The organism is Abyssibacter profundi, from assembly GCF_003151135.1.
GTDB classification, from domain to species: domain Bacteria; phylum Pseudomonadota; class Gammaproteobacteria; order Nevskiales; family OUC007; genus Abyssibacter; species Abyssibacter profundi.
Genome location: NZ_QEQK01000003.1, coordinates 228452 through 286122, shown reverse-complemented (window position 1 = coordinate 286122; position 57671 = coordinate 228452). Strand labels below are relative to the sequence as shown.

At 63.6% G+C, this 57671-nt stretch carries 51 protein-coding genes and 1 tRNA gene (2 of these 52 running past the window's edge); 19 read left to right on the top strand and 33 right to left on the bottom strand.

Annotated elements, in window-relative coordinates; all coding sequences use genetic code 11:
* On the top strand, positions 1-1050 hold the 3' portion of the coding sequence (locus DEH80_RS04545) for an alanine/glycine:cation symporter family protein (RefSeq protein ID WP_109719277.1). The gene continues 378 nt to the left of window position 1, outside the view; 1050 of the gene's 1428 nt are visible here — the last part of the coding sequence; its start codon lies beyond the left edge, outside the window; the stop codon is at positions 1048-1050.
* 25 nt (positions 1051-1075) lie between these two features.
* Here DEH80_RS04545 and metC read toward each other — a convergent pair whose 3' ends face one another.
* Positions 1076-2248, bottom strand: a complete 1173-nt coding sequence (gene metC / locus DEH80_RS04540; RefSeq protein ID WP_109719276.1) for a cystathionine beta-lyase — start codon at positions 2246-2248, stop codon at positions 1076-1078.
* Between the two features lie 67 nt (positions 2249-2315).
* On the opposite strand from metC, the gene DEH80_RS04535 reads away from it, so the two are divergent.
* From DEH80_RS04535 to DEH80_RS04515, 5 genes are all read left to right on the top strand, one after another.
* The gene (locus DEH80_RS04535) at positions 2316-3113 is read left to right on the top strand and encodes a glycerophosphodiester phosphodiesterase (protein ID WP_109719275.1); all 798 of its coding nucleotides are present in this window, start codon (positions 2316-2318) and stop codon (positions 3111-3113) included.
* 63 nt (positions 3114-3176) lie between these two features.
* Positions 3177-4004, top strand: coding sequence for an outer membrane lipoprotein-sorting protein (locus tag DEH80_RS04530; RefSeq protein WP_109719274.1), 828 nt, complete (start codon positions 3177-3179; stop codon positions 4002-4004).
* 4 nt (positions 4005-4008) lie between these two features.
* Positions 4009-6573, top strand: a complete 2565-nt coding sequence (locus DEH80_RS04525) for an MMPL family transporter (protein ID WP_109719273.1) — start codon at positions 4009-4011, stop codon at positions 6571-6573.
* Between the two features lie 93 nt (positions 6574-6666).
* Positions 6667-7221: a hypothetical protein gene (locus DEH80_RS04520; protein WP_109719272.1), complete on the top strand. Its 555-nt coding sequence runs from the start codon at positions 6667-6669 to the stop codon at positions 7219-7221.
* A 57-nt stretch (positions 7222-7278) separates the two neighbouring features.
* Entirely contained in the window at positions 7279-8205 is a 927-nt protein-coding gene (locus tag DEH80_RS04515; RefSeq protein ID WP_109719271.1) for an alpha/beta fold hydrolase, read from the top strand.
* A 50-nt stretch (positions 8206-8255) separates the two neighbouring features.
* Here the strand turns inward: DEH80_RS04515 and DEH80_RS04510 are convergent, their stop codons facing one another.
* From DEH80_RS04510 to DEH80_RS04500, 3 genes are read right to left on the bottom strand one after another with little or no spacing between them, the layout of a single operon-like run.
* Positions 8256-9080, bottom strand: coding sequence for an alpha/beta fold hydrolase (locus DEH80_RS04510; RefSeq protein ID WP_133249114.1), 825 nt, complete (start codon positions 9078-9080; stop codon positions 8256-8258).
* 7 nt (positions 9081-9087) lie between these two features.
* Positions 9088-10986 (bottom strand): signal peptide peptidase SppA, encoded by a 1899-nt coding sequence (gene sppA / locus DEH80_RS04505; protein ID WP_109719269.1) that lies wholly within the window; start codon positions 10984-10986, stop codon positions 9088-9090.
* Between the two features lie 12 nt (positions 10987-10998).
* Positions 10999-12171, bottom strand: a complete 1173-nt coding sequence (locus DEH80_RS04500; protein WP_207774466.1) for a PQQ-dependent sugar dehydrogenase — start codon at positions 12169-12171, stop codon at positions 10999-11001.
* Positions 12172-12304: 133 nt separating this feature from the next.
* Here DEH80_RS04500 and DEH80_RS04495 point away from each other — a divergent pair, with 133 nt between their 5' ends.
* Genes DEH80_RS04495 through DEH80_RS04485 form a run of 3 tightly spaced genes read left to right on the top strand, consistent with a single transcriptional unit; the run spans position 12305 to position 14578 of the window.
* The gene (locus tag DEH80_RS04495; protein WP_109719314.1) at positions 12305-12907 is read left to right on the top strand and encodes a peroxiredoxin; all 603 of its coding nucleotides are present in this window, start codon (positions 12305-12307) and stop codon (positions 12905-12907) included.
* A gap of 36 nt (positions 12908-12943) precedes the next feature.
* Complete coding sequence (trxB, locus tag DEH80_RS04490; RefSeq protein ID WP_109719268.1) at positions 12944-13939, top strand: thioredoxin-disulfide reductase; 996 nt, start codon at positions 12944-12946, stop codon at positions 13937-13939.
* 3 nt (positions 13940-13942) lie between these two features.
* A complete protein-coding gene (locus DEH80_RS04485) occupies positions 13943-14578 on the top strand; it encodes a class II aldolase/adducin family protein (protein ID WP_109719267.1) in 636 nt (211 codons plus the stop codon).
* Positions 14579-14608: 30 nt separating this feature from the next.
* Here DEH80_RS04485 and DEH80_RS04480 read toward each other — a convergent pair whose 3' ends face one another.
* Entirely contained in the window at positions 14609-15514 is a 906-nt protein-coding gene (locus DEH80_RS04480; RefSeq protein WP_109719266.1) for an alpha/beta hydrolase, read from the bottom strand.
* A 59-nt stretch (positions 15515-15573) separates the two neighbouring features.
* The gene (locus DEH80_RS04475; protein ID WP_109719265.1) at positions 15574-15900 is read right to left on the bottom strand and encodes a DUF4870 family protein; all 327 of its coding nucleotides are present in this window, start codon (positions 15898-15900) and stop codon (positions 15574-15576) included.
* Between the two features lie 163 nt (positions 15901-16063).
* Here DEH80_RS04475 and DEH80_RS04470 point away from each other — a divergent pair, with 163 nt between their 5' ends.
* The gene (locus DEH80_RS04470; RefSeq protein WP_109719264.1) at positions 16064-16243 is read left to right on the top strand and encodes a hypothetical protein; all 180 of its coding nucleotides are present in this window, start codon (positions 16064-16066) and stop codon (positions 16241-16243) included.
* 83 nt (positions 16244-16326) lie between these two features.
* Here the strand turns inward: DEH80_RS04470 and DEH80_RS04465 are convergent, their stop codons facing one another.
* From DEH80_RS04465 to DEH80_RS04450, 4 genes are read right to left on the bottom strand one after another with little or no spacing between them, the layout of a single operon-like run.
* Positions 16327-19428 carry an efflux RND transporter permease subunit gene (locus tag DEH80_RS04465; protein ID WP_109719263.1) on the bottom strand — a complete coding sequence of 1034 codons (3102 nt, stop codon included), beginning with the start codon at positions 19426-19428 and terminating at the stop codon, positions 16327-16329.
* Between the two features lie 9 nt (positions 19429-19437).
* Positions 19438-20568, bottom strand: coding sequence for an efflux RND transporter periplasmic adaptor subunit (locus DEH80_RS04460; protein ID WP_109719262.1), 1131 nt, complete (start codon positions 20566-20568; stop codon positions 19438-19440).
* Positions 20565-21935, bottom strand: coding sequence for a TolC family outer membrane protein (locus DEH80_RS04455; RefSeq protein WP_109719261.1), 1371 nt, complete (start codon positions 21933-21935; stop codon positions 20565-20567). Before DEH80_RS04455 ends, DEH80_RS04460 begins: the two co-directional genes overlap by 4 nt.
* Positions 21932-22693, bottom strand: coding sequence for a TetR/AcrR family transcriptional regulator (locus DEH80_RS04450; protein WP_109719260.1), 762 nt, complete (start codon positions 22691-22693; stop codon positions 21932-21934). The genes DEH80_RS04455 and DEH80_RS04450 overlap by 4 nt, the downstream gene beginning before the upstream one ends.
* Before the next feature lie 194 nt (positions 22694-22887).
* Between DEH80_RS04450 and DEH80_RS04445 the strand changes: the two genes are divergently transcribed.
* Together DEH80_RS04445 and DEH80_RS04440 are read left to right on the top strand one after the other, a co-directional pair.
* On the top strand, positions 22888-23898 hold the full coding sequence (locus DEH80_RS04445; RefSeq protein WP_109719259.1) for a D-Ala-D-Ala carboxypeptidase family metallohydrolase: 1011 nt from the start codon (positions 22888-22890) through the stop codon (positions 23896-23898).
* A gap of 45 nt (positions 23899-23943) precedes the next feature.
* The gene (locus DEH80_RS04440) at positions 23944-25584 is read left to right on the top strand and encodes a L,D-transpeptidase family protein (protein ID WP_165831287.1); all 1641 of its coding nucleotides are present in this window, start codon (positions 23944-23946) and stop codon (positions 25582-25584) included.
* Between the two features lie 89 nt (positions 25585-25673).
* Here DEH80_RS04440 and htpG read toward each other — a convergent pair whose 3' ends face one another.
* Entirely contained in the window at positions 25674-27572 is a 1899-nt protein-coding gene (htpG, locus tag DEH80_RS04435) for a molecular chaperone HtpG (protein WP_109719257.1), read from the bottom strand.
* Positions 27573-27715: 143 nt separating this feature from the next.
* Between htpG and DEH80_RS04430 the strand changes: the two genes are divergently transcribed.
* The gene (locus tag DEH80_RS04430) at positions 27716-28948 is read left to right on the top strand and encodes a cache domain-containing protein (RefSeq protein WP_109719256.1); all 1233 of its coding nucleotides are present in this window, start codon (positions 27716-27718) and stop codon (positions 28946-28948) included.
* Between the two features lie 94 nt (positions 28949-29042).
* Here the strand turns inward: DEH80_RS04430 and rplS are convergent, their stop codons facing one another.
* From rplS to DEH80_RS04400, 6 genes are all read right to left on the bottom strand, one after another.
* Positions 29043-29399, bottom strand: a complete 357-nt coding sequence (gene rplS / locus DEH80_RS04425) for a 50S ribosomal protein L19 (protein WP_109719313.1) — start codon at positions 29397-29399, stop codon at positions 29043-29045.
* Positions 29400-29411: 12 nt separating this feature from the next.
* Entirely contained in the window at positions 29412-30158 is a 747-nt protein-coding gene (gene trmD, locus DEH80_RS04420; protein ID WP_109719255.1) for a tRNA (guanosine(37)-N1)-methyltransferase TrmD, read from the bottom strand.
* Entirely contained in the window at positions 30158-30661 is a 504-nt protein-coding gene (rimM, locus tag DEH80_RS04415; protein ID WP_207774465.1) for a ribosome maturation factor RimM, read from the bottom strand. Before rimM ends, trmD begins: the two co-directional genes overlap by 1 nt.
* 3 nt (positions 30662-30664) lie before the next feature.
* A complete protein-coding gene (gene rpsP / locus DEH80_RS04410; RefSeq protein ID WP_109719253.1) occupies positions 30665-30979 on the bottom strand; it encodes a 30S ribosomal protein S16 in 315 nt (104 codons plus the stop codon).
* A gap of 131 nt (positions 30980-31110) precedes the next feature.
* Entirely contained in the window at positions 31111-32472 is a 1362-nt protein-coding gene (ffh, locus tag DEH80_RS04405; RefSeq protein WP_109719312.1) for a signal recognition particle protein, read from the bottom strand.
* Positions 32473-32594: 122 nt separating this feature from the next.
* Positions 32595-33359: an MBL fold metallo-hydrolase gene (locus DEH80_RS04400; RefSeq protein WP_109719252.1), complete on the bottom strand. Its 765-nt coding sequence runs from the start codon at positions 33357-33359 to the stop codon at positions 32595-32597.
* A gap of 111 nt (positions 33360-33470) precedes the next feature.
* Between DEH80_RS04400 and DEH80_RS04395 the strand changes: the two genes are divergently transcribed.
* Positions 33471-34277 (top strand): cytochrome C assembly family protein, encoded by an 807-nt coding sequence (locus tag DEH80_RS04395; protein WP_109719251.1) that lies wholly within the window; start codon positions 33471-33473, stop codon positions 34275-34277.
* A 255-nt stretch (positions 34278-34532) separates the two neighbouring features.
* Positions 34533-35804 carry an HlyC/CorC family transporter gene (locus tag DEH80_RS04390; protein WP_109719250.1) on the top strand — a complete coding sequence of 424 codons (1272 nt, stop codon included), beginning with the start codon at positions 34533-34535 and terminating at the stop codon, positions 35802-35804.
* A 16-nt stretch (positions 35805-35820) separates the two neighbouring features.
* Here DEH80_RS04390 and DEH80_RS04385 read toward each other — a convergent pair whose 3' ends face one another.
* Together DEH80_RS04385 and radA are read right to left on the bottom strand one after the other, a co-directional pair.
* Positions 35821-38409, bottom strand: coding sequence for a penicillin acylase family protein (locus tag DEH80_RS04385; protein WP_109719249.1), 2589 nt, complete (start codon positions 38407-38409; stop codon positions 35821-35823).
* A 113-nt stretch (positions 38410-38522) separates the two neighbouring features.
* A complete protein-coding gene (gene radA / locus DEH80_RS04380) occupies positions 38523-39887 on the bottom strand; it encodes a DNA repair protein RadA (protein WP_109719248.1) in 1365 nt (454 codons plus the stop codon).
* Between the two features lie 186 nt (positions 39888-40073).
* Here radA and DEH80_RS04375 point away from each other — a divergent pair, with 186 nt between their 5' ends.
* The 3 genes from DEH80_RS04375 to DEH80_RS04365 all read left to right on the top strand — a co-directional run bounded on the left by DEH80_RS04375 (position 40074) and on the right by DEH80_RS04365 (position 44302).
* Positions 40074-42710: a CHASE2 domain-containing serine/threonine-protein kinase gene (locus tag DEH80_RS04375; protein ID WP_207774464.1), complete on the top strand. Its 2637-nt coding sequence runs from the start codon at positions 40074-40076 to the stop codon at positions 42708-42710.
* The gene (locus DEH80_RS04370; protein ID WP_109719247.1) at positions 42710-43531 is read left to right on the top strand and encodes a Stp1/IreP family PP2C-type Ser/Thr phosphatase; all 822 of its coding nucleotides are present in this window, start codon (positions 42710-42712) and stop codon (positions 43529-43531) included. The genes DEH80_RS04375 and DEH80_RS04370 overlap by 1 nt, the downstream gene beginning before the upstream one ends.
* Before the next feature lie 81 nt (positions 43532-43612).
* Positions 43613-44302: an FHA domain-containing protein gene (locus tag DEH80_RS04365; protein ID WP_109719246.1), complete on the top strand. Its 690-nt coding sequence runs from the start codon at positions 43613-43615 to the stop codon at positions 44300-44302.
* Here the strand turns inward: DEH80_RS04365 and alr are convergent.
* The 8 genes from alr to rnr form a co-directional block, all read right to left on the bottom strand.
* Positions 44299-45387 carry an alanine racemase gene (alr, locus tag DEH80_RS04360; RefSeq protein WP_109719245.1) on the bottom strand — a complete coding sequence of 363 codons (1089 nt, stop codon included), beginning with the start codon at positions 45385-45387 and terminating at the stop codon, positions 44299-44301. The two genes, DEH80_RS04365 and alr, sit on opposite strands and share 4 nt — an antisense overlap.
* A gap of 17 nt (positions 45388-45404) precedes the next feature.
* The gene (gene dnaB / locus DEH80_RS04355) at positions 45405-46784 is read right to left on the bottom strand and encodes a replicative DNA helicase (RefSeq protein ID WP_109719244.1); all 1380 of its coding nucleotides are present in this window, start codon (positions 46782-46784) and stop codon (positions 45405-45407) included.
* 101 nt (positions 46785-46885) lie between these two features.
* Positions 46886-47335, bottom strand: a complete 450-nt coding sequence (rplI, locus tag DEH80_RS04350) for a 50S ribosomal protein L9 (protein WP_109719243.1) — start codon at positions 47333-47335, stop codon at positions 46886-46888.
* An 11-nt stretch (positions 47336-47346) separates the two neighbouring features.
* The gene (rpsR, locus tag DEH80_RS04345; RefSeq protein ID WP_109719242.1) at positions 47347-47574 is read right to left on the bottom strand and encodes a 30S ribosomal protein S18; all 228 of its coding nucleotides are present in this window, start codon (positions 47572-47574) and stop codon (positions 47347-47349) included.
* Between the two features lie 11 nt (positions 47575-47585).
* Positions 47586-47996, bottom strand: coding sequence for a 30S ribosomal protein S6 (rpsF, locus tag DEH80_RS04340; protein ID WP_109719241.1), 411 nt, complete (start codon positions 47994-47996; stop codon positions 47586-47588).
* Between the two features lie 126 nt (positions 47997-48122).
* Positions 48123-48881 carry a 23S rRNA (guanosine(2251)-2'-O)-methyltransferase RlmB gene (rlmB, locus tag DEH80_RS04335; RefSeq protein ID WP_243412746.1) on the bottom strand — a complete coding sequence of 253 codons (759 nt, stop codon included), beginning with the start codon at positions 48879-48881 and terminating at the stop codon, positions 48123-48125.
* A gap of 62 nt (positions 48882-48943) precedes the next feature.
* Complete coding sequence (locus tag DEH80_RS04330; RefSeq protein ID WP_207774463.1) at positions 48944-49660, bottom strand: YiaD family glycine zipper/OmpA-like lipoprotein; 717 nt, start codon at positions 49658-49660, stop codon at positions 48944-48946.
* 1 nt (position 49661) lies between these two features.
* A complete protein-coding gene (rnr, locus tag DEH80_RS04325; protein WP_109719238.1) occupies positions 49662-51878 on the bottom strand; it encodes a ribonuclease R in 2217 nt (738 codons plus the stop codon).
* Positions 51879-51944: 66 nt separating this feature from the next.
* Between rnr and DEH80_RS04320 the strand changes: the two genes are divergently transcribed.
* A tRNA-Leu gene (locus tag DEH80_RS04320) sits at positions 51945-52031 on the top strand.
* Between the two features lie 199 nt (positions 52032-52230).
* Here the strand turns inward: DEH80_RS04320 and DEH80_RS04315 are convergent.
* The 6 genes from DEH80_RS04315 to hflX all read right to left on the bottom strand — a co-directional run.
* Positions 52231-53529: an adenylosuccinate synthase gene (locus DEH80_RS04315; protein WP_109719237.1), complete on the bottom strand. Its 1299-nt coding sequence runs from the start codon at positions 53527-53529 to the stop codon at positions 52231-52233.
* Complete coding sequence (locus DEH80_RS04310; RefSeq protein WP_109719310.1) at positions 53513-54700, bottom strand: ATP phosphoribosyltransferase regulatory subunit; 1188 nt, start codon at positions 54698-54700, stop codon at positions 53513-53515. Before DEH80_RS04310 ends, DEH80_RS04315 begins: the two co-directional genes overlap by 17 nt.
* A complete protein-coding gene (locus DEH80_RS04305; protein ID WP_109719236.1) occupies positions 54697-54882 on the bottom strand; it encodes a DUF2065 domain-containing protein in 186 nt (61 codons plus the stop codon). Before DEH80_RS04305 ends, DEH80_RS04310 begins: the two co-directional genes overlap by 4 nt.
* Before the next feature lie 44 nt (positions 54883-54926).
* Complete coding sequence (hflC, locus tag DEH80_RS04300; RefSeq protein ID WP_109719235.1) at positions 54927-55799, bottom strand: protease modulator HflC; 873 nt, start codon at positions 55797-55799, stop codon at positions 54927-54929.
* Positions 55799-56956: an FtsH protease activity modulator HflK gene (gene hflK, locus DEH80_RS04295; RefSeq protein ID WP_109719234.1), complete on the bottom strand. Its 1158-nt coding sequence runs from the start codon at positions 56954-56956 to the stop codon at positions 55799-55801. The genes hflC and hflK overlap by 1 nt, the downstream gene beginning before the upstream one ends.
* 77 nt (positions 56957-57033) lie before the next feature.
* Positions 57034-57671: the final stretch of a ribosome rescue GTPase HflX gene (gene hflX / locus DEH80_RS04290; RefSeq protein WP_109719233.1), read on the bottom strand. The gene runs 646 nt beyond the window's last position; only the last 638 of its 1284 coding nucleotides appear in the window; the start codon falls outside the window, past its right edge; the stop codon is at positions 57034-57036.

Here is a 57671-nt window from a genome sequence, read left to right as displayed (position 1 = left end):
GGTCCGGCCTATTACATCGAAAAGGCCACGGGCCAGCGTTGGTATGCCTGGCTTTTCGCCCTGTCCACCGTGCTGGCCACGGGCTTTCTGCTACCTGGTGTACAGGCCAATAGCATCGCCATCAGCATGACCGAAGCTTGGGGCCTCGCCCCAACGGTGACGGCCGCCCTACTGGTGGTCGGCCTGGGCATGATCATCTTCGGTGGCGTTCACCGGATTGCCCATTTCACCCAGCTGGTCGTGCCCTTTATGGCGCTGGCCTACATCCTCGTTGCGCTGGTCGTGCTCTTCCTGAACATCGACCAGGTTCCGCGCGTCGTCGGGCTTGTGCTGGGGTCAGCCTTTGGCAGCGAGGCGGCATTCGGCGCGGTGCTGGGCCTGGCGGTGGAATGGGGCGTCAAACGCGGCATTTATTCCAATGAAGCGGGTCAGGGAACGGCGCCTCACGCAGCGGCCGCCGCCGAGGTGTCCCACCCGGCCAAACAGGGTTTCGTGCAGGCGTTCTCCGTTTACGTCGACACGCTGCTGGTCTGTTCGGCCACGGCGTTCATGATTCTGTCGACCGGCATGTACAACGTGATGAACCAGGCCGGTGAAGCCATCGTCGAGGCATTACCCGGCGTGGAGGCTGGACCCGGATATACGCAGGCAGCCGTCGAGACCATCCTGCCCGGCTGGGGCTCAGGCTTTATTGCCGTGGCGCTGCTGTTCTTCGCGTTCACGACGATCATCGCCTACTACTACATGGCCGAGACGAACATCGCCTATATCAACCGCAAAGCCCAGCGGCCCTGGATGATCCTGGCACTGCGTATCGGCATTCTTGCCGCCGTCACTTACGGGACGGTTCGTAGCGCCAACCTCGCCTGGGCCATGGGTGATATCGGCGTGGGACTGATGGCCTGGCTCAACATCATCGCCATCCTCATCATCCAACGGCCCGCACTCAAGGCACTCAAGGACTACGAGCGGCAGCGCAAGGCGGGCACCGATCCGGTGTTCGACCCCGACGCGCTGGAGATCGAGAACGCCGAGTTCTGGAAACGCTAAGGCCGCTAGGCGCTAGCTCGCAGACTTATAGGACTAAGCGCAGTCGCTGAAAGCCCGCGGCAAGGTCCTCGAGCAGGTCCTCGACTGCCTCCAGCCCGATATGCAGCCGAATCAGCTGGCCGGGTTGGGTCCAAGGGCTTGCCGATCGCAGCGGGCGCGGGTCGGTGGGCAGGATGAGGCTTTCGTACCCACCCCAGCTGTAGCCCAGGGCAAAGAGTTCGAAGCCATCGACAAACGCGGCCAGCTGCTGTTCGTCCAGGGCGGTCAGCCGGATCGCCATGAGCCCACAGCCGCCGGCAAAGTCGCGCGACCAAAGGGCGTGTCCGGCATCCGCCGGCCAGGGCGGGAACAGGATGTCCTGCACCTCGGGCTGTTCGGATAGCCATTCGCAGACCCGTAGCGCTGATCGGGTGTGTTGATCAAGCCGCACGGCCAGGGTGCGCAGCCCGCGCAGGGCCAGCGCGCAGTCATCTGGGGAGACGCTATGCCCCAGCTGCATGGAGCCATCCCGCACGCGCTGCAGCGCGGCCCCCGAACCCGATACCACGCCTAGCATGGCGTCGGAGTGTCCCACCAGGTACTTGGTGGCCGCGTGCACAACCAGATCCACGCCATGACCAATGGCATCGAAGCCCAGCGATGTGGCCCAGGTGTTATCGAGCGCGGTCACGCACCCGGCCGCCTGAGCGGCCCGGCAAATGGCCGGCACATCCGACACCTCGAAGGTGACCGAACCCGGTGACTCAAGGTAAATCAACCGGGTGTTCGCCTGGATGAGTTGCGCGATATCACCGCCGATGGCGGGATCAAAATAGCGAACCGTGACCCCCAGCCGCTGCAACAGATCATCGCAACTCTTGCGCGTCGGCCAGTAAACATTGTCCGAGACCAGCACGTCGTCGCCGTTGCGGACCTGAGACAGAATCGCCAGCACACAGGCGGCCAAACCCGACGGCACCGCCACCGCCCCGTCCGCACCGTCGAGGTCGGCGACTGCAGCCTCTAGGTCATGCCGGTTGTGGGTGCCAAAACGGCCGTAGAACACGCCCTCCTGCGGGCGCGCTGTCGCGGCCCGAAGCTCGGCCAGTGTCGGAAAGACCACGGTGGATGCGCGCCCCACCGGTGTATTGACCAGCCCCTGGTCGCGCGCCGGGTTGCGCCCCAGATGTGCCAGGCGGGTTCGAGGTTTGCGAGTCACGGAGCAGCATCGCCGTTTGAGTGTCTGGCCGTATAGTACGCATCCGCCCAAGCATCAGGCTCCGGCCATGGATGACCTGCTCATGCGTGGTGTCGATGCGGTCATGGCAGCCCTGCCGCGCCGCCCGCCGCCACCGACCCGGCTGGAGGCCGCCCGGATCATCTCGCATCGCGGAGAACGTCCGACGCCCGCCGTCCGCGAGAACACCTATGCCGCCTTTGATCCACTGCGGGACTCGGGGGTCTGGGGGCTGGAGTTCGATATCCGATTTACTGCCGACGGCGTGCCTGTCGTCTACCACGACGAGGACTTGCAGCGCGTGCACGGACGCGGCGAACGGCTGGACCAACTGTCGCAGACGACGCTCGCTTCCATTGCACCAGACATCCCCACGGCAGCCGGGTTTGTCCAGCGCTATGCCCGGCGCTTCCACCTGATGATCGAGATCAAGCAGGAGCCCTATCCGGACGAGGCCGCGTACTGCCGAGCCCTGATGGAGGCGCTCGGCTCGCTGGAGCCGGGACGAGACTTCCATTTAATGAGTCTGCACCCCGCCATGATGGACCGCTTTGTCGACGTTCCGGAATCGGCCAAGATCAGCATTGCCCGGTTCAACATCGCCCAGATTAGCGACCATGTACTGACGCGCCGCCAGGCCGCCATCGGCGCGCATTACGCGCTGCTCACCGGTCGACGGGCGCGGCAACACCTGGCGGCTGGCCAGGAGCTGGCACTGGGATTCCCCCGCTCACGCAACAGCCTGAGCCGCGAAATCCAGCGCGGCGCCAATTGGCTGTTCACAAACGAGGCCTTGGCCATGCAGCAGGCCCTGGAGCAACTCAAGGCACAACGGCCCGTCCCGTGATCAGCACTGGCCTCCAGCAGCTGGGTCCACGATGATGAGGGCGTCTCCCAACCCCGCCTAGCCATGACAGAACATCGCGCTGACCTTCGTCCACGCCCCCACCTGACCGCGCGACTGGCCAGTCTGGTCGCTCTTCTGTGCCTTTGGGCAGCGCCGGCTGCGGCGCAGCTGGAGTCGGCCGAAGATGTCACCCTATGCATGAACGGCAACGTTCCCCAGGAAACGTTCTCGCAGATGCTGGGGATTACGACTTATGACGGCGCCAGCATCGAGCGACGCATGGTGATCCAGATGTACGGTCGCCGGATCGGCGAACGCGCCATCAACCTGATGCTGCACGTACTACGCCCAGAGGAGCTGGCCGGCACCCGCTACCTGCTGCGCAGCGGCGTGGAACACGACGATGTCCGCATTTACCTGCCCAGCCTGCGCGCCACGCGGGAAATTGATGGTGAGATGGTGTGGAGCAACCTCTGGGGCACGGATTTCAGCTACGTTGACCTCAAACAGATTTTCGGGGTGTTCAGCCAAGCCCATGTCGCACGCGAAGACGACGGGATGCTGGGTGACCGCCCCGTATATCGACTCGCGGTCCGACCCGCACAGCGCAACGCCTCGCCCTATGGGCGCATCATCAGCCATGTCGACCAGCGCACATGCTTGGCACTCCGTGTCGATTTCTTTGCACCAGACGGGCATCAGCTCAAGCAGCTCCAACTCAATCCGGAGATTCTGTCCAAGGAAGACGGCCGTTTCGTCGGGCACGAATGGACCATGCAGGACCTGCGCACCCCGAACAGACGCACGGAGCTGCACCTGGGTGATGTCCGCTATCACGCCGACCTGAACGATGCCGCATTCGATCCGCGCCTGTTCATGACCGTCGAGTAACACCATGCCCCTGTGGGCCCGAGGCCGATGGCTTGTTCTGGCGGCGCTCACGGCCTGGGCCGTGGCGTGGCTGGTCCAGTCTGGTCCTGGCCCGGCGATTGATGTCTCGACCGAGCGCCTGCAATCGACGCCTGGCCCGCCCATAGACCACGTGTTGGTGCTGGGCTGGCACGGCGACACCCCGATCACCGCGGCGCAACTCGCTGCCATTGACGCACGGGCGTCCGATCTACGCGCCCTGCCCGCCGTCAGCGACGTGAAACTGCCAACCCAGCTTGCCCCGAACATCGGCCGCATCGACGCCGCATCGCTGTCGCAGCACCCGCTGATCAGAGACCGATGGGTTAGCGCAGATGGTACGGCGCTGCTCGGCCGGATCGAGTCGCATGCCGGTACCGACCTGACCCAGCTGGCAGACGCGGTGCTCGCGCTGAGTCGCATCGACGGACTCAGCACCTCAATCACCGCTCCCCAGCTGCTGGATCAGGCCCAGGCGCAGGTGATCGAAACCGGGCTTTCACGGCTGCTGGTCGGTGGCAGCGCCGGATTCATTCTCCTGATGCTGCTGCTGTGGCGCAGCCTGCGCGCGGCCGCTGGCATTGTCCTGAGCATGGTTGTCAGCCTGCTCTGGACACTGGCCGCGCAGCGGGCGCTGGGCATTCCACTGGACATGGTGACGCTGATCGCGCCCGCGCTAACGGCCACACTGACGCTGGCCTACGCCATGCACCTCATCGCCAGCTCGGCGAGCACGGACACCCTGACGGAGGCCGTTCGAGCCGTACGCCAGCCGATGCTGCTCACGGCCGCGACCACCATCGCGGGCCTGCTGGCGCTCGCGCTCAGCCCGGCGCCAGCCATCCGAGACTTCGCCCTGCTGGCCAGCCTCGGCGCCGGGTTCTCGGCGCTGAGCGTGCTCACCGTGCTGCCGCTGGTGCTGCGCACACGTGCCCGCAAACCGCACTGGCGGCGTGGCTGGCCGCAGCTGCTCCAACCCGTACTCGGGCTGGCCGCCCGTCTGACAGCCCATGGATCCAAGCGATTGTTGTTCGTCTGGGCCTTGCTGCTCATCGGACTCGCCGTAGGCGCGGTGCGTGTGACCCACGAACTTGATCCGATGCGCGGCCTGCCCACACAAGACCCCGCCCGTCAGAACTTCGAGCGACTCAATCACGCGGTGGGCGGATTACAGACGCTGGACATCGAGATCGCCCTGGACCGACCCCAGGCCTGGATCGAGCCCGGCGCGCACGCCACCTTGAAGCAGCTAGAGCAGACGCTGGAGGCCAACGCCCGTGTCGGTACGGTTTTCACGCATCTGGACCATGCCCGCGCGGCAAGCCAGTGGTTCGGCCAAAAGGATGCCGACCTGCCCGCGGGTCCAGCATTGGCTCAACTGCTGGTGTTCGGTACCAGCGATTCGGTGTATGACCGGATCGATCGCAGGTTTCGGGTTGCACGCCTGCAGCTCAGCACGCCTGTCACCGGCTCCGGCGAGGCTGCCCAGCTACTCGACGACATCGACCAGGCACTGGCCGGTCTCCGGCGGAGCCTGCCCTCGGCCACCACCACGGTCCGTGGCAGCCTGCAACGGCTGCAGGCTTCGGCGGAAGCGCTTGCAAAAAGTCAGAGTCGCTCGCTGCTGCTGGCGCTGGCGGCCATGTGGGTGTTGCTCGGCATCCTCTTCGCCTCGGCCCGCACCGGACTGCTGCTGTTGCTGCCGAACACCCTGCCCCTGCTGGCCTTCTTCGGCTTCATTGGCTGGTCGGGCCTGCAACTGGGGCCGGTGACTGGACTGGCTGCCTGCGTGGTGCTGGGTATCGCCGTGGACGACACGCTGCACTACTTCGCGCGCTACCACGCCCTGGCCCGTCGCCGCGCAGCGGAACGTCCGGCGGCCATCGAGGCCCTGGAGCAAACACTGCTGCCGATCACAATGACCACGCTGGCGCTGATCGTCGGCTTCATCTGCCTGATGGCCACCGCTCTGGAAGCACATCTGCAATTCGGCTTGCTCTGCGCGCTGGCACTCATGGTCGCCTGGTGTTGCGACGTGTTTCTCACCCCGCTACTGGCCGCGCGCATGCGCTTTGTCACGCTGTGGGACACGCTACGCCTGGACCTGGGCACCGATCCCCAGCATCAGATTCCCCTGCTGGCCGGACTGAGCAAACGACAGGCCCGCACCTTCGCCCTGCTGACCGATTTGCAGACAAGACCCGCTGGCGCCGTGATCATGCGTGCCGGCGACCACAGCGACGAGTGTTTTGTCGTCATCGATGGCGAACTGCGCGTGGATCGAGACCGGGCAGACCGGGATTGGCATGTCGCCACACTCGGCCGTGGCGCGCTGGTCGGCGAGGTCGGACTGTTTCAGCAGGCACGGACGGCCAATGTGGTCGCCCAATCACCGGTCCGCCTGATTCGCTTCAGCAGTGCTGATCTGCGGCAGCTGGTGCGCCAGGCCCCACGGATTGCCGCAGTCGTCATGTTCAATCTCAATGCCATTCAGGCCGAGCGCCGCAGCCAGGACAGCCGCGCCTATCTCGGCGACGCGCCGACGAACTGATCCTCGGCGCGCTCGTGGCAGTCCCGATCACGACCGCGCTAGGATGCATCCACCGGGGGGACCGGTGGTGGAATCCACAAAGGGGATCGAATCATGAAGCGCTATGTACTCGGTGGCCTGCTGGCCGCGATCGCGATGTTCGTCTGGGGGGCTGTGTTCTGGATGAGTCCGGTGCCCACCAGCGTCATGCAGACGGCCACGGATGATGTGGCATTGGGCCAGGCGCTCAAGGCGCAGATGCCCGCCAGCGGCACCTATTTTGTTCCGGGCATGCAGGATGACCACGAGGCCATGACGCGACTGCATGAAGCCGGCCCGGTCGCCATGATTCATATCCAGGTCGAAGGCAGCCCTGCCATGGACCCCAAGGTGTTCATCAAGGGGCTGATCCATTTGTTCGGGATGGCCTTGCTCATCGGCTGGCTGCTGGAACTGAGTGCCAACTCGCTTGGCAGCTACGGTCGCCGTGTGGGTTTCGTTGTGCTGCTCGGCGTCACCGCAAGCTTCACCTACGATCTTGGCAGCACGATCTGGTGGCCCGTGGCCATGCCCTGGGCACTGGTCGGGGTGCTTTACAGCGTCGTCAACTGGACCATCGCCGGACTCATCCTGGCAGCCTTCTTCAAGCTAGAAGCCACCGGTGACTAGCCCACCGAACGCCGGTGCTCTGCTCCCGGTGTTGAACGGGCCAGCACAGGTGGCAACATGACGCGGGGCTCCAGTCCCGCAGCCGCCCTGGATGCATGGCTTTGGCGGCACAACCGCCGGCCCCCGGCTTCGGCCACCAGCGCCCAGGTGACCGTCACCGAGGGATCCATCCGCATCCGCCGCAGCGGGCCTGCCGGGGCATCGCCCACGCTGGTACTCCTCTGCGACCCGCCCAACATGGTCGAGCACTACGATCAGACACTCCGGGCGCTCGACGCATGCACGGCCAGCATCATGATGGAGCTTCCGGGATTCGGTTTCTCGTCTGTCCGGCGCGGGCGCGCGCTAGAGTTCATGGCAACCGTCGAGGCCGTTGAAGCTGCCCTGCAGCAGTTGGGCAATGGGCCTTGGGTGCTTTATGGCCCCTGCATCTGCGGCTTTGTTGCCTGTGAAATCGCCCGGCGGGGGCGTGTTCCGGTGACCGGTCTGGTGCTGGCGCAGGTCCCCGACGTGGCCGGCATGCGGGCCTGGTGCGACCGCATGGATCCACAGCATCGCCTGCGCAGGCCAGGGCTGGGCCAATGGCTGGGTCGCTTGGGCGCCACCCGGCTCACGCGCTTCTGGTACCGATTCTCCACCGCAGCGGAGACCGACCATGAGCCGCTCACCGCGACCGCCCTGCGACTGCTGGACGCCGGGGCCGGCTACCCACTGGCCACGATGCTGCAGCGCTGGGGGCCGGCGCTCACCGAGGAATCGCTGGACACACCCACCCTCGTGCTCTGGGGCAACAACGATCGATCGCACGCGACAACGGACCGCAGCAGCTCACTGCGCCACGCCCCTGCCGCCGAGATCGTCGAGATGGAGCAATGCGGACATTTCCCGGACCTGGAACAACCCGAACGGTTCGCCCAACTGGTCGGCGATTTTTTGATCAGGCTGTCGGACACCACCGGCCCGGTCATCGAAACCCCAAGCTGAGCGCAAGGGAAGCACTGATTGATTCGCGGCGCGAATAAATCAGTGCTTCCCTAGGCAGGTGCCGCCTCGCCCAGTGGCGGGGCCTGCACCGGGCCCCTCGCCGCGGCGAGGAACTCCAGTACCCGCGTGTTAAACGCTTCGGCACGGTCCATCGGCGTACCGTGTCGGCTGCCCGGAAACACCTGGAGCTGTGCATCGGGGATGCCCTCCACCAGCCGCTGGGTTTCGGTCAGTGGAAAGTAGTCGTGCTCGGCAGCAATCACCAACGTGGAGCAGGTGATGTCGGCCAGACGGTGCCAGATCGACCATCGTCCCAGCGCGAACAGGCTACACAGATACACCGGACGCGACCCCTGCGCGAAGTGTGCCCGCATGGTCCGCCGCAGGTCTGCCTGGTCGGCATGCGGAAACAGGCGATAGGCGATGAGGCCAGCCAGCGGCTGGACACCCAACGTCCCCACCAGCGCCACCCGCGATACCGCTTCCAGCAATTTCTTGGGCGTGGTCGGACGAAAGCCGGCCGTGCTGTTGCAGATGGTCAGCGAACGCACGCGTTCTGGGGCCACCAGCGCCATGCTCTGCGCCACGGCGCCCCCCATGCTGTGCCCCAGGACATGGGCCTGCTGCACACCCAGCGCATCGAGCAATGCGAACAGTCGCCGGGCCTGGGCAAAGATATCGTAGGGCCCGTCAGGACTACTGCCCCCGTGCCCGGTCAGGTCCGGTGCAATGCAGCGATACTGGCGTTCGAACGCCGGCAGCTGTGTGAACCAGTCGGCCTGGCTCGCACCCAGGCCGTGAATCAACACCAGCGCAGGTCCCTCGCCAGTATCGTTGTAGTGGCAGTCGGTCCCTTCGAGACGCAGTGTCGGCATGGTCGGTTTACAGGCGCTCGCCAGCGCGAGCACGCTGCTGCGCCAATGGGGCGTCGGCGGCCATCACGCAGAGACAATGAGAGACAGCGCCCTGGGCCTGGCCTTCGGCGATCTGACGCAGCCAGCGCACATCGCCCTGCAGCCGGCTCGCCGCAGCTGACTCCTTGGCGAACAGACCCAGTGCCGCGCGGGCCCAGTCCAACCGGGCCATTGATTGGGTGAACGGCGCCAGGAACGCAAAACTGAGGTCACGCGGCGGGCGCAGATAGCGCACCTCGGGGGCATCGGCGTCCAGCCCTGCCGCCTGCGCTGCTGCAGTCACCGCCGAGCGAAAGCCACCGATCTCGTCAACCAGACCGAGTTGGGCGGCATCCAAACCGCTCCAGACCCGCCCCTGCGCAATCTCGTCGACCCGCTCCGGCGTCATGTCTCGTCCGTCTGCCACGTAGCCGATGAACTGCCGGTAATCCTTGGAAATGATCAACTCAATAAGTCTGCGCACGGAATCGCCCAGCGGACGGTCTGCACGGATGGCACCGGCCAGCGGCGTGGTGCCAACCCCGTCGGTGGTGACACCGATCTTCTCCAGGGTGTCCTCGAAGGTCGGGAAGATCCCGAAGACGCCAATCGACCCGGTAATCGTCGTGTCATGGGCGAAGATGCGATCGGCAGGTGCGGAGATCCAGTACCCACCGGAAGCCGCCAGTGTCGACATGGACACGACCACCGGCTTGCCGGCTTCCTGGACTTCGATCACGCTCCGACGAATCTGTTCCGAGGGGTAAATGCCACCACCGGGCGAGTTGACGCGGAGCACAACGGCGGCCACGTGGTCGTCATCGCGGGCCTCGCGCAGCAGATCAGCGATGGTGTCACCACCCGCCGACCCTTCGGCGCTCTCACCGGGCACGATGGACCCTTGTACGGTCACCACGGCCACCTGTCGATCCGGCGGTGGCGACTTACGTACCGCCTTGAGGTAGCGACGAAAATTGATCTGGCGGAAGCTCTCGTGGTCATCGGCCATGCCCACGGTGGTCCCGATGCGCTCGCGCACGGCCTGCAGCGGCAATAGCTCGTCGACCAACTGGGCGTTCAATGCCACCTTGGCAGGGTCGCCATCGGCCGCGGCCAGCTGATCCACGAATCCTTCCACGTACTGGTTAATGGCCTCGGTGGCCAAGCCTCGCCCGCTGGCCACATCGCCAACGTACTTGCCCCACAAAGTGTCCAGCCAACTGCGGTTGGCCTCGCGAGCAGCTGCCGACATGTCGGCGCGCTGGAACGGCTCAACCGCCGACTTGTATTCGCCGGCCTGGAATACGTGCATGTTCACGCCCAGCTTGTCCAGCAGGCCGGGGTAGTAGTTGTTGTAAACCGCATAGCCTTCGAGAAACACCATGCCCATGGGGTCCATCAAGACCTCGTCGGCCTGTGCGGCCAGATAGTAGGCACGCTGGGTGTAGCCCGGCGCATAGGCAATGACCCGTTTGCCGCTCTCCTTGAACCGGTTGATCGCCACCCGGAGCTCTTCGAGCTGCGCCGGTCCGGCATAGGCCAGTGCATCCAGCCACAACACGGCGACACGAATCCGGCTGTCATCGCGGGCATAGTCCAGGGCATCGACCAGATCCCTCAACTCGGTCTGCAACGGCCCCTCACCGGCCAGCTCGCTGAAGAATTCCTCGGTCGGGTCCCGATCGTTCTGCTCGACGACCACGCCAGCCGGGTGCCAGACCAAGGCCACATTATCGGGCACGGTGACCGGGGCGCCGCCCTTGAAGCCCATGTACAGCACGCCGATGACGATGAGCACTGACAAGATGATGAAGAGCTTGTAGACAACCGAGAACAGCGTCCAGATCGCGCCGAAGAAGCGGCGCAGCAGATTTGGGGATTTGGCCATGTCTTGCGATCTCTAGGGAATCACGGATTCGTTGGATTCATCGTAAGCGATGTCGGCGGCGGCGGACATCGGTGCGTGGGCGATCCGGTAGATCACGCCGGCATGATCATCGGAGACCAGGACCGACGCATCCGGCAACTGCAAGACATCCACCGGCCGGCCCCAAGCCTGCTCGCCCTCCAGCCAGCCGGTTGCAAACGGGCGATAATCTGTCGCCTGGTGACCATCAAGCGTCACCAGCATCAGGCGGTAGCCGATTTTCTCGCTGCGGTTCCAGGAGCCATGTTCGGCGAGCAGTAGCTGCCCCTGATACGCCGCCGGCAGTGTCTCACCGGTCAGAAAACTCAGACCCAGCGGCGCGACGTGCGGGCCCAGCGCCTGGACCGGCGCCCTCGCGTCCTCGCAGGCCCCCGGCGCGCCGAACTCGGGATCGACCACCGACTCGCCATGACAGGCGGGGTAGCCAAAGTGCAGGCCTGCTCGGTCTGCACGGTTCAGCTCGCAGGGAGGCAGGTCATCGCCCAGCCAGTCGCGACCGTTATCGGTGAACCACAGCGCCTGGTCCTCGGGGTGCCAGGTGAAACCGACTGAATTACGCACGCCGCGGGCGTAGATCTCGAATCCCGAGCCGTCAGGGCGCAGCCGTGCGATGCTCGCGAACGGGTCGCCGGCATCACAGATATTGCAGGGCGCACCGATGGCGACATACAGCCAGCCGTCCGGCCCCATCGCAAGATACCGCCAACCGTGGTGCGTCTCCGCCGGCAACTGGTCGTAGATCACCTCGGGCTTGGGCGGGTCGTCCAGCTGTTCGTCGATATTCTGAAGGCGGGTGATGCGCTCGTTTTCCGCGATGTACAAATCGCCGTCGTGCCAGGCGACACCATTGGGCATATCCAGTCCGCGCGCCACCACCACCTGCCGATCAGCGCGACCATCGCCGTCGACATCCTGCAAGGCGTAGACCACGTCCTTGCTGCGGGTGCCCACGTACAACACCCCCTGTTCGCTCAGCGTCATCGACCGCGCATTGGGGACATCATCGGCATATAGACTGATGCTGAAGCCGGGTGGCAGTTCAATCTCGTCCAGCCGCTCCTGGACCCCCGACGCGTTGGCAACGCCATTCGCCAGGACCATGACAAGGCCCAGGCACCCGGTGATCAATAAATTTTGCATAAGCATGTCTCGCTGCTGACTAGGGTCTTGAGGATCGGCATGCTGGACACCAAGTTACCGTCCAGACTGGTGCCCCGCGTACACTCGCGGGTCCCGCGAATGACTACCGGTGATGTCACACCGCGCAATCGAGATGAACATGACCACACTCGTCGGCCGCCAGGCCCCAGATTTCACTGCAGCCGCCGTCATGCCCGACGGCTCAATCGAGCCGGCCTTTAGATTCTCGGACACGGCGGGACAATACCGCGTGCTGTTCTTCTGGCCGATGGATTTCACCTTTGTCTGCCCCTCCGAGATCATTGCACACGACCATCGCATCAAGACTTTCGCCGAGCGCGATGTTCAGCTCATCGGGGTGTCCATCGACTCACAGTTCACCCATTACGCGTGGCGCAACACGCCTGTAGACCAGGGCGGCATCGGAGAGGTTCAGTTCCCGATGGTCGCCGACGTCCATCGCGAGATCATGCACAGCTACGGCGTGACCCATCCAGACGACGGGGTGGCGCTGCGCGCATCGTTTCTGATCGACCGCGAAGGCGTGGTCCAACATCAGGTCGTCAACAACCTGCCGCTTGGCCGGAATGTCGACGAGATTATCCGGCTGGTCGATGCCCTGCAGTTCACCGAAGAACACGGCGAGGTCTGCCCGGCGGGATGGCGCAAAGGCCAGCCCGGCATGAAAGCCGACGCGGCCGGCGTTGCCGACTATCTGAACAAACACGCGGATTCGCTCTAAGCGCCCCCGCCCCCATTTTTATTGCATGAGGTTCGCATGACCGACGTCCAACACCATCGACTCATCATTCTCGGCTCCGGGCCCGCGGGCTACACCGCTGCGGTCTACGCCGCCCGCGCCAATCTTGAACCTGTGGTCATCACCGGAATGCAGGCCGGTGGCCAGCTCACCACCACCACCGACGTGGACAACTGGCCTGGCGATGTTGAGGGCTTGCAGGGGCCCGCCCTGATGGAGCGCATGCAAAAGCATGCAGAGCGGTTTGATACGCAGGTCGTGTTTGATCACATCAACACGGTGCAACTGGACCAACGTCCGTTCCTGCTCACCGGCGACAATGCCACCTACAGCTGCGATGCCCTGATCATCGCCACCGGAGCCTCGGCGCGCTATCTGGGCCTGGAGTCCGAAGAGGCGTTCATGGGTAAAGGCGTTTCGGCCTGCGCCACCTGCGATGGCTTCTTTTATCGTGGCCAGCATGTCGCGGTCATCGGTGGCGGCAACACCGCGCTGGAAGAGGCGCTGTACCTGTCCAATATTGCCGAGCACGTGACCATGGTGCATCGCCGTGGCGAATTCCGCGGTGAAAAAATCCTCCAGGACAAGGTTCGAGAGAAGGCGGCCAACGGCAACATCAGCATTGAATGGCACCACGAGCTAGAAGAAGTCGTGGGCAATGACATGGGCGTAACCGGCATTCGAATCCGCGACAACCGCTCCGATGACGTCAAGCAAATCGACGTGACCGGGATGTTCGTGGCCATCGGACACACGCCGAACACCGACATCTTCAAGGGACAGCTGGAGATGAACGGCGGGTACATCAAGGTGCGCAGCGGCCTGGAGGGCAACGCCACGGCCACCACGGTGCCCGGCGTCTTCGCTGCCGGCGACGTCATGGATCATGTTTATCGTCAGGCCGTTACCTCCGCTGGGACCGGCTGCATGGCTGCACTGGATGCGGAGCGTTATCTCGATCACCTGGCGGCGACCCAGGAGACCGCTGACACGGCCACCAGCGCCGCGCCCTAAGCCATGGCGGAGCAAGAGGGCGTCATCAAGTACCGGCTGGACCACCAGCCGGACGACGCCCCGGACGATGCAACCGCGTTCCAGGCGCTACGGGCCTGGCGCGCGGTTCTGCATCGGTTGGCACTGGTGGGCCAGCACCCGGACCGATACATGGGCTATGGCTACGGCAATGTCAGCGTACGCGCCGGCCAGGGGTTTCTCATTAGCGGCACCCAGACCGGCGCCCCCGAACAGCTGCCAAGGACGGGCTATGCCCAGGTGCTGCACTGCGACATCGCGGCCAATCGCATCGTGGCCCGCGGCCCGGTCAAACCCTCGTCAGAGGCCTTAACCCACGGCGCGGTTTACGCGGTAGACCCAGCCATCGGCTGTGTGTTGCATGTGCATTCGCCCGAGCTTTGGTCATCTGCCACCGCCTACCCCTGCACGCCAGCGGATGTTCCCTATGGCACCCCGGCCATGGCCGAGGCGGTGGCCAGGTTGTACCGCCAGACCCCGTTACGGGATGTGGGTTTATTCACGATGCGAGGCCATGAAGATGGCGTCGTGGCCTTCGGCGTGAGCCCGGAACAGGCCGGCACCCGCCTGGTGGCCGCCCTGGCCGAAACCCTGGCAGGTCTTGAGTCTGCACCGCCCTAGCCCCTGCCCTAGCGGGCTTGGCGCAGCGGATTATTCTGCACCGTCGCGCACGGCAGTGACCGCCGGCGATCGCAGGTGGCGATCGAAAAACGCCACCGCAGCGGCCTCGGCACCGCCCCCCCAAACAAACATGCTCACATGTTCGCGTAGCGGGTGGATGTAGAGTTCTGCCGGCACCTGCGCGGCCTGCAGCGCCGCATAGGCCGCGCGCGCGTAGCGTGGCCGAACCAGCAGATCGAGCCCGCCGTGGTATAGCAGGGTCGGCGGGTCATCGGCTGAGACATGGGTCACCGGGGATGCCCGCCGGTACACCGGGTCGTTGCCGTCGGCCGTCCCCAGAAAGTCAGAGACCAGATCACCCGAACTGTAGTCTCGCAGGTCCATGGGTGCGCCCCCGAGCACCAGCGCCTGCAAGCGGGCCTCGCCGTCATACAGCGAATCTTCCGGATCCAGCAACCCCACCATGGCTGCCAGATGCGCGCCGGAGGAGTAGCCCATCCCACCAATTCGGTGCGGGTCGACATCGTAGGTCGCAGCCCGCCTGCGTAGCCAGCGGACCGCCTGCTGCACATCGTGAACCTGGGCGGGAAACCGGTACGCCGGCGCAAACCGATAGCTGATGTTGAACACCACATACCCATGGCTGGCGAGTTGCTCGGCCAGCGGGGTCATGTCATCCCGGCTGCGACGGGTCCAGCCTCCACCGTGGATGAGCACCACGGCTGGGTGTGGACCCGCTGCCTGTGGCCGGTACAGATCTGCGGCGAGTGCCTGTGGCCAGTCGCCTGGCGTATAAACCAGCCCTGGGGTCAGCGTATAGGTCTGCTGCCGAAGCACAGGTTCAGCACCTGCGCGCTCAGGCGGTCGATGGGTCGCGCAGCTGGCCAAACTCACAACCAGCAGCATCAGCAGTGGACCATGTTGAAAACATTTCATGGCACTGCATTCGGCTGACACGGCCAGATGGATGCCCCGCCAACGGCGGGAAACCCAGGCTATCGCGGCATGGTTTTGCGATCGGCGTAGTTGATCAAGCCACGAACCACGCGGTAGATGTACCAGATGGCCAGCACGCCGTAGATCAGAAAGCCCACCCCGACGATCATGAGTACGGTGGAGATGATGCTCCACAGCAATCCCCACCAGAACGTCCGGAGCAACCAGCTGTGGTGGCTGCGAACGAACTCGCTGCTGGTGTCGTTGATCTTGATGTGGTTGATGATCACGCCGGCGATGGCCGTCAGCCCGTTAAAAGGTCCGAGCGCGTACAGCACGTAGGCGATCAGCAGCGTATTCCGATCCGTGTCCGTTCCGTGGTCCATGGCATCCAGTTCAGCAAAGTTGGCTTGCAGTGTAGGCGGTGCCCCCGGCCCGGTCCATGTCGACGCCTGCCTCCCCAAGCAGACACGGTCATGGCTCATGGCATTTGCAAGCTGCCGTCGCCACCCGCTAGGGTAATAATTCATTGAAATTCAAGGATGAATCATGATGAAGACCGGATTGAAGCTGCTGATACCACTCGCTCTGGTCGGCGCACTGGCCGCTTGCTCCGATGACCCTGAACCCACGGCGGAGTCCGACGACACGGTCGATAAATTTGAGTTGGAAGTCGATGACGACAAGGTCAAGGTCAATGTCGAGGAAGACAGCGACGACGACGGCTAGACCGCGTATCCCAACGAAAAAACCCCGGCCAAGGCCGGGGTTTTTTTATGCCTGCCCCACCGTTAAGGGGCCGCCCGGCCGGACTAGCCGGCGGGTTGCGGGTCGGCCTCGCCAGCCTGGGTCGCCTCACCGCGAAGTTTGGCAAAGTCACGCCCCAGCAGCATGTACATCCCCGGCACGACGAATAGCGTGAATAACGTGCCAATGGTCATGCCCGAGGCGATGACAATGCCGATGGAGAAACGCGCCGCCGCACCCGGGCCGGTGGCGATGATCAGCGGCACCACCGCGATCACAAGCGCAGCCGTGGTCATCAGAACCGGACGCAGACGAATCGCCGATGCCTTTTCGATGGCCGTGCGCTTGTCGTACCCGTCGCGGGTCTGCAGCTGATTGGCGAATTCCACGATCAGGATGCCGTGTTTGGCAATCACCCCGATCAAGGTCACCAGCCCGACCTGCGAGTAGATATTCAGCGAGGTCAGACCCAGGCTGACGAAGATCAAGGCGCCGCAAATCGACATCGGCACAGTGACCAGCATGATGATCGGGTCGACGAAGCTCTCGAACTGCGCTGACAAGACCAAATAAATAATGATCAACGCGAAGAAGAACGTGACCACCAGCGCACTGCCTTCCGCCTTGAACTGCCGCGACTGGCCGGCGTAGTCGACCGTATACCCCTCCGGCAGCACCTCAGCGGCGGTTTCCTCCATGAAGGCCAGCACATCACCCAGCGCCACGCCGGGCACGGGCACACCCTGAATGGTTGCCGCATTCAACTGTTGGAACCGCATCAAACTGCGGGGTCGGACGCTCTCTTCCAGCGACACCACCGTGGACAGCGGCATCATCTGACCATCCGGCGTGCGAATGTGATACGTCCCCAGTTGTTCCGGATTCAGACGATCTTCCCGCGCCACCTGGGGAATCACCTTGTAGCTGCGCCCCTGGATCGAGAAGCGGTTGACGTAGCCGCCGGACAGCATGGCGGCCAGGTTGCCACCGATCTCCTGCATCGACAGTCCCATGGCTGCGACCTTGTCGCGGTCGATTTCCACCTCGACCTGCGGCTTGTCGATACGCAGGTCGGTCTGAGTGAAGATGAACAGACCCGACTCGCGCACCCGCTGCATGAACTCCTGCAGCACTTCATAAATCGCCAGCGATTCGTCGGTGGAACCGATGATGAACTGCACGGGGAATCCGCTGCCGGCACCGGGCAGCGGTGGCGGAATGAACGCCGCCGTATCCAGACCGGGAATCTGCCCGATGACGCCCTGCAACTCCTGCTGCACCTGCTTGTTGCTCTTGTCTCGCTCGCTCCAGGGTTTCAGCGCCGCCCCGGTGATCGCCGAGTTCACCGCCGGGCCCGAGAAACCCACCCCATTGATCTGGAAAATGTTCTCGACCGCCGGGTTCTCAGCAATGCCATTGGCCATCTGCTCGGTCCACAGCGTGGTCTGATCGATGGTGGCATTGGGCGCGCCCGTGGACAGCATGAAGACGATGCCCTGGTCCTCTTCCGGCGCCAGTTCGCTATTCGACGAGGTAAAGAGGAAGTAGCAGGACACCAGCACCACCCCGCCGAACACCAGAATGACCGGCACGGTGTTCAATGCACCATGCAGGCGTCGCTCGTAGCTGTTCTCCAGCTTGGTGAACTGGCGATCCAGGAAACTGGCGAAACGCCCCTGGTTCTCGCTGTCGTGCGGCTTGAGCAGCTTGGCGCACATCATCGGCGACAAGGTCAACGCGACAATGCCGGAAATCAGGACGGCGCCAGCCAGCGTGAACGCAAACTCGATGAACAAGGTGCCGGTGAGGCCACCGAGCAGACCGATGGGTGCGTACACCGCGACCAACGTGATCGTCATGGCCACGATGGGACCACCCAGTTCCCGCGCGCCCTTGAGCGCTGCCGCCTGGGGCTGCATGCCCTCCTCGATATGCCGGTGGATGTTCTCCACGACAATGATGGCGTCATCCACCACCATGCCGATGGCCAGCACCAGCGCGAGCAAGGTCAGCAGGTTGACGGAGAACCCCATGATCAACATGACGAAGCCGGCTCCCAGCAACGACAGCGGTACCGCGACGGCCGGAATGATGACGCTGCGCACGCTGCCCAAGAACAGGAAGATGACCACGATGACGATCACCATCGCCTCGATAAGCGTTGCCCGCACCTCGGAGATCGCGTCCTCGATGTAGCGAGTCGCATCGTAGGGAATGTCTGCGTCCAAGCCCTCGGGGAACTGCTCGACAATCCGGGGGAAGATTTCGCGGACGTCAGCAATCACATCGAGCACATTGGCGCCGGGCACGACGTTAATGCCGATGAACGTGGCGTTCTGCTGGTTGAATCGCACGTCCACGTCATAGCTCTCGGCACCAAGCACGACCGTGGCCACGTCTTCCAGACGGACCAGCGTGTCGCCGTCATCCCGGATCACCAACTGCCGGAACTCATCGGCCGTGTGCAAATCGGTGGCGGCGGTCAGATCGACGGAAATCATCGATCCCTTGGTCTGACCTACTGCGGCCAGCACGTTGTTGCTCGCCAGCGCTGCGCGGACATCGGCGGGCGTCACGCCCAGCCCGGCCATGCGCTCCGGCTGCATCCAGATGCGCATGGCAAAGGTCCTGGCTCCAAGGATCTCCGCCTTTTGCACGCCCTGCACCGTCTGCAGCTTGGGCTGCACGACCCGTGTCAGGTAGTCGGTGATCTGGTTGTTGTCCAGCACATCGGAGAAGAAGGACATGTACATCGTTGCCGTGGTCTCACCCACGGTCAGGTCGATGGTCGGGTCCTCGGACTCCGCTGGTAGCTCCGCACGGATCTTGTTGACCTTGGAGGTGATCTGCGTGAGCGCCTCATAGGCGTCGTAGTTGAGCTTCAGGTTCGCCTGAATCGTTGATACACCCTGCTGGCTGAACGACTGCAAATAGTCGATCCCGTCGGCACTGGCGATCTCGCGTTCCAAGGGCGTTGTGATGAAGCCCTGGACCAGCTCCGCATCGGCCCCGACATAAATCGTCGTCACGGTAATGACGGCGTTTTCGGCCTGCGGATACTCCTGCACGGTGAGCGACTGGTAGGCACGCAGCCCCACCAGGGCAATCAGCAGGCTGACCACCGAGGCCAGGACCGGCCGTCGGATGAAGATGTCTGTAAATGCCATGACGGCCGCCTATTTGTTCGCCGGAGTGGGGTTCGGGCTGTTGTCCGGCTGTACCTTGTTGTTGATGTTCAGCCGGGAGCCGTTACGCAGCTTGAGCTGGCCCGAGGTGACGATCTCCTCGCCGGGCGACACACCACTGAGCACGGCGACCTGGTCGCCGCGACGCTCACCCAGCTCCACGAACACCCGATTGGCGATCTGACTGGCCTGGCCATCTTCGCCGGCTTCTCCCGCGTCGACCCGATATATCGAATCACCGTAGGGGTTGTAGGTAATGGCCGTGGCCGGCAGGGTCACGAATCGCTCGATCTGCGGCAGCACGACGTCCAGCCGGGCGAATTGCCCCGGACGCAAACGCCGTGAGACGTTGTCGACCCGTGCCTCCACAGCAAAGTTGCGCGTCGCCTGATCCACACTGGGTTCTATGGCGGTGATGTGTCCGGTGAACGCGGTCTCGCTGGCGCTGCTCACCGTGAGCCGGACGATCTGGCCGGTCTCGATTTCGCCCAGGCGCTGCTCAGGCAAGGTGAAGTCCACAAGAATGGGATCCAGCTGCTGCAAAGAGACGATCCCGGTGCCTGCGGCCACGTACTGCCCGATGTCGACCCGACGGATGCCCACCTCGCCGTCGAAGGGCGCCTTGATGGCTTTTTTGGCAATCGTCGCCTTCTGGCTTTCGATCTGCGCTTCCAGCTGGGCGGCATTGGCCTTGGCTGCATCCAGGTCTGCCTGGGCATTGGTGCCTCGACGACGTAGCTCGTTCTGGCGCTGCAGGTCTGAGCGGGCAAGCCGGAGCTGCGCCTCCAGCGCGGCCAGTTGGGCGCGATCCGTGGAGGTATCCAGCTGCACCAGCAGGTCTCCGCGCTGCACCCGTTGGCCGGAATCAAACGCGATGTTCTCGACCACACCCGGCAGCTCGGCCGAGACCATGACGCCATTCACCGCACGCAGTGTCCCCACGGCAGGGATGGTCGGCTCCCAGACGGATTCCTCGGCAACCGTTGTCGTCACTGTAACCGGCGGCGGCTGCATGTTCGCGAAGTACTTGGTCATCTGGGCGTTCATGAACGCCTTGAAGCCAAAGATGCCGCCGAACACGAGCCCCAGCCCGAGCAGGACGATGATGAGACGCTTGGTCATTCTGAACTCCCGGTTTCCTTTCCGGTGAACACCGCGTCGATCAAGGGCAGATCGTTATCGGTGACTGTTCCGGCTGCTAATTTCAAGTCGATGACGGCGACGACGTAGTCGTAGCGCGCCTGGTTAAAGGATTGCTGGGCCTGCAATGCCGCGCGTTCGGCTGCCAGCACATCGGATAGCGTCCGGCTGCCAACCTCGTAGCCATCGCGTACAGCGGCCAGCGCGGCCGCGGTGGAGGCCACCGCCTTGCGGCGCGCGGCAATGCGACGCTTGGATGCCCGCACGGTGCGCCAGGCGGTGCGGACCTCCGACTCGGCCAGCTCCAGTGCACGGCGTAGCTCTTCGGTGCGCTGCAAATAAGTCGCGCGCGCCGATTCGATTCGGGCCCGGGTCACCCCACCGGTGTAAAGCGGTATGGTCAGTTCCAGACCGATCCGACCTTCCTCGGCATCCTGGCCGATCACGGATTCGGACGTGTCATTGCGGTTGTAGCTGGCGGCCAGGTCCAGCTGTGGATACCGATCCGCCTCGTTGGTTCTCATGTCCAGCCGCGCCAGCTCGGCAGCCAGCCGCGCCGCGACCACGTTGGTGTTGCGCTCCTGAGACGCGGCCAACCAGTCCGCAAGCGGGACGGAAACAATTGGTTCCAGCGCCTCGACGTTCTTAACGTGTGCCAAATCAAAAGATGCAGTGCCAATCATCCGGGCCAACTGGTCAACGGCATCGTCCAGGGCCAGCTGGGCGTCGATCAGGCTGGCCTCGGCGAGGTCTTGCTCGGCCTCAGCCTCGCGCAGCCCGGTGACGGCGATCGCGCCGACATCGACCTGGTCCCGCACCTGGCTGAGCTGGCGGCTGACTGCAGTCTTGGTCGCCCGCGCCGTTTGCAGCGCGTCCTCGGCGGCCAGCACACCGGTATAGGCCGTTGCGACTCTGCCCACCAGCTCCTGGCGTACACGCTTAAGCCGGACCTCTGCGGCGATCACCTCGACCTTCCCCACCTCGAGTCGATTGAGCAGATCCCAACGGAAGAGTGGCTGACGCAGCGACAAGCCGTAGGTATAGGCGTCGTAGTTCTGCTCCAGCTTGCCGCCAGACCCGGCGGTGAAGAACTCCGACTCGATCTCGCTGTCGATGCGCGCCGCGCTGCCGGTCGCCGTTACGGTGGGCAGCAGCGTGGCCCGGCGCAACCGGTAGGCGTTCAGCCCGGCGGCTTCTTCTGCCTCGGCGGCGCCAAGCACGGGATCATGGGCCAGTGCCAGCGCCCAGATGTCGTCAGGCGATTGCGGGCCGTCTCCGGCCTGCGCCGTCGTCACGGCGGTGCCTGCGGCCAGACTCAGCATCCAGACCGTCAGAAAGCGAAGGATCATCGTGAATCTCCAGAATCGTCCCTTTGCGACCGGTGCGCCGGTTGATGGTCCGGAAAGACCTCGGCATGCAAGCGGTCAAAAAATGCGTAGAGCGCCGCGTCATCCTCGGCGTTCTGCAGCGGCTTCCAGTTCAGGCCATTGAGCATGACCTGATAATTTCTCGCCAAGATGACATAGGGATCCCGCATCTCGAATCGCTCGAGAATGCCTGCCGCATGCGTCACGGTGTGCGTCCCGGCCGACATGGTCCAGAACGAGAATGAGATCTGCTGCGGTGATCGGGTCCCCGGGACCAAATCGCCCGCCGCGATCGCATCATCGACGACAGAGAGAATGGCGTTGCCGCAACCCTCGCCCTTGCTCATCATCGCCTCGCGCACATCCGGTGTGGCCCGATCCCAGATGTCGACCGCCTTGGCGAGCTGCTCAATCCGGAAATGGTCCGGATAGGCATTCACCAGCAACCAGTCGGCGTAGCCCATGCCGGCCATCCGATCCCGACTGCAGGCCGCCCATGCGGCCACTCGCTCAAAGAACCGCGACCGCAGCTCGACGCCTTCTGCAGCCAGTCGGAACAGGATGTCTTCCTTGCAGCGGAAGTGATGGTAGAGCGTCCCCGTCGCATATTCGGCACGGCGGGCCAACTCGGCCATCTGCAGATTGAGAAACCCCACCTCCCGCACCAGATCACGGGCATGATCGAGGATGCAGCGCTCTCGCGCCGCGAACTCCCGCTCGCGTCGGCTCAGGGTGGTCATGGAATAAATATGAACGAAGTTCTAACTATGAACGACGTTCATTAGATCACGACTCCACCGACTCGGACAAGCGCTTTCCTAAGATTGTGCGCCGCTTTCACGCAACTCTTGGCAAGCCTTGCAGTCGGATTTTTAGGGACGGCCGCATCCACAGCCGCGGCTAACCAGACACTTGATGCAGGATCCGATCACACATGACATGCCGTTTCACGGTGACACTCACCATCTTGCTGACCTGGACATGTCAGGCAGCCGCCCAGCCCGCCGGCCTCCCTGTCGAGCCCCCTCCTCCGGCCGACGCCACCCAGCAGACCAGCGCGGCCTTTGCCATCCGCGTGGGCGATGAGGTGGTGCCCTACCCCGTGTTCGGGATTTACGTGATGCCTGGCGAGCAACGCGCCATCCAAGCCGTTCTGCAGACCGAGCCATCCCGGTTCGAGGTGACGGCAAGCGACGGCACGCTTCGCCCCCCTGCGCCCGACGACAGCGCGACCGATGCTGGGATCTGGACCTGGACGGCCCCCGACCGGCCTGGCGCGCAGACCGTCACCATCCAACGTCAGCCCGATGGCGCCCTGATCACGCTTCACGCTCTGGTGATGACACCCGCCAGCCAGGTTCAGCAGGGCCGACTCAATGGTTTCCGCGTGGGTCACTACCCCGATAAACCACTGAACGGGCGAGCCATCTACGCGGCGCCCCAGGGTTTCGTGGAGGTCACGGCGGAGACTGCAGCACTTCGCGTCTCCCCCCATTTTCAACTCGGGGAGTTCGTGGCGAAGCAGGTCGGTGGCTTTCCCAAATACGTCGTGCTGCGCGAACGCCTACTCCTTAAGCTTGAAATGATTGTCGAGCAGTTGGCGGATGCCGGGTATCAAGCCTCCGGGCTGCACATCATGAGCGGCTATCGCACGCCGTACTACAACCGAAGCATCGGCAATGTCCCCTATAGCCGGCATGTCTGGGGGGGCGCTGCCGACATCTTTGTCGACGAGGCGCCCCGCGACGGCATGATGGATGACCTGAACGGTGATGGCCGTATCAACACCGCGGATGCGCGAGTGATTTACGACCTCATCAATGAATTGTCGACCGAGCGCTGGTATCAACCCTTCATCGGGGGCATGGGGCTTTACGGCCCGAAACCCGGCATCCGTGGCCCGTTTGTGCATGTCGATGTCAGGGGATACCGGGCGCGCTGGTAACCCAGGAACATGCGCCGACGCCGGCCTTGGCCTAGGCTTGTGCGCATGAACAAACTCTCTGAATGGACTCGTCGGGACCGAATCCCCGCATGGATTTTGCTCGCCCTGCTGCTGGCCGGATGCCAGCCCCAGGCGGATGAAACCGAGGCGCGGTCGGCATTCCGATCCGCCTTACAAGCCCAATTGTCAGACCAGCCTCGGCCTGTGGTCGACTTCTACGCCGAGCGCGGTCACCGGCCACTTTGGCTGCACCTGGATCGCGGATGGCTGGGTGGTGCGGGCTGGACCGATCAGGCCAACGAGCTGCTTGACGCCATCGAAACGGCAGAAACCCATGGACTGCCCCGCGCTCGCTATACCCCCCAAGCCCTGCAGACCCGACTGGCGGACCCACCGCCGGATGCCGCCAGCGCACGCGCCGAAGCTGAATGGGCCCTGACCGAGCGCTATTTGCGACTGGCCAGCGACTACAGTCGGGGGCGGTTTGACGATGACGCCCAGACCAGCGCCTGGCATATCGCCCGCCCTAGCTTCTCGGCGGCCGCCGCACTACAGGCGCTGACCGAAGCGGGGGTCACCGACGCCCTGGCCGCGATGCCGCCCCAATCTGACCTCTATGCCCGACTCCGGGACGCCCGCCCCCAACTGCTGCGCATCATCCAAGACGGAGGTTGGCCAACCATCGAAGCCCAGGGGCTGATTCAACCGGACGATCGCCATCCGGCGGTCCCTGCCCTACGCAAGCGCCTGATTATCGCAGGGGACCTGGCAGCCACCCATGCACGTGACGAGACGGCCGAGGATGCAGCGCTTTACGACAAGACAACCGTCGACGCCTTTATCCGCTTTCAGCGGCGCCACGGCATCGAGGCCGACGGCATCATCGGTGAGGAAGCCCGCTCGATGCTCAACTACACGGCGACGCAACGGCTGGAGCAGGTCGACGCCAATCTTGAGCGCCTGCGCTGGTTACCGCGCACACTGGGTGATGACCGAATCATGGTCAATATCGCGGCATACACCTTGGAGGCCTACCGCGACGGCCAGGCCAGCCTGAGCATGCCGGTCATCGTCGGGGAGGAACAACATCAGACACCGGCGTTTGACGACCGACTGGAGTATGTCGAGATCAACCCCTACTGGACGGTCCCCAACTCCATTATCGTCAACGAAATGGCCCCCAAGATCGCAGATGACCCCCAGTATCTGGCCGATCGCAACATGATTGTTCAGGCCGACTGGCCTCTGGATGCTGAGATCATCGATCCGGCCACGATCGACTGGTCAAGCTACAGCCGCGCCGACGCCCGATTTCCGCATGTGCTGCGCCAGAAGCCGGGCCCGGACAACGCGCTGGGTCGGATCAAGTTCATGTTTCCCAACCAGTTTTCGATCTACCTGCACGAACGCCGGCCCAGCACCTGTTCGAAGAAGCCGACCGGACATTCAGCCACGGCTGCATTCGAGTGGCTGAACCCTTGGCGCTGGCGGACTTCGTCTTCGCCAACACCGATGGCTGGGATCGCGAGCGCGTTGCCGAGACCATCGAGTCGGCCCAACACACCCGCGTGGATCTGCCCGACCCGGACCGGCTGCCCGTTTTCATCTACTACAGCACCGCTTGGGCAGATGCCGACGGTGTGCTGCATTTTCGACCGGACCGCTACCAGCGCGACGCCAGCCTGATGCTGGCGTTTCGCCGGGCTCGGGGACAAACGCCCGACGTGTAACCACGGCCTGGGCGCTGGCGAGCACCAGCGCCCAGGGTCCGCCGCCTAGGCCGCGTCGGCACCGTCCGTGTTGCCGGCATCGCGGAACACCCAGCGATTCAGGCGTTTGACAAACGCGGCCGGATCGGTGAGCTGGCTGCCTTCGGCCAACACGGCCTGCTCGTAGAGCATGCGCGACAAATCATCGAACTGCTCACCCTGATCCAGCTGCTTCAGGGTCTCGAGAATCGGATGCGTTGGGTTAACCTCCAGAATCGGCTTGCTACCCGGCATGCCGGATTCGCCCGCCTGCTTGAGCAGTTGCTCCAGGTGTCGAGACATGGCGTGCTCACCCACGACCAGACAGGCCGGGGACTCGGTGAGACGCTGAGACAGACGCACCGATTCGACATCCGCCTCCAGAGATGTGCCCAGACGCTCCAGCGTGTCCTTGTACAAGGTTTCCAAGCGGGCCTGTTCGGCTTCTTCTTTCGGGTCGGTCACCACCGACTGGAGATCCGCCTCGCCGCGGGCCACCGAGACCAGTTGCTTGTCCTTGTACTCGGTCAGATGGCCGACCACCCATTCGTCCACGCGGTCGGTCAGCAGCAACACCTCGACGTTCTTCTTGGCGAAGCCTTCGATATGTGGACTGGACTTGGCCGTCGCGAGGTTCTCTGCGGTCAGGTAGTAAATCTTGTCCTGGCCTTCCGGCATCCGCTCGATATAGGCATCCAGCGTCGTGGTGCCCTCTTCATGGGTGGTATGCCAACGTGCCAAGCCCGCGATGCGCTCACGCTGCCCGGCGTCTTCGACGATCCCCTCCTTGATGACCGGACCAAAGGTCTCCCAGAAACTGGCGAACTGCTCGGCGTCGTCCTTGGCCAAGCCCTGGATCATGTCCAGCGCGCGCTTGGTAATCGCCGAGCGCAGCTTGTCCACCACGCGGCTGGACTGCAGCAGTTCACGGGACACATTCAGCGGCAGATCGTTGGAATCCACGACGCCGCGAACAAACCGCAACCAGGTCGGCAGCAGCTGTTTCGCGTCGTCCATGATGAACACGCGCTTCACGTAAAGCTTGAGGCCGTGATTGGACTCCCGGTCCCACAGGTCAAACGGTGCACGCTTGGGCAGGTAGACCAGCGACGTGTAGTCCTGATTGCCCTCCACCCGGTTGTGGGCCCACCGTAGCGGATCTTCAAAGTCGTGGGCGACCGACTTGTAGAATTCGATGTATTCCTCGTCGGAGATGTCCGACTTGGCACGCGTCCACAGCGCGGAGGCCGCATTAATGGTCTCCCACTCCTCGGTGGGCTGGCCCTCATCATCCGCCTTGCGCATGCGCACCGGCAGTGCGATGTGATCGGAGTAGCGTTTGACGATATGTCGCAGCCGCATCGGCTCCAGGAACTCATCCTGATCCTCACGCAGGTGCAGGATGATCTCCGTGCCACGCGGCCGGGTCTCGATGTCGGCCAGCGTATAGCGACCTTCACCATCCGAGGTCCAGCGAACAGCGGCCTCGCTACCGGCGCGGCGGGTGTTGACGGTCACGCGATCCGCAACAATGAATGCGGAGTAAAATCCGACCCCGAACTGCCCGATCAAGCCGGAGTCTTTCTGCTCATCTCCCGACAGCTGTTCGAGAAAGTTGCGGGTTCCGGACCGGGCGATGGTGCCCAGATTCTCGACGACCTCGTCGCGTGACATCCCGATGCCGTTATCTCGGATCGTGACGGTGCGCTGCGTCTTGTCCGTCTCGATCTCGATCCGCAGCTCCGGATCATCGGCCAGCAGGCTGTCGTCCTTCAACGCCTCATACCGCAACTTATCGGCGGCATCCGACGCGTTGGAAACCAACTCACGCAGGAAGATCTCCGGGTTGGAATACAGCGAGTGGATCATCAGATGAAGCAGCTGCTTCACCTCGGTCTGGAATTCGAATGACTGTGTGTCGCTCATGCGCACCTCCCAATTGTTCGCGGAGGTCAATGCGGGCGCTTGTCTGATTTTCAAGTTCAGGCGCGCGCAGCCAGGCCTCAACTTCCGTCAGCGACGGTCGATACGCAGGCTCACCCCAACGGCCGCCGCGAGGACTAGCGCCCATGAAACTTCGAACCCGAGCCTGGCTAACGCTTAGCTTGCTCGCATTGACCACGATGACGGCGGTCGCCAGCCTTGGCTACGGACTGCTGAATGCACAGATGGAACGCGCTCGCGTGGCTGCGAGCGATCAAGGTCAGGCCGTACTCAACGCCATCGAGCTCGATATCCAGCGCGCGGCATCAGAGATCAAGACCTGGTCGGCCGTGTCCGATGTCACCGGCACTGCCGCCGATGCCGGCAATCGGGCCAAGGCACAGGCACTGGGCCGCTGGGAATCCCAACGTTATCTGCAGTCCGACGCCGCCAAATTCCTGCGAGACCTGAGCCTGCTCAGCGAGCGCCGGTTCAAGGAGATCTTCTTTACCGATGCGCGTGGCTATGTTGTGGCCTCGACCAATCCGACCAGCGACTTTGACCAGGGGCCGGAAGAAGACCCGCCCATGGGCGAGATCTGGTGGCGGGACGCACGGGCCAATGGTTGGAACATCGGCGAACTGGAGTACGACCAGAGTTCCACCTTTTACTCCATCGATATCTCCGTGTCGCTGACGGACGAAAAATCATTCGTCGGCGTGCTCAAGGCCGTGTATGGCACCAGCGCCATGCTGGCCATTCTCGATCAGGCCACGGCGGGTCATGGAGGCCACGTGGTGCTGGTTGACGGCGAGGGCAAGATCGTCCTTGCGCCATCGCATCTAAGCGCCGCTGTTGGCAACGAAGCCATGCAGGTCAGCCAGCTAAAGGCGTTCACGGGCGACGCGGGACACAGCATTGAGTCGGTTCCCTGGGGCGGCCGGTCGCTGGTCACCCGCGTGCAGCCGGCAAGTCGGACCTACGTCGATCAGGCCGGCTGGACCGCACTAACCGTCATCCCATTGGATCAGGCGCTGCTACCCGCCTCGGCACGGCAGCAACTCGGCTTCATCGGTGCCGGCGCCCTGACCGCGATCCTCGTCGCGCTGGTTTTGGCCGGCCTACATCTCAACCATCACAGCAGCGGCCCCATCACAGAGCTGACGCAGGCCGTGGCCCGAGCTGCCCGAGGCCGCGCGGATGTCACCGTGCCCCACCAGGATGCTGGCGGCGAGCTGGGTGCCCTGGCGCAGTGGCTTGCGCGCGTCACCACCCGGCTGCGGAAGTACGATGCCGCCTATGCACGGCAACGCCGACGGGTGCAGGCCACCCGCAGCCCGGCCAATGACGCCATCGCGGCGACTCGCCGCCGCGCCTAAACCCGATCAACAGACACGACAAAAGCCCGGCCGAATCGCTTCGGCCGGGCTTTTGTGTTTTCAGGCTGGGTCGGCGGCGTGAACCGCCGCCTGCTTAGCCGCGTTTGGCCAGCTTTTCCTTGATGCGCGCGCTCTTGCCGCTGCGCTCACGCAGGTAGTACAGCTTGGCGCGGCGCACGTCACCACGACGCTTGACTTCGATCTCGGCAACCAGCGGGCTATGCGTCTGGAACACACGTTCCACGCCTTCGCCATGGCTGATCTTGCGCACGGTGAATGCCGAGTCCAGGCCGCGGTTGCGCTTGGCAATCACCACGCCTTCGAAGGCCTGCAGGCGCTCGCGATCGCCTTCCTTCACACGAACCTGAACGACAACGGTGTCACCCGGGCCGAATTCGGGGACGTTGGTCTTGAGCTGTTCCTGGTTCAGTTCATCAATGATGTTGGTCATGGCCATGCTGCCTCACGTGTTGTTTCCTGACTGGTCGGCCACGAATTCAGCCAACAAGCCCTGTTGTTCATCGTCTAATGTCAAAGCCTGAAACAGATCAGGCCGACGCAACCACGTCTGCCCGAGTGCCTGCTTCATGCGCCACCGTGCAATCGCACGATGATCGCCGCCGAGCAGCACCTCGGGCACCGCGCCCCAGGCATCTTCCGCCGGGCGCGTGTAATGCGGATGGTCCAACAGACCCGCCGCAAACGAATCTTGAGCGGCCGAGGCGCCGTGACCCAGCACCCCGGGCAACAGCCTCGCCACTGCATCGATGAGCACCATCGCCGGCAATTCGCCGCCCGACAACACCACATCGCCGATCGAGACTTCCAAATCCACTGCCGTCTCGATCACACGCTGATCGACGCCTTCATAGCGGCCGCAGACCAGAATCAAACCTGGCTCCTGCGCCAGCCGACGCGCCATCGCATCGGTTAGGCGCTCGCCTTGTGGGCTGAGGTAAATTACCTTGCCCATTGGCTGTGCGGCCTTGGCCTGGTCCAGCACCGCACGCATTGGCTCGGGCCGTAGCACCATGCCCGGGCCGCCACCGTACGAGCGATCATCCACGGTCCGACGCTTATCCGTCGCCCCGTCACGCAACTGGCGGCTGGTCAATTCCAGCTCACCCAAGGCAATCGCCTGCCGCACCATGCCATGTTGGCCCACGGCATCGACCAGCTCCGGAAACAGCGTGACGACGTCAATCTTCATCACTCAAACTCCGGATCCCAGTCGACCACCATTCGTCCTGCGTCCAGATCCACGGTGTGGACCACATGATCGCGCACGAACGGGATCAACCGCTCTCGGTCACCGCGAACCACCATGACGTCGTTGGCTCCGGTTTCCAGCATATTGACGACCGCTCCGAGAGATTGGCCGTCAGGGGTCTCGACCTGCAATCCAACCAGGTCGGCCCAATAAAGCTCATCGGACTCCGGCAACGCCGTGCGGGGCACGCAGATGCGAGCCCCGATGAGCGCGGCGGCCTGGTCTCGGTCGGTGATGGGGGTCCCATGCTCTTCGAGATGAACCACCATGCGCTTGCCGCTCCAGCCACCTTCGATGACCCGCACCTCGCGGCGCTCATCCAGCTGCCAGCGTGAATAGTGCAGGACATTTTCGAGCGGGTCGGTAAACGACCGAATCGTCAACCCACCGCGGACGCCATGGACGCCGATGATCTCGCCCATGACGACCCACTTCGCTTCCAAGGATCAGCTGTCCTTGGCAGCTTCCTCCGCGGGCGCTTCAGCGGCAGCAGCTTCAGCAGCCGGCGCAGCGGCATCGGTGCGCTTGTATTCGCGAATCAGCGAACCAACGCGCTCGGAAACCTGCGCGCCCTTGGCTTGCCACTCGGCGATCTTGTCCAGATCCAGCTGCAGGGGCGTTTCCTTGCCGCGTGCAACAGGATTGAAGAAACCGAGACGTTCAATGTAACGGCCATCGCGGCTGTTACGGCTGTCCGTCGCAACAACGTGGTAGAAGGGACGCTTCTTGGCGCCGCCGCGGGCCAGTCGGATCTTGACCATGGTAAATCCTGGGAAAACAACGAATCCACGCGGCTCGAGCCGCGAAAAGGCCGCGTATTGTAGCGGGATCGGCTGGAATGTGAAGCGTTTTTACGATATTCGCGCGACTGAGTGGCACGCAGGCCGGGCCATTAGCCCTGCGGGAACCCCGGTGGCCGTCGCCCACCCATCTGGCGCATCAGTTTCTGCATGCCACCACCGGAGAGCTTCTTCATCATCTTCTGTGTCTGCGTGAACTGCTTGAGCAGGCGATTGACCTCCTGCACCTGCGTTCCGGAGCCCGCCGCGATGCGCTTCTTGCGCGATGCCTTGATGACGGCCGGGAAGCGCCGCTCCTGCGGCGTCATGGAATTGATGATGGCGATCGTCCGACCGATTTGTTTGTCATCGATCTGCGAGGCCGCATTGGCGGGTAGCTGGCCCATGCCCGGCAGCTTATCCAGCAGGCCGGCCATGCCGCCCATATTCTGCATCTGCGCCATCTGATCGCGAAAGTCTTCGAGGTCGAAGCCCTTGCCCTTTTTGAGCTTGCTGGCGAGCTTTTCGGCCTTTTTGCGGTCAATCTTCTGCTCGGCTTCCTCGATCAGCGACAAGACATCGCCCATGCCAAGAATGCGCGAGGCCACGCGGTCGGGATGGAACGGTTCCAGCGCCTCTAGCTTCTCGCCGACGCCCAGGAATTTGATCGGCTTGCCAGTGATGTGCCGCACCGATAGGGCCGCGCCACCGCGGGAATCACCGTCGACTTTGGTGAGCACGACCCCTGTCAGCGGCAGCGCGTCTCCGAATGCCTTGGCCGTATTGGCCGCATCCTGGCCGGTCATGGCGTCAACGACGAACAGCGTCTCGGCCGGGTTAATGGCCGCATGCAGCGCCTGAATCTCGTCCATCATGGCCTGGTCGATACCCAACCGGCCTGCGGTGTCGACAATCAGGACATCCTTGAACTCCTTGCGCGCGCGCTCCAACGCCCGGCGCGCGATGTCCACAGGATTCTCGCTGCCCTCGCTGGGATAGAAGTCGGCGTTGACCTGCCCGGCCACCGTCTCAAGCTGACCGATGGCGGCGGGCCGATATACGTCACAGGAGGTCACCGCGACGGACTGCTTCCGGCGCTCCATCAGGTGACGCGCCAACTTACCGGTGGTCGTGGTCTTACCCGAGCCCTGTAAACCGGCCATCAGAATGACGGCCGGGGGTTGGGCGCGCAGCTCCAGGTCGACATTCTCCTGACCCAGCACGCGCTCCAGCTCGCCCTGGACGATCTTCACCAGGGCCTGGCCCGGAGTCAGGCTTTGCATGACCTCGGCACCGACAGCCCGTTCCCGAATGCCGTCGATGAAGTCCTTGACCACCGGCAGGGCTACATCGGCCTCCAGCAAGGCCATGCGAACTTCTCGCAGGGTCTGCTTGATGTTGTCTTCGGTCAGGCGTCCCTGACCACGGAGCTGCGTGATCGTGTGATTAAGCCGATCCGTCAGATTCTCAAACATGGGCGTGTCGATAGACTGGAGCGGCACCACAGGCGGCACCGCTGAAATGGGTTCCGGCCTCGCCATGTGATCCGCGTGGGGCCACGGGCGTCAACCAGATAGGGTCTGCGCTGCGCGCGCAGCTAGATGGAAATGATGTCACCACGCTGCAGAAAACGCACGGACCAACCGCGCAGCATGCCGGGAAGCTCGGCCTGAATCTGCGCCTCGAATCCCGGTTTATTGTGGGTGATCAACAGCTCGGGACGGTGGTTGAGCTTATCCAGATCAGCTGCCAGCGTTCCCGAGGTGTAGTGGCGGGTGATCTGCCCGATCTCGGCCTCGCTGGCCGGGAAAGAGACCTCGACGATGAGGCGGTCCAGGCGAGGCAGCTGGTTCAGCGCCGACCAGAAACTGTCGTTGGTGGCGGTATCGCCGGAGAAGGCGAGCACCGCGTGTCCGTCATCAACGACGTACCCGACGGCTGGCACCGTATGCGCTACATCGATCGGCGTGATGCGCAGCCCATCGATCTCCACGCTCGTCCCCGCCTCGACCCGTGCATAGCGCATCGTTGGCGCCTGCTCGCTTGGCAGCTTCGAAAAATCCGGCCATAGCGCCCAGTTGAACAAATGCTCGCGCAGAACTTGCAGCGTGGTGTCGGTGCCATGCAGCGTCAGGCCTGACCCATCGGCGTCGTAGACCACATCCATCAAGAATGCCGCGCCCGCCACATGATCCAGATGGGCGTGGGAGAAAAAGATGTGGCGAATCGCCTCCATTGCGGCCGGCGTGAGATCACAGACGCCCGTTCCTGCGTCCAGCAGCGTCGTGTCGTTGACGAGAAAGGAGGTCGTTCGCAGACCGGGCCCCACACCGCCGTTGCAGCCAAGCACCTTGATGTTCATCCCGTGTCTCTGACGGACCGTCGTTCGATGCTAGCACAGCGCCCGATCGCCCCCTGTGCGGAGGCCCGCGCCGCTGTGCCATGATTCGGACCAAGCCCATCACACCACGACATGGACCCTGTTCGTCCGATGCTGAGTCTGTTGCCCTTTGCCGCCCTTCTTGCCTACGCCGTTGCTGCGGCGGTTCCGCCGCACAAGCGCCTGCGCCCTGCGCAACTGGTGGCCGGCACCCTGGGCATCCTCTTGCATGGCGGCCTGCTGCTCATGCCCTTGCTCACAGGCCTGGGCTTGCAGTTTGGCGTCGCGACCGCCGTGTCGCTGGTGGCGTGGCAGTCGGCATTGATGTTGCTTCTGTTCGCCTCGCGAGAGCCCGTTGGTGGGATCGCCCGCTGGGTATTTGCCGCAGCCCTCATTGGCGTGGCGATCGGGCTGATCGCCCCCGGAGCATCGCCGCGGGTCCAGCTGGATAGCTGGCTGCTGACCACACATATTGCCTGCTCGGCCTTGGCCTATGGTGTGCTGACGCTGGCGGCCATGCAGGCTGCGGCGCTCTGGCTGCGAGACCGCAGACTCCATAGCCACCCGACCCCGGCCAGCACCACGGACACCGTGCCCCTGCAGACGATGGAACGGGTGCTATTCCAGATGATCGGCCTGGGGTTCTCCCTGCTGACGCTAAGCCTCGCCAGCGGCCTGGTCGTCACACAGGATGTCCAGGCGCAACATTTGACGCACAAGCTGGTGTTTACCGTGGTCGCCTGGGCGGTTTTCGCCGTGCTGCTGGCGGGACGCTGGCGACTCGGCTGGCGGGGGCGCACCGCGATACGCTGGATGGCCACTGGCTATGCGGTGCTGGGGCTGGCCTATTTTGGCTCGAAGTGGGTGCTGGAAACCCTGCTGCAAACGCACTGGGGTTGAGGCCGCTCGCCCTGACATCGCGGTCGCCGACTTGACAGGTCACGACCGGATTTCTGATTCTGCAGGTCATGCATGGACGCTGGCGCGGGAACTCACCGCGCGGCGTCTGAACGGAGGGACCGGGTCGCGGGTCGACACTGCGCCGCCCATCGAGGCCGACTTCAAGGTCGCCCCGATGCGCGTCAGGCGCTGACGACTGGTTGCGCTGCGAGTCCCCAAAAGCTTTCGTAGTCGATAGGGCGAGGCCCGCACGCGTTGGACGACATTCCGTTATCGGTCCTGTTTGGACTTCTTGGCACCTTGCTGGTGCTGTCCGCCTTTTTCTCCGGCTCCGAGACCGCGTTGATGACCGTCAACCGGTACCGCCTGCGGCACCTGGCCAAGTCCGGGCATCGCGGGGCGAGTCTGGCCAGCCGTCTGCTGGAACGACCGGATCGGCTGATCGGCGTGATTCTGCTCGGCAACAACCTGGTCAACATCGGCGCATCGGCCATCGCCACGATCATCGGAATGCGCCTCTACGGCGATGCCGGCATCGCCATCGCCACGGGACTGCTCACGCTGTTGGTGCTGATCTTCTCGGAAGTCACCCCGAAGACGCTGGCGGCGCTACATCCCGAGCGCATCGCGTTTCCGGCCAGCTTCGTCTACTGGCCGATGCTGCGATTGTTGTACCCGCTGGTGTGGCTGATCAACCTGATCGCCAATGCTGTGCTGCGCCTGATCGGCGTGACGCCAGAGGACGCCGCCATGCACAGCTTGTCGTCGGAGGAGCTGCGCACCGTGGTCGCAGAGACCGGCGCCATGATTCCGCAGCGTCACCAACGCATGCTGCTGTCCATCCTCGACCTGGAGAAGGCCACGGTCGAGGACATCATGGTGCCGCGCAACGAAATCGTGGGGCTGGACCTGTCGGATCCGATCGAAACCATCGTCGACGAGCTCAGTCGCAGCCAGCACACCCGGCTGCCGTTGTTCGATGGCTCGGTCGAGGAACTCAAAGGCGTGGTGCATCTGCGACGCGTGATCTCGGCGGCCACCGAGGGACGCCTCACGCATGACACCCTACTGTCGCTGGCACGCGAACCGTATTACATCCCCGAAAGCACGCCGTTGAACCAGCAGTTGCTGAACTTCCAGAATCAGAAGCGCCGCATCGGATTCGTGGTGGACGAATATGGCGATATCCAGGGTCTGGTGACGCTGGAAGACATTCTCGAAGAGATTGTTGGCGAATTCACCACCGACCCCGCCACGCGCATGAAGAATGTGTATCTGGACGCCGACGGCACCTACCTGGTGGACGGTAGCGTGACGGTACGCAGCCTCAATCGCACCATGGGCTGGAAACTTCCGCTGGGCTCCGCACGCACGCTCAACGGCCTGATTCTCGAGCAGCTGGAGGATATCCCCAAGCCGGGGACCACCCTGCAGCTGCGCCAGTACGTGCTCGAAATCGCCCAGACCAAGGCGAATGCGGTGAAGATGGTCCGCATCCGCCCGCCCGGCAACGCCAGCCCGGCCTGATCCGACCTGGTCGGCGTTACTCGAACGCCACGGCGTGTATCCAGGAGCCGCGATCCTGATGCGGCATGGTGATGCATGGCCCGATGACCCCGGTCAGCGAGCAGAGGTCATCGCGGTGATGGACACGCGTGTAAGTGGCCACATCCTCGCCACCGAACTGTGCCTGCAACTGGGCATCGGCCCGATCGACCGCCGCGGCGATCACCTCGCTGGGGCTACGTTCGCCCAGGAAATCGAACACCGGGGTGATGGCCGAGCTCTCCGGCACCAGAATGCGCAGGGCCAGATTATCCAGCGGCGCGACGTCGTACTCGTGGTTGCCCAATCGCGACATCTGCTGAAAGAGGGCATCGGGCAGCCAGTCTGCGAACAGCTCGGTGCGCAATGACCGCACGAAAACATCAAATACCGTTGCGCCGACCGTATCCGTGGCGGATTCATCGGTGATGTCCATATCGGGCCGGAAATGGTTCTGGTCCCAGGCGAGCACGGGCTCGAGCAAGGTGGCATGGCGCTCCGGCACCGACGACCCGCTGACGTAATCCGCCAGCACCGGGACAAAGGCCCGGGCACGCGGGTCCTTGATGCCGATCAGCCGGTCCATTGCCAACAAATCCTCAAACGACACCTGCGGATCCGACGCCAGAGCCTCCAGCCAATTGGTCACCCGCTGATCAGCCCCTGCGGGTGTGGAGCCGGCCTGACCGCCCACGCCTTCCCCCCAGCCCACGGCGGGCTTGTTGTTCCAGTTGGCTAGATAACCCTGCTCCGGATTGACGCTCTGCGGCAGTGCCTCGAATGCCAAAGTCCCCAGGTGATCGAACTCACCTTCTCCCGGCAGCGGGAACCGCTGGTCCCCGCCCGCGGCACGGCGCGGATGCAATCCGGGATGCCAATAGGCGATGTTGCCGTCCGCGTCGGCATACATGGTGTTTTCGTTCCAGGTCACCCGGCGCATGGCCGCCTCGAATGACTCGAAGTCATCCACGCGCATCCAGTCCAACACGCCGAAAATCGTCTCGACCTCGCGCATCCACATGGCGTACTGCACGCTGCGGGCATGTGTCCCATCGTCAGAACGCGCGACGACCGGACCATGCACGGTGCGACAGACCTCGACCGTGGTCGAGAAGCTGGCCGGCCCGATGGGCACACCCGGCACCCCATCCACCATGCCGGTGCTACCGCGGTAGTTCACGGTTTCGTCCCGGCAGTCCATGTCCTTGACCTGGCCGTCGTGGAGGTAGCGATTCGGGTTGTCCGCATCCAGGGTCTCGATGAAGGAATCGATCGTCTTCGAGTTCCCCGTCGTCACGCCCCAGGCCGTGCGTTCGCCGTAGCCAATCCCGATCACCGGCAACAACGGCGCTGTCGATCCACGGGCATCAAACCCGGCCCCGTGGACTTCCAGCTCCATGAGCTGGGTGGGATACCCGTAGCCCAGCTGCGGCCCATTGATGAGCAACGCATTCCCCGTGGTGCTGCGTTCGGGCGCCACAACCGCCATGTAGGAAGCCCCACCGGCCGGGTTAAACATGCGCCGCAGGCGTGTACCCAGTTCCAAACCGCCGGCCGCGCGCTTCAGAGGCAGCGGCGACGGGACCTCGGCATCACCGGTGCCCATTCCGCGGTCCAATCCGGGCGGAAGCGACAGCGCGTAGTCCGCCATGGCGTTGAACACGGCATCGCGCTGATCCGGCGGCGTCGTGATGTTGCTGAACCGACCCTCGCCCACCGGCACCGTCACTGCCGCCTGGGCATCATCGACCCAGTGCACGGTTTGGAAGATGGCCCGGGCGATCTCCCGACCATGTTCAGATTCCAGGGCCTGCAGTACCGCAACATTGTCAAACTCGTTACCGCCATTGGACGCCACGGCCCGGGTGATGAACACGCCGGCCGCCAGCACATCAATGGCCGTGAAGGGCTCAGGACTCACGGTGAGCAAGGCGTACTCGGCCGGCAACAGACTCGGGTCGCTCTGCACCCGTTCTACCCAGGCATTGGCGCCAGCCACATAGCCGTCGATCATGTCGCGCGGCTGCTGCGGTAACGCGTCATACATGGCTTGGTACTCGGCCTCGGAGTACGTGAGCACCCGGGCCTCGATATCGGCAGGCACATCGCCGGGACCGGTGAGCTCCGCCAGCGTGCCGCGCGCCAGCCGACGTGCCCCATCCTGCAGAAACAGCCGGTCAGCAGTCAGCGCATAGCCCATGCCAAAGGCCAGGTCATAGGCCGTCTCCGCATAAATGATCGGCACGCCGAAGTCATCTCGATAAATCTGCACCGTCTCGATGGGCTGCTCGGCGACAAGTTCGCTGACATCGGCAAACTCGCCTGGCTTGAACTCGAACGACCAGTATGGAATGCGCTGGTCATCGAGGTGCTCACCGTAGTCGCCGGGCTCGCCGGTCGCAGAGCCTTGCAACTGACCATCGGTGGAGACGAACCCGGATTGACCCGGCGCCAGCAGATTGACGACCTGCCGCGGGGCGACGGGCGTGGAGGCCTGGCGCTCCCCGCTGGAACTGCTGCCACAAGCGGATAAGAACAGGCACAACGCGCCAGCGACACCGCTGGCGCAGAATTTGGATGAAATCATGGGTCTCCTCGGGTCGCGACCTGTTGCGATCGCTGACAAATTCAGTTGCTCTGGCGCAGTGTAACGAAGCGGCCAAAACGACGCCCGCACCCACGCGCCCTGCAACCCGCGCCTCACAAAGCGTCCAGCACCTCGGACAAGCGCTTGACGCAGACGACCTCCATGGCACCGTCCGCTGACCGTCTTGGCTTGTTGGCCGCCGGCACGATGGCACGCTTGAAGCCATGCTTGGCCGCCTCTCGAATCCGGTCCTCGCCACCGGGAACCGGCCGAATCTCGCCCGATAAACCCACCTCGCCGAACACCACCCAGTCGTGCGGGACCGGACGGTCTCGGAAGCTGGACAGTGCGGCGACCAGAATGGCCAGGTCTGCCGCGGTTTCGCTCACACGGACCCCGCCAACGATATTGACGAAAACATCCTGGTCGGCCATGGCGATTCCGCAGTGACGATGGAGTACGGCCAGCAACATGGCGACCCGTTGACCATCAAGCCCCACCGCGACTCGACGAGGATTGCCCAGGTGCGATGCATCGACCAGCGCCTGGCACTCCACCAGCAGGGGGCGCGTGCCCTCGCGGGTCACCAGCACGGTGCTGCCGGGAACCGGCTCGCTATCGCGCGTCAGGAAAATGGCCGAGGGGTTCGAGACCGGCTTCAGCCCGGTTTCGGTCATGGCAAAAATGCCGAGTTCGTTGACCGCGCCAAAACGATTCTTCACCGCGCGGATCAGGCGATAGCGACTGCCCTGATCGCTTTCGAAATACAGCACCGTGTCGACCATATGCTCAAGCACACGTGGGCCGCCGATCGCGCCCTCCTTGGTCACATGCCCGACCAGAAACACGGTGGTCCCTGTCTGCTTCGCAAAGCGCACCAGGCGCGCCGCCGACTCACGCACCTGGGAGACCGAGCCCGGCGCTGAATCTAGCGCATCGGTCCACATGGTCTGGATGGAATCGATCACCATCACCTTGGGCTGCAGCCGCCGGGCCTGCTCTACAATAGCCTCGACCTGGGTATCCGCCAGTAGCGGCAGCGCGACCTCTCCGGCACCTAGACGCTGGGCCCGCATCGACACCTGTGACAGCGACTCCTCACCCGTCACATATATCGACGGCTGCTCAGCATGAATGGCGCATAGCAATTGCAGCAGCAGGGTCGACTTACCAATGCCGGGGTCACCGCCGAGCAGATTGACGGATCCGGCAACCAACCCTCCACCCAACACACGATCCAGCTCGCTAAGCCCAGTTGCGCGACGCTCCGTGGCATCGCGCTGCACCTCGTTGAGCGACTGCAGCGCCGTCGTGCCCGCGTAGCCGCCGGACCGGCTGCTGCGCCGTCCTGCCGCCGGCGCCTCATTCGGGGCTTCGGCCAGCGTGTTCCACTCACCACAGGCCGCACACTGCCCGGACCATTTGGGCGCTTCGCTGCCGCAGGACTGACAAAAGAATCGCGTAAGTGTCTTGGGCATGTCTCGTGGAATCGGGTGGGTCGTACAAATGACTGGCAACGGGCCGATGTGTCGTGTTCTGAGGTGGACGTGATCCGGGTCTCAGGGCAGCCTGACTCCCTCCATCCGGGTGGGGCGCGCATGCTGGTGTTCTCGGTTTGAGCCTCCTAGACTGCACCAGATCGACACGCAAGGGGAGTGCGTGACTTGAAGCGCAATATCTTGGGCTCGGACACCGTCTTCGGGCTGGGCATGACCGTGGTTTTCGCCGTGCTGGCCTATGGGGTCTGGGGGTCGGTGTTTCAGGGGCTGGAACGCTGGGGGTACGACCTGGGCGTGCGCGCCACCGATAAGCCGCCCAGCGACCGGGTCGCGGTGGTTGCCATCGACGATGCCAGCATCGCCAATCTGGGTCGTTGGCCCTGGCCGCGTGACCTGCACGCCAGGATGATTCGCGTGCTGGCACAGGGTGGCGCCAAGGCCATCGGCAGCACCGTGCTGTACTCCGAGGCCCAGCAGGACGCCGGCCTGGCCTACGTCAATGCGCTGGTCGAATCCTTCATGCAGTCGCCGCTGGTCAATGAGGTTCCGCAGGAAGTCACAGCGCTGCGCGAGCAAATCCAGGCGCTACGTGCTACCGGCGTTAACCGGCAGCCGGTTCAGGCCCTGCAGACCCTGGAACGCGAATCCGCGCTAACCAATTCCCTGGGCAGCGATATCGAACAGCTGGCATTGCAGTTCCTCGAAGCCCAGGACGCGCTGAACACCGACGCCAAGCTGGCAGCGGCCTTCGCACAAGCCAACAATGTCATCCAGGCGATGATCTTCGAGCTGGGGCAGCCCCAAGGACGGCCGGACCAGCCCTTGCCGGACTACGTACAGGCCAGTGCCCTGGTCAATGTTCAGACCGCCGAGGCCCAGCCCATCCCCACGGTCGCCGCCTTTCCTCCGATCGCCCCGCTGGGCCAGGCCGCAGTCGGAATCGGCCACCTGAGCCTGACGGCTGATGTCGACGGTGCACAGCGTTACGAGCCGCTGGTACTGGAGCATTTCGGCGCCTACTACCCATCCTTGCCGCTCATGCTCGCGGCCCGCGCCCTGAATCTGCAACCGGAAGACATCGAGGTTCGCCTGGGAGAAGGCGTGCGCCTCGGGGGGCTGACCATCGACACCACCGCAGACCTGCGGATGTACAACTACTTCTACGGCGAGAACAACGGCAATGCGCCGTTTGCGGTGGATTCATTCTTCGATGTACTGAACGGCAACATTCCGCCGAGCAAGTACCGGGACAAGCTGGTGCTGATCGGCGCATCGGCAGCCGGCATTGGCGATAGTGTCGCGACCCCGGTCGCAGCGCAGATGCCCCCCGTCGTGTCGTTGGCACATACGGTGTCCAGCATTCTGGAAGAGCATTTCTTCGTGCGTCCGGCCTGGGCGGGCTGGGCAGGTCTGGCAGCATTTTTGCTGGGCGCCATCTGGCTGATCGCCGGTCTGCCCCGTCTGGGCGCCGGCATCGCGGCCATCATTACGCTCATCCTCGCGCTGGGCCTGTTCCTCACGGAATTGGTGCTCATGGTGACCCAGTCGATGTGGATTCCGCTGCTGATCCCTGTCGTGTTTCTAGTGCTGGGTCATATCGCGATGACCGTTAAACGCCTGCGCGTCACCGAGCGGCTCAAGATGGCATCCGAACTCGAAGGCGCGGAGTCCAACAAGATGCTGGGACTGGCATTTCAGGGCCAGGGACAGCTGGACATGGCCTTCGACAAGTTCCGGAAGTGCCCGGTGGACGAAGGCCTGCTCGACGTGCTCTACAACCTCGGCCTGGATTACGAGCGCAAGCGCGCCTTTGGCAAGGCGCATGCGGTGTACCAGCACATGGCCCAGCATCAACCGAATTTCCGCGACCTGCAGGACAAGCTCAAACGGGCGAAGAAACTCGAGGAAACGGTCATCCTGGGCGGCGGTAGCAACGGCGCCGGCGCCACGCTGATTACCGCCGGCGACGACATGGAAAAGCCCATGCTGGGGCGCTATGAGGTCGTCAAGGAATTGGGCAAAGGGGCGATGGGGACCGTGTACCTCGGCAAGGACCCCAAAATCGGCCGCACCGTGGCCATCAAGACCATGGCCTTGCAGCAGGAATTCGAGGCCGACGAGCTGGAAGACGTCAAGGCGCGGTTCTTCCGTGAGGCCGAGACCGCCGGGCGCCTCGCCCATCCCAATATCGTCACGATCTACGACGCGGGCGAGGAGCACGACCTGGCGTTTATCGCCATGGAATTCATCAAGGGCTACGATCTCACCCGGCACACCAAGTCAGCGGGCCTGCTCCCGGTCGGTGACGTGCTCAAGCTCATCGCCGATGCGGCCGAGGCGCTGGACTATGCGCACAATCAAAGCATCGTCCATCGCGACATCAAGCCGGCCAATCTCATGTGGTTGCCCGACGACAGAATCGTCAAGGTTACGGATTTCGGTATCGCACGAATCACCGATGCCTCCAAGACCAAGACCGGCATGGTGCTGGGCACGCCTTCCTACATGTCACCGGAACAGCTCTCAGGCCGTAAGGTGGACGGGCGTTCGGACATTTTCTCCCTCACCGTCACGCTTTATCAGCTCCTGACCGGGCAGCTGCCCTTCCAGGCCGACTCCATGGCCACGTTGATGTACAAGATCGCCAACGATCCCCATGCCCCCGCGTTAACCCTGCGTCCGGATTTGCCCGAATCCATCGAAGCCATCCTGGTCGCCGGGCTGCAGAAGGACCTGGATCAACGCTACGCACGGGCGGGTGAACTGGCCTCCGCGCTGCGCGCGGTACAGGTCGCCTCCTGATGCCAGCCGGTTTGCGCGGCGCCATTCAGTTCGCCATGCAGACGGACGTGGGGCGCGTCCGTACCAACAATGAAGACGCGGTGGGTGCCGACGACCAACTTGGGCTGCTCATCCTGGCCGACGGGATGGGTGGCTACAAGGCGGGCGAAGTCGCCAGCGGCATGACCGTGGCCAGTGTGCTGGAAACGGTGCGCAAGCGTCTGCCACAGCTACGGGATGACGCAGGCGAGGATGACCACAGCGCCCACGCCCTGCTGCTGCGTGAGGCCCTGGAAGCCGCCCATACGTCGGTCTATCACGTATCCCGGTCACAGAAACAATGTGAAGGCATGGGCACGACCGCGGTGGTCCTGTTGTTCCGGGACGACTGCATCGCGGTGGCCAGCGTGGGCGATTCACGCCTGTATCGACTACGGGACCGAGAGATACAGCAGGTCACCCGCGATCATTCACTGGTCCAGGAACTGATCGACCGAGGGTTTTACTCGGAAGAAGAAGCCGAACAAAAGGTGGCGCGGAACATCGTCACACGCGCGCTGGGCATCGAACCTGAGATTCAGGTCGACCTGATCGAGGAGCCTGCCGAGGTCGGTGACATTTATCTGATGTGCTCGGACGGACTCAGTGATCTGGTCCCTGCTGACGCCATTCGCTTAACCCTGCTGCAGTTTGCTGATAATCTCGAAAACGCTGCGGCCGAGCTGGTCCGGCAGGCCAACATGGCCGGGGGAAAAGATAACGTTTCGGTTGTTGTCGCAAGAATCGACCGATCCTTTGCCGAAAAGCGTAGCTGGTTTGATCGGGTCAAGAGCTGGCTATAGATCAATGACGACACGGATTCAGGGGATGTCGACCGGGGCCTTATCCCGGCCGGCCACTGTGGGTAGGGAGAGGCGCAGGCCATGAGCAAACTCATTGTCACCGATGGAAAAGACGTGCTCGACACGATCGAGTTGACGTCGGAACGGATCACCATCGGGCGCCACCCCGACAACAGCTTGCAGCTCAACGACAAGGCCGTCAGCGGACACCATGCGGTGATCGTCAACATCATGTCGGAGTCGTTTCTCGAAGATCTGGACAGCACCAACGGCACCTTGGTGAACGGCCGCCGTATCGCCAAGCACCCGCTGTCGACCGGCGACGTGATCACGATGGGGCATCACACGCTGAAGTATGAGGCCGATGTCCAGATTGACGAAGACGCGCTGGAGAAAACCATGATTCTGCGTCCGGGCGAGCTGGCCTCGGCAACCGGCGAAACCCTGGGCTCGGCGGCGGCAGCCGCCCCGGCAACACCGACCAAGCCACAGGTGGGCGTGCTCACGCTGACCAGCGGCGCCAATGCCGGCAAGCAGCTGCAACTGACCAAGGCATTGACCACGGTCGGCCGACCCGGCGTACAGGTGGCTGCAGTCACGCGCCGGCCGGATGGCTATTACATCGTCCATGTCGGCGGCCAGAAGGACCAGGGCCTACCGCCGCCCAGCGTGAATGGCGAATCGATCGGCGGCCACGCCCGTCAGCTCACGGAAGGTGACGAAATCAAGCTGGCTGGTGCCACACTCTCGTTTAGCCTGATCGACGCCTAGGTCTCCGACTCGTAGTGGTAATGCACGCGGTTGGTTAGCCCGCAGAACAGATCGTAAGCAATGGTTCCGGCGTGTTCGGCGACCGATTCCACCGGCAGTCCCCCACCCCATAAGACGGCCGTATCACCGACCTGTGCCTGGGGACAGTTGCGCAGATCGACCGTAATCATGTCCATGGAGACGCGACCGATCAGCGCGACGGTCTGCCCTCTCACCTGCACGGGCGTGCCCGAGCGCGCATGCCGGGGGTAGCCGTCTCCGTAACCCATGGCAATCACACCGACGCGGGTCGGCTCGGCACAAACCCACTCGCTTCCGTAGCCGACGGCCTCACCCGCCGGCACATCCCGCATCGCGATCAGGCGGCTTTCTACCCGCATGGTCGGCAGCAGACCATCCTGACTGGCCGTATGGCCTTCTAGTGGAGACGCGCCGTAGAGCATGATCCCGGGGCGAACCCAATCGACCCGGGCCTGCGGATAGGCCATCAGCCCGGCTGAGTTGGCAATGGTCCGCGCCCCAGGCAGCCCATCCGTGGCCGCAAAAAAGCGGGTCAATTGGGCCTGCGTCCCCGCCGATTCAGCGGCGTCCGCATTGGCCAGGTGCGTCATCCAGCCCAGCAGTTTCAGGGCCGGGTTCGCGGAAACCGCCTGCGCCAGGCGCCGGGCCTGATCCGGCCGAAATCCCAGCCGGTTCATGCCGGTATCCAGCTTGATCCAAACTGGCAATGGCGTGGCGCAGCGCAGGGTCCGCAAGGCCTGGAGCTGCCAGTCGGCGTGCAGCACCACGGGCTCGCCCCGGGCGGCAATGGTCTCGATCTCCTGCGGATGCAGCGGGCCTTCCAGCAACACGCAGGGCGTGCGGCAGCCGGCTGCTCGAATCGCCTCGGCCTCTTCCAGACAGGCGACGGCATAAGCATCCAGCCCATCATCCAGCGCGCGCGCTACTGCGACCATGCCATGGCCATAGGCATCCGCCTTGAGCGCCCCCATCACACGCGATGCAGGGGCGTATTCGCGCACGCGCTGCAAGTTGTGACGCAGGGCGGACAAGTCCACCGTCGCCGTGACACGCTGGGGCCACATCGCAGAATTCGGGGGGCTCAGAACTCGTCGTCCTGATAGTGCGCCACGTTATCGAAACGGGTGTATTGACCGGTAAACGTGGCGTCGACCTTGCCGATCGGACCGTTACGCTGCTTGGCGATGATGATCTCTGCAATACCGCGCCGGTCCGTCTCCGGGTTGTACACCTCGTCGCGGTAAATAAACATGATCACGTCTGCATCCTGCTCGATGCCTCCGGACTCGCGGAGATCCGCCATACGCGGACGCTTGTCGTCACGGTTCTCGACGCTGCGGTTGAGCTGCGACAGCGCGATCACCGGCACCTCCAGCTCCTTGGCCAGCGACTTCATCCCGCGCGAAATCATGGCGATTTCGTTGGTGCGGTTTTCCTTGAACCCCGGCACCTGCATGAGCTGCAGGTAGTCGACGAGAATCAGTCCCAGTTCCAATCCCTCGGGGAACTGCTCGCTACGGATGTTGTTGACTTCACGCTTGAGTCGGCGCGCCCGCGAACGCAGCTCGGTAGGCGACAACTGCCCATCGTCATCGATATAAATGGGCGCGCGTTCCAGCAGCGTCATCGCCGAATGGATCTTGTCCCAATCCTCATCGGTCAGGTTGCCGCTGCGCAAACGCTCCTGATTCACCCGTCCGAAGGAGGAGATCATGCGCATCATCAGCTGATCCCCTGGCATTTCCAGGCTGAAGACCAGCACCGCCTTCGGCGTCTGCGGATCGGTCGCAATTGCCTCGGCAATATTCATCGAAAAACTGGTCTTGCCCATGGAGGGGCGACCGGCAACGATGACCAGATCACCGGGGTGCAAACCGGTGGTTTTTTTGTCCAGGTCGACCAGGCCTGTGGATGTCCCGGCCAACTGGCCGCCAACCAGCTTTTCGATGCGTTCGACGACATCCCCGAGAAACTCGGCACCGGCCCGCGGGCCTGACGTGGTCCGGCGCGAGGATTCGGCGATGTCCAACACCTTGCGCTCGGCCTCATCCAGCAGCTCCGTAGCCGGCCGACCCTCGGGCGTGAAGCCCATGTCGGTAATGTCGGTGCCGACCTTGATCAGCTTCCGATACACCGAGCGCTCACGCACGATGTCGGCATAGGCTCCGATATTGGCGGCGCTGCCGACATCATTGGCCAAGGTGCCCAGGTAGGCCAGGCCGCCGGCGTCTTCGAGCTGTCCGCGACCCTGCAGCCACTCCGACACGGTCACCACATCACGCGGCCGGTCGCTGTTGGCCAGATCACCGATGGCCTGATAGATCAGGCGGTGATCCTTACGGTAGAAATCCGCTTCCATGACCCGCCCGGCCACACGGTCCCAGGCATCGTCCTGCAGCATCAGGCCGCCGAGCACAGCCTGTTCGGCTTCCAGGGAATATGGGGGGAGTCGCTGTTCCACGCGGCTAGTCTACCTGCTGCGAATCTCGAATTAGGAGGCCCGAAACGCAGACGGCCGACGCAAGGCGCCGGCCGTCTGTTCCGATCAGCCTGTGGCCAAGCTTACTCGGCTTCGACCACCACGGTCATCGTGGCTTCGAGCGTCGCATACAGGTGGATCACCACCTCATGCTCACCCGTGGCCCGGATCGGGCCATCCGGCATCACCACTTCGCCCTTGTCGACGGTCACGCCTGCCTCGGTAATGGCCTCGGCCACTTCGCGCGGCCCGATGGAACCGTAGAGCTTGCCCTCATCGGATGCACGGCTGGTCAGGGTGAGCGAGCCGAGTCCGGCGATGGCTTCGGCGCGCGCCTTGGCCGCAGCCTCGGACTCCGCCACCTTCTTGAGCAGCTCGGCCTTGCGTGCCTCGAACACCTCCAGGTTGTCCTTGGTCGCGCGCAGCGCCTTGCCCTGAGGCAGCAGGTAGTTGCGGCCGTAGCCCGGCTTCACGCGAACGGTGTCACCGATGTCGCCCAGATTCTGGATACGATCCAGCAGAATGACTTCCATCGTATTGGCTCCTATTCGTGCTGGTCGGTGTAGGGCAGCAGCGCCAGAAAACGGGCGCGCTTGACGGCGGCGGCCAGCTGACGCTGATAACGCACCTTGGTGCCGGTGATGCGGCTCGGAACGATCTTGCCGTTATCCGAGATGAACTGCTTGAGCAGGCCCAGGTCCTTGTAATCGATCTCTTCGATTCCCTCGGACGTGAACTTACAAACGCGCTTGCGACGGCTAAAACGTGCCATGACGATGCTCCTTATGCAGCCTGTTCGGCTTTGTCATTGGAAGAATCGCCCTCGTCGCCGCTCTCGCTCTTGCGAGCGGGCTTCGATTCGGCCTTGTCTTCCTCGGAATCCTTGACCAGCGGAGAGGCACCGCTCGGGGCACCTTCCGTACGCATGGTCATGTGACGGATGATGGCGTCGTTGAAACGGAAGATACCTTCCAGTTCTTCGATCGCCTCACGGCTGCATTCCACGTTCAGCATGGCGTAATGCGCCTTGTGAACCTTGGCAATGGTGTAGGCCAGCTGACGACGGCCCCAGTCTTCGACGCGGTGGACCTTGCCGCCCGCATTCTCAATCGTGCCGCGATAGCGTTCCAGCATCGCAGGCACCTGCTCGCTCTGATCCGGATGGACCAGAAACACAACTTCGTAGTGACGCATTGTGACTCCTTACGGATGTACCCGTCTCCCGGCCATTCGACAGCGCCAGGGTCTAGGCGTACAGCCTCCCGGCCCGGATCGGGCGGTGAGGCAAGGAAACCCGCGGATTTCGCGGGGGCGCGGATTCTACGGTGTCGCGGCACCCGGCGCAATCTGTCGCTGCCGCACCGCTTCGAACAGCGCGACGGCCCCAGCGGCCGAGACGTTGAGACTCTCGACGCCAGACGCCATGGGCAGACGCCACAAGGCATCGCAGCGATCCCGGGTCAGTCGGCGCAATCCGCTCGCCTCGGCCCCTAACACCAGCGCGATCGGCCCGGTCAGATCGGCCGCATAAAGGGCGGTGTCTGCCTGACCGGCCAGGCCGTGCAACCAGACGCCGCGCTCACGCAGGCGGTCCAGTGCCCTGGCCAGATTACCGACCCGGACGAACAGAATCCGTTCGGCCGCTCCAGCGGCCGTCTTGCGCACCACCGGTGTCAGACCGGCACTTCGATCCGACGGCGTGATCACTGCGTCCACACCCGCGGCCGCCGCGGTGCGCAGCAAGGCACCCAGATTGTGCGGATCCTGGACCTGGTCAAGTACCAGCAGCAGGGGCGCATGATCCAGCGCGTCCAGGTGATCGAGCAAACCGGCCAGATCGGCAGGCGGGCGGGCATTAACCTCGGCCAGCACACCCTGATGGCGGACACCCCGGCTACGCCGGTCCAGTTCATCGCGGGGCAGCCGCTCGACTCGCACACCCAGCGATGACGCCTGATCCTGTAAGGCCTGCATCCTGGCGTCCTTGCGCCCGGCCTGTAGCCAGAGCGATGTCACCCGCTCCGGAGACTGCTCCAGCGCAGCCTCCACCGCGTGGAATCCGCAGATCTGTTCGCTCATCGTCATCGCCCCATAGAAAACGGGGGCCACAAAGGCCCCCGCGAAAAACGTCCTGCAACCGATTATGACCCGAGGTACGGGGGCGGCGTATAGGCCTGCTGCTCCTGGCCTTCGATAATCGGCTTGATGACGATATCGACACGGCGATTCCGGCGCTGGCCCTCTTTGGTGCTGTTATCGGCAATGGGTTCGGATTCGCCACGGCCTTCGGTCAACAGGCGCGCGCTGTTCAGGCCATTGGCGGTCAGTGCCGAGGCGACCGCAGATGCGCGTCGTTCGGACAGCTTCTGGTTGTAGGCATCCGTGCCCGTACTGTCGGTATGCCCGACCACGTGAATGATGGTCTTGTCGTAGTCCTTCAGCACACTGGCAATCTTGGCGTAAGTGGCCTGGGCGCTGGACTTGATCGCGGCACTGTCGAAATCAAACGTCGCATCGGATGCAATCCCAACCTTCAGGGCATTGCCGCTGAGCTTGGTGATGTTGAGCTCGCCGCGAGCCTGTTCCGCCGCCAACTCTCGTTCGAGCTCCGCGGCCTGCTTATCCTGGTAGTTGCCCACTGCAGCACCGGCAAGCGCACCAACAGCGGCGCCCACGTAGCGGCCTTTGTCACCATCGACCTGATGGCCGGCGACCGCTCCCACCAGTGCACCGATCGCGGCGCCGGTCTTGGCCCGGCGATTCGGATCATCGGCAGCACAACCGGAAACCAACACGGTCGTCGCCACTCCCAGACCCATAACGGCCCGGCGCATTCCCTGACGTTGCTGAGCTTGCATATCAACTCCTTTTTTTGCGTGACCGGCCTTCCGCCGGCTCGAAATCAATCTTGCGCTCGTCGAGATCAACACGCACGACCTTGACGGCCATACGATCGGACAACCGGTAGATCTTCCCGGTGCGTTCACCCCGCAAGCGGTGGTACTTGGATTCGAAATGGTAGTAGTCGTTCCGTAACTGGCTGACGTGCACCAGGCCGGTCACGGCCAGATCGTCGATTTCCACGAACAAACCGAACGAGGTCACGCCCACGATCATGCCCTCGAATGTTTCGCCCACCCGGTCGAGCATGAACTCGCATTTGAGCCAGTCCATCACATCCCGGGTGGCCTCATCGGCGCGCCGCTCGGTGCCGGAACAATGCGCCCCGGTCTGGACCATGGTCTCCGGCTCGTACTGCTTGGCGCCCGTGGTTTCACCCTTGGCCAATAACTTGAGGCCCCGATGGACCAGCAGATCCGGATAGCGGCGGATGGGCGACGTGAAGTGAGCATAGCGCTCCAGCGCCAGCCCGAAATGGCCGTTGTTTTCCGGTTGGTACACGGCCTGGGCCATGGACCGCAGCAACACGGTCTGGATGAGTCGCGCATTGGGACGGCCAGAGACCTCGTTGATCAGGCGCGAAAAATGCTGCGCCTCGGGGGTTTGCCCACCCCCTACGCCCAGGCCCCATTCGCCCAGAAATGCGCGTAGGTCCTCAAGGCGGTCGGCTGGCGGGCGCTCATGCACCCGGTACAACGTGGGAATCTTCGCGGTCTCCAACGCCCGGGCCGCCTGCACGTTGGCGGCGATCATGCATTCCTCGATCATCTTGTGCGCGACGTTGCGCACCACGGGCACCACCCGATCAATCTTGCGATTCTCCCCGAAGACGATCCGCGTCTCCGACGATTCGAAGTCGATGGCTCCACGCGCATCTCGGGCCTTGCGCAACGCCTCGTACAAACCATGCAAGGACTGCAGATGAGGGAGCAGATCCGCACGCTGCTCTCGGGTCGCGGCGGCGTCGTTCTCCAGCAGGTCGGCCACCTCTTCGTAGGTCAACCGGGCCTTGGACCGCATGACCGCTTCGTAGAATCGTCCTCGTCGCACCTCACCGCTCCGCGACACCTGCATCTCGCAGACCAGGCATAGACGATCGACGTCGGGATTCAGCGAGCAAAGCCCGTTGGACAACACTTCCGGCAGCATCGGGATCACCCGCTCCGGAAAGTACACCGAGGTCCCACGCCGATACGCTTCCCGGTCCAGTGGCGAGTCCGGCTGGACGTAGGCCGAGACATCGGCAATCGCCACATAGAGCTTCCAGCCTCGCAGCGTGCGCTTGGCGTAGACAGCGTCGTCAAAGTCGCGTGCGTCCGCGCCATCAATGGTCACCAATGGCAGGTCACGAAGATCCTGCCGGCCGGTCTTGTCGGCCTCTGCCACCTGCTCCGGCAGCTCGGCGATCTGCTCTTCAACCTCGGCCGGCCACTCGTAGGGGATCCCGTGGGAACGCACGGCGATATCGATCTCCATGCCAGGCGCCATGTGATCGCCCAGGCGTTCCTTGACTCGGCCGATCGGCTTGCCCCCCTTGGACGGCTGCTCGATCAGCTCGACGGTGACGATTTGTCCATGCTTGGCGCCACCCAGGTCTTCGGGGCCGACCAGAATGTCCTGTGCGATGCGGCTGTTGTCCGGCACGACAAAGCTGACACCGCGTTCGGTCATCAATCGACCCACGATGAACGCGTTGGCGCGCTCGAGCACCTCGACCACCGAGCCTTCCTTGCGGCCCCTGCGGTCCTCTCCGGTAATGCGGACCAGCGCCCGGTCGCCGTGGAGCAGCTGTCGCATCTCCCGCGGGCTCAGGAAGATGTCGTCGCCGCCCGCGTCCGGCTGGAGAAAGCCGAATCCGTCCCGGTGGCCGATCACCCGCCCCGGCACCAGGTCCATGCGCTTGGGAATGCCCAATGCACCGCGGCGGTTCTCGACGAGCTGACCATCGCGAATCATGGCGCTGATGCGGTGACTCAGGCCCGTCTCGGCCTCGTTGTCGTCGGCGAGACCGAAATGCCGGATCAGTGCATGTCGACTCATCGGCCGACCATGTTCGGCCAGCGTTTGCAGAATGAACTGACGACTGGGGACAGGCGATTCATAGCGCTGTTGCTCCCGGCCGAATGCGGGATCCTGATCGGCCCAGTCTTGTTTTGATCGGGTCTTTTTACTCATTTTGCTCAATCCTTTGACTCGGTCGTTGACAAGTTCAACGACCGTCTATAAAGTCCGCCGCCGCTTGCCGAGGTGGCGGAATTGGTAGACGCGCTGGCTTCAGGTGCCAGTGGGGGAAACCCCGTGGAGGTTCAAGTCCTCTCCTCGGCACCATCGCTTCTCAATCCTCAGGATTGGGTGATGGTGCAAATCGGCAAGGCCATCAGACGGATCGTAGGCGGTTGCACACGCCTCTCCGTCGCTCATCATTCGCGTCCGCGAAAACAGATTAATCCGGGTGGATCGGTTCTTCAGGTGTATTGAGGCACCTGGGGCAGTACCGCCCGCACATTGCTGTGCGGGCGGCATCGTATCATCCGAGCGGATGCTTCCGGACAATCGTCTGGCTGCGATCCGGCCCGGTGGACACCAGATCGATCGGCACTTCGACCAAGGCCTCGATGCGCTCCAAAAATGCGCGCGCAGCGGCTGGTAGCGCCTCGAACGTCTCCACACCCACTGTCGACTGCCGCCAGCCAGGCATCGTCTCGTAAACGGGCTCACAGGCGGCCAGCGCCTCTGCACCCACCGGCAGATGATCGACGGTTTCACCATCGCGCCGGTAGCCGGTGCAGATGGAGATGGATTCCATCTCATCCAGCACATCCAACTTGGTGACGCACAGTCCGCTGATGCTGTTGTAGATCGCCGCTCGCCGCAGCGCGACGGCATCAAACCAGCCACAGCGACGCGGGCGCCCTGTGGTTGCGCCGAACTCGGCCCCGCGGGCGGCGATGGACTGCCCCACCGCGTCGGACAGCTCCGTGGGAAACGGTCCGGCCCCCACACGCGTTGCATACGCCTTGACGATGCCCAGCACATAGTCGATCTGCCGCGGGCCAATACCGGAGCCCGTGCAGGCCCCACCGGCGGTGGTGTTGCTGGAGGTCACATACGGGTAGGTGCCGTGATCCACATCCAGCAGCGAGCCCTGAGCGCCTTCAAACAAGACGTTGCCGCCCGCGGCACAGGTCTCGTGAAGGTGGCGCGTGACATCACCCACCATGGGCGCGATGCGCTCGGCATAGGCCAGCTGCTGATCCAAAATGGCCTGAAAATCATGCGCCGGTTCGTTGAAGTAGCGCGTGAGGACGAAATTGTGGAAATCCAGCATTTCGCCCAGCTTGGCAGCGAGGCGTTCGCGGTGGAACAAATCGTCAACGCGGACGGCGCGCCGGGCGACCTTGTCCTCGTAGGCCGGCCCGATCCCGCGGCCGGTCGTACCGATCTTCGCGGCGCCACGCGCCTTTTCGCGGGCCAGGTCCAACGCCTTATGGGTTGGCAGGATCAGCGGACAAGACGGGCTGATCATCAGCCGCTCTTCCGCGGGGACACCGCGACCGGCCAGCATGTCCAGCTCTTCCATCAGCGCATCGGCGGCAATCACCACGCCATTTCCGATGAGGCAGCGCACATCGTCGCGCAAAATGCCGGAAGGAATCAGGTGCAACACCGTCTTCTCGCCGTCGATGACCAGCGTGTGGCCGGCATTGTGACCACCCTGGAATCGGGCCACTGCCGCACAGCGGTCGGTGAGCCAGTCCACGATCTTGCCCTTGCCCTCGTCGCCCCATTGGGCGCCGATGACAACCAGATTACGACCTCGGGTCATCGATGACTCCGTCCTGAATGGTCCATGTCGAATGAAGTTGCGCCAGGTGGCGCGTATGTGCCGGCAATGGCTGACCCGGCAGGGCCACCACCACCACCTCGCCGGCTGCACGTAAGTCACGAATCGTGTCGGCCAGCGCCGGCGACTCGTCCGCTGGCGCAAGAATCACATCAGCATCCGCACCGGCTGCACGCGGCGCGGCCACCCGCGCCAATACGTTTAAGTCTGACGAAAAACCGGTGGCAGGGCGACCACGCCCGAAGGCCTCACCGACGTGGTCGTAGCGCCCACCACGCGCCAACTCACGACCATGCTCTTCGACGAACGCCGCGAACACGACACCCGTGTGGTAGTGGTAGCCCCGCAACTCGCCCAGGTCGATGTGCAGCTTGAGCGAGGGCTCCTGCCCGGCCAGCCAGCCGCACAAGGCATCCAGCTCGCTCAACGCGGCGTCGATATCCGGCGACAACCCGGCCAGCTCCGCAGCTGCGGCCTCCAACACCTCCGGCGTTCCATTGAGCCGCATCAGCACGGCCAGTTGGTCGGCAAGCGCGTCGCCCAGCTGCGGGCGCAGGAACTCGAGGTCGGGTTGCGACTTGCGCTGCAGCACATCGAACACCTCGGCTTCCAGCGCCGGGCTGAGCTTGGCGGGTGCCAGCAACGCACGCACGACGCCAACATGCCCGAGGTCCAGGTGAAACCCCTCGACGCCCGCTGTCCGCAGCGTCGCGATCATCAACGACAACACCTCGCGGTCACTCTCGGGACCGGCGTGCCCGAACAGCTCGGCACCGATCTGGCGCAGCGCGCGCGAACTGGCCGCCACGCCAGCACGTGCTCGCAGCACGGTGCCGGTGTAGCAGAGTCGAACCGGTGCGTCGCTTTGCATGCGATTGGCATCGATCCGGGCGATCTGCGGCGTCATATCGGCGCGCAGCCCCATCAGCCGGCCATTGTTCTGGTCGGTGAGCTTAAAGGTCTGCACGTCCAACTCGCGGCCGGCACCGGTCAGCAATGACTCGATGTACTCAATTAGCGGCGGCAGCACGAAGGCGTAGCCCCAGCGCCGATACAGGTCAATCAAATCGCGGCGAAGCGTTTCCAGCGCCCAGGCATCGGGCGCCAGCACCTCTTCGACGCCGTCAGGCAGGGTCCAGGCGTGGTAAGTCATCGCATCCATTGCAGCAGACAAAGGCCGGCGATCATGGCGATCAATCCGGCCGTTCGAAGCGTACGGTCGTCCGTCGCGGCCACCCGGGCCAGGAGCAAACGCCACCGGGTCGGCGACAGGAACGGCATCATGCCCTCGATGATCAGCACGAGAGCCAGCGCACGGAGCACGTCTTCCCACATGGGCTCAGGCCATCCTGTCGCGGACCCGGAAGTCCAACGGGTCGCTAACGACCGTCGGCACCGCTCTTGAAGTAGCGGAAGAGTTCAGCATCGGGCTCGAGGACCAGGACATCGCTGCGATCCTTAAAGCCTTCGCGGTACACGCCAAGACTGCGATAGAAGTTGTAAAACTCCGTATCTTCGCCGAAGACGTTGGCGTAGATGTCCGCGGCCTCCGCATCACCCTCACCCTTGATTTCCTCGGCCTCGCTATAGGCCTCGGCCAGCAGCACCTGGCGTTCACGCTCGGCCGCTGCGCGGATCTTCTCCGCCTCCTCGGCACCACGGGCGCGGAAATCGGCAGCGACGCGCTGACGCTCGGAGCGCATCCGGTTGTAGACCGAATCGCTCACGTCATCGGGCAGGTCGATGCGCTTGATGCGTACGTCGACGAGATCGATGCCGAACTCAGCGATCTTCTCGGCTGCATTCGCCTCCATCTGGCGCATGATGTCATTGCGCTCACCCGACACCGCCTGACGGATGGTGCGGTTGCCGAATTCGTCACGCAGCCCCTGATTGATGATCGAGGACAGCCGCGACAGTGCGTTGGACTCCAGACCACTGGTCGCCCGGTAGTACTGGGCAACATCGGCAATCCGCCACTTGACGTAGAAATCCACCTTCACGTTCTTCTTTTCGAGCGTGAGGTATTCCTCGGCGTCGGCATCCAGGGTGAGCACGCGCGAGTCGAAAGTCCGCACGTTCTGCACCACCGGCAGTTTGAAGTGCAGACCCGGCTCGCTGTCAGATCGCTTGATCTGACCCAGCTGGAACACCAGCACTTTTTCGCGCTCGTCGACGACGAACACCGAATCCAGCGCCAGAAATGCCGCCACCAGCACGATGACGAGCAGGAACAATTGCTTACCTGACATTAGCGACGCCCCCGTGTACGGCTGTCTTCATAGGCGGAGCGGTAAGGTGTCGAGCTCGAACCGGAGCTGGACCCCGAATCCGCCGAGCTGTTGCGCTCGCTTTGGCGTCGGCCCTCGATGGCGCCCATCGACTGAATCATTTGGTCTAGCGGCAGATACATCAGCGAGTTGCCATTGTCGGAATCGATCATGATCTTGCTGGTGCTGCTGAGCACGTCGTTCATGGCATCCAGGTACAGGCGATCTCGCGTCACCTGCGGAGCTTGCTTGTACTCTGCGAGCAGTGCCTTGAACCGCGCCGTCTCACCACGGGCCTCGGCCACCACCGACTCGCGATAGCCCTGCGCGCGCTCGATGTCACGCGCCGCAGCACCGCGGGCGCGCGGCAGGATATCGTTTGCGTAAGCCTGGGCCTCGTTAATCAGTCGCTCCTGGTCCTCACGCGCCTTGATGGCATCCGCAAAGGCGCCCTGCACGGGTTGCGGCGCGGTGGCTTCCTCGAGGTTGACCTCGGTCACCAGCAAGCCGGCGTCGTAGCTATCGATGGTGTTCTGCAGCAATTCCTTGGTCTGCGCGGCGACGGCCTCACGACCCGCCGTGAGGATGAAGTCCATGTCGGACTTACCCACGACCTCGCGAATCGCCGACTTGGTCGCCTCTTTCAGCGTACGGACCGGATCACGCACGTTGAACAGGTATTCCTCAGCCGAGCGGACGCGATACTGCACCTGCAAGCTGACGTCGACGATGTTCTCATCCTTGGTCAGCATTGAGGCACGCTCGGTCAGCGCATTCACCGCGGTCACATTGACCCGCTCCACCGTCTGGATCGGCGACGGCATATGCCAGCGCAAGCCGGGTTCGGTGGTCGTCACGTACTCGCCAAACTGCAGCACGACGCCGCGCTGCTGTTCGTCGACCACATAAAAACCCGATAGCAGCCACAGGGCGACTGCACCCGCAATCACCAGCGGCAACAAGCCCTTGAGCAGCTTGCCACCCCCACCACCGCCACTGCTGCCGCCACCGCCGGAGTTCCCCCCGGCAAAGCGTTCGCGCAGTTTCTTGAGCATTTCGTCGAGATCGGGCGGCCCCTGGTTGGCGCCGCGTCGACCCCATGGATCCTGCCCATTATTGCCGGGCTCATTCCAGGCCATGGATGTCTCCGTTGGAGTGCTGTAGTTCGGTTAGGACAAAAACGGCGGGCATTCTAACAGCCCCACCCGCTTGTGATTCAGGCGTGCAGGCGATCGGGGTCGATTCCTTCCTGCCGGCAAATGCGATCGAACTGTTCATGGGGGATCGCCAGCTCCAGCTCCTGCTGGCCATCGTCCAGACTGGTCTCCCGATGCACTGCGCCGATGGCGAACAGGCGTGAACGCAGTCGACCTGCAGCCGCGGGAATCCGGATGGTCAAGCGCGCCATATCCGGCCGCAGGCGCAGGGCGATCGCCTCGAGCAGCGCGTCCAACCCCTGTTGCCGAAGTGCGGAAACATAAACCCGCCAAGGCTGCCCGTCATCACCCAGGCTGACGCCGACATCGAATTGATCGCTGGCGTCAACCTTGTTGTAGACCTCCAGTCTGGGAATGGCGTCGGCCCCGATTTCCTTGAGCACCGTCTCGACGTCATCGATTCGCGCAGCGCGCTCCGGATCCGAGGCGTCGATGACATGCAGGACCAGATCGGCCTCGATGGTTTCCTCCAAAGTGGCCCGAAATGCAGCCACCAGCTCATGCGGCAGGTCGCGGATGAACCCCACGGTATCGGCGAGCACCGCGGGCTCGCCGGCAGGCAGGGCCAGCTGCCTGAGCGTCGGGTCCAGCGTGGCGAACAGCTGATCGGCCGCGTAGACCTCGCCCCGGGTCAGAG

What these genes read in the sequence shown, in the direction of transcription:
- DEH80_RS04315 (WP_109719237.1), bottom strand. Translation starts at nt 53,529, where the DNA reads ATGACCCGAGGTCGTAATCTGGTTGTCATCGGCGCCCAATGGGGCGAC.
- ffh (WP_109719312.1), bottom strand. Translation starts at nt 32,472, where the DNA reads ATGTTTGAGAATCTGACGGATCGGCTTAATCACACGATCACGCAGCTC.
- rpsR (WP_109719242.1), bottom strand. Translation starts at nt 47,574, where the DNA reads ATGGCACGTTTTAGCCGTCGCAAGCGCGTTTGTAAGTTCACGTCCGAG.
- DEH80_RS04385 (WP_109719249.1), bottom strand. Translation starts at nt 38,409, where the DNA reads ATGATTTCATCCAAATTCTGCGCCAGCGGTGTCGCTGGCGCGTTGTGC.
- radA (WP_109719248.1), bottom strand. Translation starts at nt 39,887, where the DNA reads ATGCCCAAGACACTTACGCGATTCTTTTGTCAGTCCTGCGGCAGCGAA.
- DEH80_RS04370 (WP_109719247.1), top strand. Translation starts at nt 42,710, where the DNA reads ATGCCAGCCGGTTTGCGCGGCGCCATTCAGTTCGCCATGCAGACGGAC.
- DEH80_RS04535 (WP_109719275.1), top strand. Translation starts at nt 2,316, where the DNA reads ATGGATGACCTGCTCATGCGTGGTGTCGATGCGGTCATGGCAGCCCTG.
- DEH80_RS04475 (WP_109719265.1), bottom strand. Translation starts at nt 15,900, where the DNA reads ATGGACCACGGAACGGACACGGATCGGAATACGCTGCTGATCGCCTAC.
- hflK (WP_109719234.1), bottom strand. Translation starts at nt 56,956, where the DNA reads ATGGCCTGGAATGAGCCCGGCAATAATGGGCAGGATCCATGGGGTCGA.
- DEH80_RS04525 (WP_109719273.1), top strand. Translation starts at nt 4,009, where the DNA reads ATGCCCCTGTGGGCCCGAGGCCGATGGCTTGTTCTGGCGGCGCTCACG.
- DEH80_RS04510 (WP_133249114.1), bottom strand. Translation starts at nt 9,080, where the DNA reads ATGCCGACACTGCGTCTCGAAGGGACCGACTGCCACTACAACGATACT.
- rpsF (WP_109719241.1), bottom strand. Translation starts at nt 47,996, where the DNA reads ATGCGTCACTACGAAGTTGTGTTTCTGGTCCATCCGGATCAGAGCGAG.
- DEH80_RS04470 (WP_109719264.1), top strand. Translation starts at nt 16,064, where the DNA reads ATGATGAAGACCGGATTGAAGCTGCTGATACCACTCGCTCTGGTCGGC.
- DEH80_RS04400 (WP_109719252.1), bottom strand. Translation starts at nt 33,359, where the DNA reads ATGAACATCAAGGTGCTTGGCTGCAACGGCGGTGTGGGGCCCGGTCTG.
- DEH80_RS04450 (WP_109719260.1), bottom strand. Translation starts at nt 22,693, where the DNA reads ATGACCACCCTGAGCCGACGCGAGCGGGAGTTCGCGGCGCGAGAGCGC.
- trxB (WP_109719268.1), top strand. Translation starts at nt 12,944, where the DNA reads ATGACCGACGTCCAACACCATCGACTCATCATTCTCGGCTCCGGGCCC.
- DEH80_RS04515 (WP_109719271.1), top strand. Translation starts at nt 7,279, where the DNA reads ATGACGCGGGGCTCCAGTCCCGCAGCCGCCCTGGATGCATGGCTTTGG.
- trmD (WP_109719255.1), bottom strand. Translation starts at nt 30,158, where the DNA reads ATGAAGATTGACGTCGTCACGCTGTTTCCGGAGCTGGTCGATGCCGTG.
- htpG (WP_109719257.1), bottom strand. Translation starts at nt 27,572, where the DNA reads ATGAGCGACACACAGTCATTCGAATTCCAGACCGAGGTGAAGCAGCTG.
- DEH80_RS04465 (WP_109719263.1), bottom strand. Translation starts at nt 19,428, where the DNA reads ATGGCATTTACAGACATCTTCATCCGACGGCCGGTCCTGGCCTCGGTG.
- rnr (WP_109719238.1), bottom strand. Translation starts at nt 51,878, where the DNA reads ATGAGTAAAAAGACCCGATCAAAACAAGACTGGGCCGATCAGGATCCC.
- rplS (WP_109719313.1), bottom strand. Translation starts at nt 29,399, where the DNA reads ATGACCAACATCATTGATGAACTGAACCAGGAACAGCTCAAGACCAAC.
- DEH80_RS04485 (WP_109719267.1), top strand. Translation starts at nt 13,943, where the DNA reads ATGGCGGAGCAAGAGGGCGTCATCAAGTACCGGCTGGACCACCAGCCG.
- DEH80_RS04365 (WP_109719246.1), top strand. Translation starts at nt 43,613, where the DNA reads ATGAGCAAACTCATTGTCACCGATGGAAAAGACGTGCTCGACACGATC.
- DEH80_RS04395 (WP_109719251.1), top strand. Translation starts at nt 33,471, where the DNA reads ATGGACCCTGTTCGTCCGATGCTGAGTCTGTTGCCCTTTGCCGCCCTT.
- DEH80_RS04305 (WP_109719236.1), bottom strand. Translation starts at nt 54,882, where the DNA reads ATGTGGGAAGACGTGCTCCGTGCGCTGGCTCTCGTGCTGATCATCGAG.
- DEH80_RS04445 (WP_109719259.1), top strand. Translation starts at nt 22,888, where the DNA reads ATGACATGCCGTTTCACGGTGACACTCACCATCTTGCTGACCTGGACA.
- DEH80_RS04330 (WP_207774463.1), bottom strand. Translation starts at nt 49,660, where the DNA reads ATGCAAGCTCAGCAACGTCAGGGAATGCGCCGGGCCGTTATGGGTCTG.
- DEH80_RS04520 (WP_109719272.1), top strand. Translation starts at nt 6,667, where the DNA reads ATGAAGCGCTATGTACTCGGTGGCCTGCTGGCCGCGATCGCGATGTTC.
- rplI (WP_109719243.1), bottom strand. Translation starts at nt 47,335, where the DNA reads ATGGAAGTCATTCTGCTGGATCGTATCCAGAATCTGGGCGACATCGGT.
- hflC (WP_109719235.1), bottom strand. Translation starts at nt 55,799, where the DNA reads ATGTCAGGTAAGCAATTGTTCCTGCTCGTCATCGTGCTGGTGGCGGCA.
- DEH80_RS04530 (WP_109719274.1), top strand. Translation starts at nt 3,177, where the DNA reads ATGACAGAACATCGCGCTGACCTTCGTCCACGCCCCCACCTGACCGCG.
- alr (WP_109719245.1), bottom strand. Translation starts at nt 45,387, where the DNA reads ATGTGGCCCCAGCGTGTCACGGCGACGGTGGACTTGTCCGCCCTGCGT.
- DEH80_RS04500 (WP_207774466.1), bottom strand. Translation starts at nt 12,171, where the DNA reads ATGCTTATGCAAAATTTATTGATCACCGGGTGCCTGGGCCTTGTCATG.
- DEH80_RS04430 (WP_109719256.1), top strand. Translation starts at nt 27,716, where the DNA reads ATGAAACTTCGAACCCGAGCCTGGCTAACGCTTAGCTTGCTCGCATTG.
- DEH80_RS04460 (WP_109719262.1), bottom strand. Translation starts at nt 20,568, where the DNA reads ATGACCAAGCGTCTCATCATCGTCCTGCTCGGGCTGGGGCTCGTGTTC.
- DEH80_RS04440 (WP_165831287.1), top strand. Translation starts at nt 23,944, where the DNA reads ATGAACAAACTCTCTGAATGGACTCGTCGGGACCGAATCCCCGCATGG.
- DEH80_RS04495 (WP_109719314.1), top strand. Translation starts at nt 12,305, where the DNA reads ATGACCACACTCGTCGGCCGCCAGGCCCCAGATTTCACTGCAGCCGCC.
- sppA (WP_109719269.1), bottom strand. Translation starts at nt 10,986, where the DNA reads ATGGCCAAATCCCCAAATCTGCTGCGCCGCTTCTTCGGCGCGATCTGG.
- DEH80_RS04455 (WP_109719261.1), bottom strand. Translation starts at nt 21,935, where the DNA reads ATGATCCTTCGCTTTCTGACGGTCTGGATGCTGAGTCTGGCCGCAGGC.
- DEH80_RS04480 (WP_109719266.1), bottom strand. Translation starts at nt 15,514, where the DNA reads ATGAAATGTTTTCAACATGGTCCACTGCTGATGCTGCTGGTTGTGAGT.
- DEH80_RS04310 (WP_109719310.1), bottom strand. Translation starts at nt 54,700, where the DNA reads ATGACTTACCACGCCTGGACCCTGCCTGACGGCGTCGAAGAGGTGCTG.
- rpsP (WP_109719253.1), bottom strand. Translation starts at nt 30,979, where the DNA reads ATGGTCAAGATCCGACTGGCCCGCGGCGGCGCCAAGAAGCGTCCCTTC.
- rlmB (WP_243412746.1), bottom strand. Translation starts at nt 48,881, where the DNA reads ATGAGCGAACAGATCTGCGGATTCCACGCGGTGGAGGCTGCGCTGGAG.